Source organism: Stenotrophomonas sp. NPDC077421, assembly GCF_049545505.1.
In the GTDB taxonomy this organism is placed as follows: Bacteria; Pseudomonadota; Gammaproteobacteria; order Xanthomonadales; family Xanthomonadaceae; genus Stenotrophomonas; species Stenotrophomonas nematodicola.
Window position 1 is genome coordinate 1 of the sequence record NZ_JBMWDP010000032.1, and the last position, 48,770, is coordinate 48,770.

Annotated in this window: 43 protein-coding genes and 6 tRNA genes; 31 read left to right on the plus strand and 18 right to left on the minus strand. The window is 67.8% G+C overall.

The window, feature by feature from the left end; all coding sequences use genetic code 11:
* The coding region (locus tag ACPEH1_RS15575; RefSeq protein WP_423716029.1) for a GTP-binding protein at positions 1-415 on the minus strand (415 nt) is incomplete at its 3' end.
* Positions 416-683: 268 nt separating this feature from the next.
* Between ACPEH1_RS15575 and ACPEH1_RS15580 the strand changes: the two genes are divergently transcribed.
* The 5 genes from ACPEH1_RS15580 to ACPEH1_RS15600 all read left to right on the plus strand — a co-directional run bounded on the left by ACPEH1_RS15580 (position 684) and on the right by ACPEH1_RS15600 (position 6,386).
* Positions 684-1,175 (plus strand): peptidylprolyl isomerase, encoded by a 492-nt coding sequence (locus ACPEH1_RS15580; protein WP_017355437.1) that lies wholly within the window; start codon positions 684-686, stop codon positions 1,173-1,175.
* Between the two features lie 113 nt (positions 1,176-1,288).
* On the plus strand, positions 1,289-2,275 hold the full coding sequence (locus ACPEH1_RS15585) for a malate dehydrogenase (protein ID WP_017355438.1): 987 nt from the start codon (positions 1,289-1,291) through the stop codon (positions 2,273-2,275).
* Positions 2,276-2,524: 249 nt separating this feature from the next.
* A complete protein-coding gene (gene prpE / locus ACPEH1_RS15590) occupies positions 2,525-4,399 on the plus strand; it encodes a propionate--CoA ligase (protein WP_136005528.1) in 1,875 nt (624 codons plus the stop codon).
* A 329-nt stretch (positions 4,400-4,728) separates the two neighbouring features.
* Positions 4,729-5,259, plus strand: a complete 531-nt coding sequence (locus tag ACPEH1_RS15595; protein ID WP_312711193.1) for a hypothetical protein — start codon at positions 4,729-4,731, stop codon at positions 5,257-5,259.
* A gap of 77 nt (positions 5,260-5,336) precedes the next feature.
* Positions 5,337-6,386, plus strand: coding sequence for a suppressor of fused domain protein (locus ACPEH1_RS15600; RefSeq protein ID WP_153164579.1), 1,050 nt, complete (start codon positions 5,337-5,339; stop codon positions 6,384-6,386).
* A gap of 70 nt (positions 6,387-6,456) precedes the next feature.
* Here the strand turns inward: ACPEH1_RS15600 and ACPEH1_RS15605 are convergent, their stop codons facing one another.
* From ACPEH1_RS15605 to ACPEH1_RS15625, 5 genes are all read right to left on the minus strand, one after another.
* Positions 6,457-7,068 carry a glutathione S-transferase N-terminal domain-containing protein gene (locus tag ACPEH1_RS15605; RefSeq protein WP_017357266.1) on the minus strand — a complete coding sequence of 204 codons (612 nt, stop codon included), beginning with the start codon at positions 7,066-7,068 and terminating at the stop codon, positions 6,457-6,459.
* A gap of 88 nt (positions 7,069-7,156) precedes the next feature.
* Positions 7,157-7,615, minus strand: a complete 459-nt coding sequence (locus tag ACPEH1_RS15610; protein WP_017357267.1) for a cell wall hydrolase — start codon at positions 7,613-7,615, stop codon at positions 7,157-7,159.
* Between the two features lie 292 nt (positions 7,616-7,907).
* Positions 7,908-9,941, minus strand: a complete 2,034-nt coding sequence (locus ACPEH1_RS15615; RefSeq protein ID WP_017357268.1) for an NADPH-dependent 2,4-dienoyl-CoA reductase — start codon at positions 9,939-9,941, stop codon at positions 7,908-7,910.
* Positions 9,942-10,083: 142 nt separating this feature from the next.
* Positions 10,084-10,695 carry a YczE/YyaS/YitT family protein gene (locus tag ACPEH1_RS15620; protein WP_017356949.1) on the minus strand — a complete coding sequence of 204 codons (612 nt, stop codon included), beginning with the start codon at positions 10,693-10,695 and terminating at the stop codon, positions 10,084-10,086.
* Between the two features lie 100 nt (positions 10,696-10,795).
* Positions 10,796-11,821 (minus strand): zinc-binding alcohol dehydrogenase family protein, encoded by a 1,026-nt coding sequence (locus tag ACPEH1_RS15625; RefSeq protein WP_017356948.1) that lies wholly within the window; start codon positions 11,819-11,821, stop codon positions 10,796-10,798.
* A 372-nt stretch (positions 11,822-12,193) separates the two neighbouring features.
* Between ACPEH1_RS15625 and ACPEH1_RS15630 the strand changes: the two genes are divergently transcribed.
* The 4 genes from ACPEH1_RS15630 (at position 12,194) to ACPEH1_RS15645 (ending at position 15,337) form a co-directional block, all read left to right on the plus strand.
* A complete protein-coding gene (locus ACPEH1_RS15630) occupies positions 12,194-13,285 on the plus strand; it encodes an OmpA family protein (protein ID WP_017356946.1) in 1,092 nt (363 codons plus the stop codon).
* Positions 13,286-13,544: 259 nt separating this feature from the next.
* Entirely contained in the window at positions 13,545-14,051 is a 507-nt protein-coding gene (locus ACPEH1_RS15635) for a hypothetical protein (protein WP_017356945.1), read from the plus strand.
* A gap of 19 nt (positions 14,052-14,070) precedes the next feature.
* On the plus strand, positions 14,071-14,910 hold the full coding sequence (locus ACPEH1_RS15640; RefSeq protein ID WP_136005538.1) for a pseudouridine synthase: 840 nt from the start codon (positions 14,071-14,073) through the stop codon (positions 14,908-14,910).
* A gap of 91 nt (positions 14,911-15,001) precedes the next feature.
* Complete coding sequence (locus ACPEH1_RS15645) at positions 15,002-15,337, plus strand: hypothetical protein (RefSeq protein ID WP_423716030.1); 336 nt, start codon at positions 15,002-15,004, stop codon at positions 15,335-15,337.
* Positions 15,338-15,412: 75 nt separating this feature from the next.
* Here ACPEH1_RS15645 and kbl read toward each other — a convergent pair whose 3' ends face one another.
* Complete coding sequence (gene kbl / locus ACPEH1_RS15650) at positions 15,413-16,624, minus strand: glycine C-acetyltransferase (RefSeq protein WP_017356798.1); 1,212 nt, start codon at positions 16,622-16,624, stop codon at positions 15,413-15,415.
* Between the two features lie 192 nt (positions 16,625-16,816).
* Here kbl and ACPEH1_RS15655 point away from each other — a divergent pair, with 192 nt between their 5' ends.
* Entirely contained in the window at positions 16,817-17,518 is a 702-nt protein-coding gene (locus ACPEH1_RS15655) for a TorF family putative porin (protein ID WP_017356797.1), read from the plus strand.
* A 132-nt stretch (positions 17,519-17,650) separates the two neighbouring features.
* Here the strand turns inward: ACPEH1_RS15655 and tdh are convergent, their stop codons facing one another.
* The gene (gene tdh, locus ACPEH1_RS15660) at positions 17,651-18,673 is read right to left on the minus strand and encodes an L-threonine 3-dehydrogenase (RefSeq protein ID WP_026070885.1); all 1,023 of its coding nucleotides are present in this window, start codon (positions 18,671-18,673) and stop codon (positions 17,651-17,653) included.
* A gap of 183 nt (positions 18,674-18,856) precedes the next feature.
* Here tdh and ACPEH1_RS15665 point away from each other — a divergent pair, with 183 nt between their 5' ends.
* From ACPEH1_RS15665 to ACPEH1_RS15695, 7 genes are all read left to right on the plus strand, one after another.
* On the plus strand, positions 18,857-21,022 hold the full coding sequence (locus ACPEH1_RS15665) for a S46 family peptidase (RefSeq protein ID WP_423716031.1): 2,166 nt from the start codon (positions 18,857-18,859) through the stop codon (positions 21,020-21,022).
* A gap of 282 nt (positions 21,023-21,304) precedes the next feature.
* Positions 21,305-21,949, plus strand: coding sequence for a histidine phosphatase family protein (locus ACPEH1_RS15670; protein ID WP_017356794.1), 645 nt, complete (start codon positions 21,305-21,307; stop codon positions 21,947-21,949).
* Positions 21,950-21,995: 46 nt separating this feature from the next.
* Positions 21,996-23,270 (plus strand): bifunctional tetrahydrofolate synthase/dihydrofolate synthase, encoded by a 1,275-nt coding sequence (gene folC / locus ACPEH1_RS15675; RefSeq protein WP_153164574.1) that lies wholly within the window; start codon positions 21,996-21,998, stop codon positions 23,268-23,270.
* Between the two features lie 106 nt (positions 23,271-23,376).
* Positions 23,377-24,399: an SPOR domain-containing protein gene (locus ACPEH1_RS15680; protein ID WP_136005546.1), complete on the plus strand. Its 1,023-nt coding sequence runs from the start codon at positions 23,377-23,379 to the stop codon at positions 24,397-24,399.
* Between the two features lie 52 nt (positions 24,400-24,451).
* Positions 24,452-25,183 (plus strand): CvpA family protein, encoded by a 732-nt coding sequence (locus tag ACPEH1_RS15685; RefSeq protein WP_136005548.1) that lies wholly within the window; start codon positions 24,452-24,454, stop codon positions 25,181-25,183.
* Between the two features lie 29 nt (positions 25,184-25,212).
* A complete protein-coding gene (purF, locus tag ACPEH1_RS15690; RefSeq protein ID WP_017357086.1) occupies positions 25,213-26,679 on the plus strand; it encodes an amidophosphoribosyltransferase in 1,467 nt (488 codons plus the stop codon).
* A 10-nt stretch (positions 26,680-26,689) separates the two neighbouring features.
* Positions 26,690-27,550: a ferritin-like domain-containing protein gene (locus tag ACPEH1_RS15695; protein ID WP_206147307.1), complete on the plus strand. Its 861-nt coding sequence runs from the start codon at positions 26,690-26,692 to the stop codon at positions 27,548-27,550.
* Here ACPEH1_RS15695 and ACPEH1_RS15700 read toward each other — a convergent pair.
* A complete protein-coding gene (locus tag ACPEH1_RS15700; protein WP_017357088.1) occupies positions 27,523-29,013 on the minus strand; it encodes a phospholipase effector Tle1 domain-containing protein in 1,491 nt (496 codons plus the stop codon). The genes ACPEH1_RS15695 and ACPEH1_RS15700 overlap by 28 nt on opposite strands.
* 238 nt (positions 29,014-29,251) lie before the next feature.
* Here ACPEH1_RS15700 and ACPEH1_RS15705 point away from each other — a divergent pair, with 238 nt between their 5' ends.
* The gene (locus tag ACPEH1_RS15705) at positions 29,252-30,508 is read left to right on the plus strand and encodes a zinc-dependent metalloprotease (RefSeq protein ID WP_423716032.1); all 1,257 of its coding nucleotides are present in this window, start codon (positions 29,252-29,254) and stop codon (positions 30,506-30,508) included.
* Positions 30,509-30,593: 85 nt separating this feature from the next.
* Here ACPEH1_RS15705 and lpxH read toward each other — a convergent pair whose 3' ends face one another.
* From lpxH to ACPEH1_RS15745, 8 genes are all read right to left on the minus strand, one after another.
* Positions 30,594-31,334, minus strand: coding sequence for a UDP-2,3-diacylglucosamine diphosphatase (lpxH, locus tag ACPEH1_RS15710; protein ID WP_017357090.1), 741 nt, complete (start codon positions 31,332-31,334; stop codon positions 30,594-30,596).
* A gap of 45 nt (positions 31,335-31,379) precedes the next feature.
* Positions 31,380-31,919 carry a phosphatase PAP2 family protein gene (locus ACPEH1_RS15715; protein WP_017357091.1) on the minus strand — a complete coding sequence of 180 codons (540 nt, stop codon included), beginning with the start codon at positions 31,917-31,919 and terminating at the stop codon, positions 31,380-31,382.
* The gene (locus tag ACPEH1_RS15720) at positions 31,900-33,036 is read right to left on the minus strand and encodes a glycosyltransferase family 4 protein (RefSeq protein ID WP_017357092.1); all 1,137 of its coding nucleotides are present in this window, start codon (positions 33,034-33,036) and stop codon (positions 31,900-31,902) included. The genes ACPEH1_RS15715 and ACPEH1_RS15720 overlap by 20 nt, the downstream gene beginning before the upstream one ends.
* 97 nt (positions 33,037-33,133) lie before the next feature.
* A complete protein-coding gene (ppx, locus tag ACPEH1_RS15725; protein WP_136005556.1) occupies positions 33,134-34,660 on the minus strand; it encodes an exopolyphosphatase in 1,527 nt (508 codons plus the stop codon).
* A gap of 123 nt (positions 34,661-34,783) precedes the next feature.
* Entirely contained in the window at positions 34,784-36,865 is a 2,082-nt protein-coding gene (gene ppk1, locus ACPEH1_RS15730; protein WP_423716033.1) for a polyphosphate kinase 1, read from the minus strand.
* Positions 36,862-38,202, minus strand: a complete 1,341-nt coding sequence (gene phoR / locus ACPEH1_RS15735; RefSeq protein WP_136005559.1) for a phosphate regulon sensor histidine kinase PhoR — start codon at positions 38,200-38,202, stop codon at positions 36,862-36,864. Before phoR ends, ppk1 begins: the two co-directional genes overlap by 4 nt.
* Positions 38,203-38,285: 83 nt before the next feature.
* On the minus strand, positions 38,286-38,975 hold the full coding sequence (phoB, locus tag ACPEH1_RS15740) for a phosphate regulon transcriptional regulator PhoB (RefSeq protein ID WP_017357317.1): 690 nt from the start codon (positions 38,973-38,975) through the stop codon (positions 38,286-38,288).
* A 133-nt stretch (positions 38,976-39,108) separates the two neighbouring features.
* Positions 39,109-40,749 carry a M48 family metalloprotease gene (locus ACPEH1_RS15745; protein ID WP_136005563.1) on the minus strand — a complete coding sequence of 547 codons (1,641 nt, stop codon included), beginning with the start codon at positions 40,747-40,749 and terminating at the stop codon, positions 39,109-39,111.
* Positions 40,750-40,901: 152 nt separating this feature from the next.
* Between ACPEH1_RS15745 and grxC the strand changes: the two genes are divergently transcribed.
* From grxC to ACPEH1_RS15765, 4 genes are all read left to right on the plus strand, one after another.
* Positions 40,902-41,201 carry a glutaredoxin 3 gene (gene grxC, locus ACPEH1_RS15750; RefSeq protein WP_017357319.1) on the plus strand — a complete coding sequence of 100 codons (300 nt, stop codon included), beginning with the start codon at positions 40,902-40,904 and terminating at the stop codon, positions 41,199-41,201.
* A complete protein-coding gene (locus ACPEH1_RS15755) occupies positions 41,198-41,590 on the plus strand; it encodes a carboxymuconolactone decarboxylase family protein (RefSeq protein WP_423716034.1) in 393 nt (130 codons plus the stop codon). Before grxC ends, ACPEH1_RS15755 begins: the two co-directional genes overlap by 4 nt.
* A 218-nt stretch (positions 41,591-41,808) precedes the next feature.
* Positions 41,809-42,816: an isocitrate dehydrogenase gene (locus ACPEH1_RS15760; protein ID WP_017357321.1), complete on the plus strand. Its 1,008-nt coding sequence runs from the start codon at positions 41,809-41,811 to the stop codon at positions 42,814-42,816.
* Between the two features lie 97 nt (positions 42,817-42,913).
* On the plus strand, positions 42,914-43,669 hold the full coding sequence (locus ACPEH1_RS15765) for a sulfite exporter TauE/SafE family protein (protein ID WP_017357322.1): 756 nt from the start codon (positions 42,914-42,916) through the stop codon (positions 43,667-43,669).
* A gap of 53 nt (positions 43,670-43,722) precedes the next feature.
* Here the strand turns inward: ACPEH1_RS15765 and ACPEH1_RS15770 are convergent, their stop codons facing one another.
* On the minus strand, positions 43,723-44,481 hold the full coding sequence (locus ACPEH1_RS15770; RefSeq protein WP_017357323.1) for a Bax inhibitor-1/YccA family protein: 759 nt from the start codon (positions 44,479-44,481) through the stop codon (positions 43,723-43,725).
* Positions 44,482-44,660: 179 nt separating this feature from the next.
* Here ACPEH1_RS15770 and ACPEH1_RS15775 point away from each other — a divergent pair.
* The 9 genes from ACPEH1_RS15775 to ACPEH1_RS15815 form a co-directional block, all read left to right on the plus strand.
* Positions 44,661-44,737 (plus strand) — tRNA-Pro (locus ACPEH1_RS15775).
* Between the two features lie 45 nt (positions 44,738-44,782).
* Positions 44,783-44,859, plus strand: a tRNA-Arg gene (locus tag ACPEH1_RS15780).
* 35 nt (positions 44,860-44,894) lie between these two features.
* Positions 44,895-44,971: transfer RNA gene (locus tag ACPEH1_RS15785), tRNA-His, on the plus strand.
* Between the two features lie 81 nt (positions 44,972-45,052).
* A tRNA-Lys gene (locus ACPEH1_RS15790) sits at positions 45,053-45,128 on the plus strand.
* Positions 45,129-45,252: 124 nt separating this feature from the next.
* A tRNA-Lys gene (locus ACPEH1_RS15795) sits at positions 45,253-45,328 on the plus strand.
* 184 nt (positions 45,329-45,512) lie between these two features.
* Complete coding sequence (locus ACPEH1_RS15800) at positions 45,513-46,850, plus strand: chloride channel protein (protein WP_423716035.1); 1,338 nt, start codon at positions 45,513-45,515, stop codon at positions 46,848-46,850.
* Positions 46,851-46,913: 63 nt separating this feature from the next.
* A tRNA-Leu gene (locus ACPEH1_RS15805) sits at positions 46,914-46,998 on the plus strand.
* A 235-nt stretch (positions 46,999-47,233) separates the two neighbouring features.
* The gene (gene tig, locus ACPEH1_RS15810; RefSeq protein WP_153164568.1) at positions 47,234-48,529 is read left to right on the plus strand and encodes a trigger factor; all 1,296 of its coding nucleotides are present in this window, start codon (positions 47,234-47,236) and stop codon (positions 48,527-48,529) included.
* Positions 48,530-48,596: 67 nt separating this feature from the next.
* On the plus strand, positions 48,597-48,770 hold a 174-nt coding region (locus ACPEH1_RS15815), incomplete at its 3' end, for an ATP-dependent Clp protease proteolytic subunit (protein ID WP_423716036.1).

Here is a 48,770-nt window from a genome sequence, read left to right on the forward strand (position 1 = left end):
GGTCGACCTTGTTGACCACCACGATCGGCTTGAAGCCCATCGCGAAGGCCTTCTGGGTGACGAAGCGGGTCTGCGGCATCGGGCCGTCCATCGCGTCGACCAGGATCAGCACGGTGTCCACCATCGACAGCACGCGCTCCACTTCGCCGCCGAAGTCGGCGTGTCCGGGGGTGTCGACGATGTTGATGCGGTTCTTGATGCCGGTCTTCTTGTCTTCCCAGGTGATGGCCGTGTTCTTGGCCAGGATGGTGATGCCGCGTTCCTTTTCCTGGTCATTGCTGTCCATCACGCGCTCTGCGAGCACGGTGCGCTCGGAGAGGGTGCCGGACTGCTTGAGCAGCTGGTCGACGAGGGTGGTCTTACCGTGGTCGACGTGGGCGACGATGGCGATGTTGCGAAGATTTTCGATAGACATGCGAAAGGGGGCCAGTCGGCGCCGGATTTGGAAAAAGAAGTCCAACATTATACGGCCAACATGACCAATCGCGAAAAGTGCCTCGCATCCCTTGCCGGACGGGCATTCAGGTAGCGCCGGCCGCTGGCCGGTCCCCAGGCTGAACACGGCATGGACACCGGGGTGGGGGGCGGCGGCCGGCATGACGACCATTGTCGGGCGGGCCGGCGGATAATCACGGGTGTATCCTATGCAGCTAACGACAAACCCCCGTACCCCAAGGATTTGCATGTCCCTCATCGCCACTTTCGACACTACCCAGGGCCCGATCAAGGTCGAGCTGTTCGCCGACAAGGCACCCAAGACCGTCGCCAACTTCGTGAACCTGGTCAAGAAGGGCTTCTATGACGGCCTGATCTTCCATCGCGTGATCCCCGACTTCATGATCCAGGGCGGCTGCCCGCAGGGGCGTGGCACCGGCGGCCCGGGCTACAAGTTCGAGGACGAAAAGAACGGCGTGAAGCACCAGATCGGCTCGCTGTCGATGGCCAACGCCGGCCCGAACACCAACGGCAGCCAGTTCTTCATCACCCACATCAAGACCGACTGGCTGGACGGCAAGCACACCGTGTTCGGCCAGGTGCTGGAAGGCCAGGCCATCGTCGATTCGGTCAAGCAGGGCGACGTGATCCATTCGATCACCCTGGAAGGCGACACCGACGCCGTGCTGGCCGCCCAGGCCGACCAGGTGGCCGAGTGGAACAAGATCCTCTCCGCCTGATCCCCTCCAACGGCCTCCTGTAACGGGAGGCCGTTTCGCGTTTCCGGCCGCCCCGCCAGGTTTTCCCCGCCCGGTGGCCACTCCCACACAGCTTTTTAGCAGAGGAAATCCCCATGAAAGCACCTGTTCGTGTTGCCGTGACCGGCGCCGCCGGCCAGATCGGCTACGCCCTGCTGTTCCGCATCGCTTCCGGCGAAATGCTGGGCAAGGACCAGCCGGTCATCCTGCAGCTGCTCGAGCTGCCGGTCGACAAGGCCCAGGCCGCGCTGCGCGGCGTGATGATGGAACTGGAAGACTGCGCCTTCCCGCTGCTGGCCGGCATGGTGGGTACCGATGACGCCGAAGTGGCCTTCAAGGATGCCGACATCGCCCTGCTGGTCGGCGCGCGTCCGCGCGGCCCGGGCATGGAGCGCAAGGACCTGCTGCTGGAAAACGCCAAGATCTTCACCGCGCAGGGCGCGGCGCTGAACAAGGTCGCCAGCCGCAACGTGAAGGTGCTGGTGGTCGGCAATCCGGCCAACACCAACGCCTACATCGCCATGAAGTCGGCGCCGGACCTGAATCCGCGCAACTTCACCGCCATGCTGCGCCTGGACCACAACCGTGCCCTGAGCCAGCTGTCGTCCAAGCTGGGCAAGTCGGTCGGTGGCATCGAGAAGCTGGTCGTGTGGGGCAACCACAGCCCGACCATGTACCCGGACTACCGTTTCGCCACCGCCGATGGTGCCTCCGTCGCCGATGCGATCAACGACCAGGAATGGAATGCCGGCACCTTCATCCCGACCGTGGGCAAGCGCGGCGCGGCGATCATCGAAGCCCGTGGTTCGTCCTCGGCTGCCTCGGCCGCCAATGCCGCCATCGACCACGTGCGCGACTGGGTGCTGGGCAGCAACGGCAAGTGGGTGACGATGGGCGTGCCGTCCGACGGCTCCTACGGCATCCCGGAAGGCGTGATCTTCGGCTTCGCGGTGACCACCGAGAATGGTGAGTACACCCTGGTCAAGGATCTGCCGGTTGACGACTTCAGCCAGAAGTACATCGACAAGACCCTGGCCGAACTGGAAGAAGAGCGCGCCGGCGTCGCCCACCTGCTGGGTTGATCGCGCGCTGCGACTGCATGTGAAAAACGCCGGGCTTGCCCGGCGTTTTTTTTGCTCTTCGACGCTTGGCGGAGGCTCTTCGGTCCACGTCATCGCAAGCCTCGAGGGCCCCGCCGCGGCAACTCGACCCGCCGGCGGCCGCGTCTGTTCCAGGCAGCGCACGCCCGGGCGCCTTACGACCAAGGTAGAACGGCTCGGCAGCCGGCATCGGACTATGCTCGATTCATGGCTTTGTCTGGGAGGGCTGTCATGCGTTACGAAGCGATGTACCGACGTTCCATCGAAGAACCCGAGGCGTTCTGGGCCGAGGAGGCGCAGCGCATCTACTGGCATAAAGCGCCGGAGCGGATCCTGGACTACAGCAACCCGCCGTTCCGGCGCTGGTTCGTGGGCGGTGAAACCAACCTCTGCTACAACGCGGTGGACCGCCATCTGGTCGAGCGGCCGGACCAGCTGGCGCTGGTGACCGTCTCGACCGAAACCGACGTCACCCGCGAGATCACCTACCGCGAGCTGTACCGCGAAGTGAATGCCTTCGCGGCGGTGCTGCAGCGACTGGATGTGCAGCGTGGTGATCGCGTGGTGATCTACATGCCGAACATGGCCGAAGCCGTGTTCGCGATGCTGGCCTGCGCGCGCATCGGTGCGATCCACTCGGTGGTGTTCGGCGGCTTCGCCGCGCACAACCTGGCGCTGCGCATCGACGATGCCGAACCCAAGCTGCTGATCGCCGCCGATGCCGGCAAGCGCGGTGGCAAAGTGATCCCGTACAAGGCGATGGTCGATGCCGCCTGCGCCGAAGCGCAGTCGCCGCCGCCGCACGTGCTGATCGTCTCGCGCGGGCTGGACCCGGCCGAGCCGAAGGTGCCGGGCCGCGACGTCGATTACGCCACCCTGCGCGCCGAGGTCGGCGACCAGGACGTGCCGGTGGTGTGGCTGGAATCGAGCGAACCGAGCTATCTGCTGTACACCTCCGGCACCACCGGCAAGCCCAAGGGCGTGCAGCGGGATGTGGGCGGCTACGCCGTGGCGATGGCGCAGTCAATGGAAACGGTGTTCGACTGCCGGCCCGGGCAGGTGATGTTCTCCACCTCCGATGTCGGTTGGGCGGTGGGGCATTCCTACAATGTCTATGGACCGCTGATCGGCGGCTGCACCTCGCTGCTCTATGAAGGGCTGCCGACCCACCCCGATCCGGGCATCTGGTGGGCGTTGTGCGAACAGTACGGCGTGCGCACGCTGTTCTCCTCGCCTACCGCGATCCGCGTGCTGAAAAAGCATGACGTGGACTTCATCCGCCGCCACGATCTGTCCGCCCTGCAGTACGTGTTCCTGGCCGGCGAGCCGCTGGACGAGCCCACCGCGCACTGGATCAACGACGCGCTCGGCAAGCCGATCATCGACAACTACTGGCAGACCGAAACCGGCTGGCCGGCGCTGACGCTGCTGCCCGGCGTGGACATGAAGCCGGTGCGTTTCGGTTCGCCGGGGTTCCCCAACCTGGGCTATCGGATGAAGGTGATCGACGAGACCACCGGCGAGGAAGTGCCGGCCGGGCAGAAGGGCGTGCTGGTGATGACCCCGCCGCTGCCGCCGGGCTGCATGACCACGGTGTGGAAGGACGACGACCGCTTCCTGCAGAGCTACTTCAGCCACTTCAAGGAGCTGCTGTACAGCTCGCTGGACTGGGCGATCCGCGACGAGGACGGCTACACCTTCATCCTGGGCCGCACCGACGATGTGATCAACGTGGCCGGGCACCGCCTGGGCACGCGCGAAATCGAAGAGTGCATCGCCGGCCATCCGCTGGTCGCCGAAGCGGCCGTGATCGGCGTCAAGGACGAACTCAAGGGCCAGGTGCCGCTGGTGTTCGTTACCCTCAAGCAGGCCACCACCGAGCCGGCGGCGGTGATCGCGGAGATGATGCAGCGTGTGACCCGGTCGCTGGGGGCGGTGGCACGACCGGCGCACGTTCACATCGTCAACGCGCTGCCGAAGACACGCTCGGGCAAGCTGCTGCGCCGCTCGCTGCAGGCCTTGGCGGAGGAGCGTGATCCGGGGGACCTGTCCACCCTGGACGACCCGGGTGCGCTGGACGAGATCCGGCGCGCGCTGGGGCGCTGACCCGCACCGTCCGCGTCGCAGGGTGCAGGCGCGCCTGCGCGGCCCCGGAATGGGGGGGGGGCGCGCCACCCGCAGGTATCCGCAGTTCCGCGCGGACGCCTGACCCGCCCGTTGCTGCACCGCATTATCGGGGGCGGCCAGCCTCAGGTAAGCTCCGGGCGTGACCGCTGCAGGCCCCCGGCGCCTGGCGTCGCGCGCTGGGGACACGGCGCGCGCGGGGACGTCGGCGTGGGCAATCGCCTGGAACGGTCGCAAGGGGGCGCACGTGCACCGGCCAACGGCTGGCGGCCGCGCGTGGCAATGCAGCAGGTGACAGGGGGAAGCACCACATGGCGTACATCCATGCCAAGACGGCCGCGGGCCGTCAGGAAATCGAGGACCGCGCGCGGCGTCTGCCGCCGTCATTGCGGTCCATTCTGTTGATGGTCGATGGTCAGCGCGATGACGATGCGTTGACCGCGGTGCTGCCGGGCCTGCGCGCGCCCGACGACGCGCTGGCGCAGCTTGCCGGGATGGGACTGATCGAGATCGTCGGCGGTGCGGTGGCACCGCCCGCCGCGCGCACGCTCACCGCCGGCCGTGAGAAGGACCCGGACCTGTACAAGCGCCTGTACGACTGGATGAGCGAATCGGTACGCAGGCACCTCGGGCTCAAGGGGTATTTCATGCAGCTCAAGATCGAGCGTTGCACCGATGCCGGCGCGCTGGAAAAACTGTGGCCGGACATGGCCGCTGCCGTCGCCAAGGCCAGGAGCCCGGCGCTGGCCAATCGCTGGCTGAGCGATACCCACGCGCTGCTCGATGTACCTGACGCACCAACGCCACCGCTGCAGGACACGGTGGCCGCGGTTCCGGGCTGACGCGTGGCGCAGCGCAAGGGTGGTGGTCGCCGCGCACCGGCGTTACCTTGCCAGGCTACACATGCAGGAGCCACGCGATGGACCCCACGAAGGACGATGACGGCACCCCGGGCTGGGATGCCATCAACGCGGCCCTGGCCGCGCTGTATCCCGGCCAGGAGCCGACGCACTACGGCACGGCGCTGCCCTACACGCTGGGCGGCAATGATCCGCTGGACGGCATCAGCGTGTACCGGGCCGACGTTCCGCGCCCGCACTGGCATTACGTCACCTACGGCTTCTCCGAGCTGTACGACAAGCAGAGCGACGACGCGGTCGACAGCGGCTATGGCTTCGAGCTGACCTTCCGCCTGGCGGTGGACGACGATGCCGCCAGTCCGCCCACGTGGCCGATGAACCTGCTGCAGAATCTCGCCCGCTACGTGTTCGCCACCGGCAACGTGTTCGAAGCCGGGCATCACATGGATGCCAACGGGCCAATCGCGTTGGACACCGACACCTGCCTGCGTCATGTGGCGTTCCTGCCCGACCCGCAGCTGCCGGCGCGCGACACCGCCAACGGTCGCCTGGTCTTCCTGCAGGTGATCGGCGTGAGCGATGCGGAGATGGCGGCAATCAAGCGCTGGTCCACCGATGGCGTGCTGCATGCGCTGGCGCCGCGCATGCCGTTGTGGATCACCGACCTGCATCGCCCCTCCCTGCTTGACGATGCGGACCTGGCCCGGCAGGTGGAGGCGGGCAGCGCCCGCGACGGCTCCAGCACCGCGCTGCTGTTCGTGGAAACCCTGGCGTGGCGTGAGGAGGGTGACAGCACGGTGCTGGTGCTTGGTGCCGGCCAGGTGCCAAGCCTGCTGGACCTGCTGCCGCTGCGTCTGCGTTACGGCCACCCGCTGACCGTGATCGGCGGCGATCGCGAGTGGACCTTCCAGCCCGGTGAACGCGATGCGTTGCGCCGTGGCGAGGGCGGGATGACGTGCACGTTGACGCCGGCAAGCCTGGACGCGCTGCTGCGCGACGTGCGTGCCCAGCGCGGTCGCTACCCGTTGCCCGGTACCGGTCTGGTGGTGGAGGTAGTGCCCACCGCGCTGCGCGACGCGCAGGACAACGTCGTACGCGAGATAGGCTGAGCGGTGCGTGGCGACGATAACGAAAGAGCCCGGCATGGCCGGGCTCTTCGTTGATCGTTCGTCGTCCCGCTCAGAGCAGGCCTTCAGCCTTCAGCGCGGCCTGCACGCCTGGGTCGGCATCCATGCGCTGCTTGAACGCGGCGATGTTGTCCAGGCCGGTCAGGTCGACCTTGGCGCCGGCCGCCCAGCGCAGCGTGATGTAGAAATACGGATCGGCGAAGCTGCGGAACCCGGCCAGCCACTGGCGGCCTTCCAGCTGCGTGTTGGCGCGTTCGAACAGGCCGCGCAGGCGCTTGTGCGCGGCGGCGCGGATGGCGTCGTACTGGCTTTCGTCGCCGATGTAGTTGCCCGGCCCGAACAGCGGCGAAAACGCCGGGTGCAGGTCCGAATTGACGAAGGACAGCCAGCGGGTGGCTTCGGCACGCTGCCGGGCGCTGCCGTCGCCGGCCAGACCCGCCTGGGGATGGGTATCGGCGATGTACCCCATGATCGCGGCGTTCTGGGTCAGTACGAAATCGCCGTCGACCACCGCCGGTACCGAGCCGGCCGGATTGATGGCCAGGAACGCAGGCGCCTTCAGGGTTTCCTTGGTCAGCAGTTCCACGTCATACGGCTGGCCGGTCCACTGCAGGGCAATGTGGTCGGCGGTGGAGCAGGCACCGGGCTTGCTGTACAGCTTCATGGGAACTCCGTTGCGGATGGTGATGGGTGAGCCGCTCACTATTCCAGAGCGGGCCACGCATCCTCAACGGTATGGCTGTAACAGATCGTTACGACGTGCGCGGCTTGAGTTTCTGCACGCGATAGAACGTGTGGTCGCCGATGGTGGCCACCTGGTAGGCATTGCGCCAGCTCGGATTGGCGATGGCCAATGCGGCGAAGTGGCTCGCGCCGGGCACGATCTCCTTGCGCTCGCCCACCGGCAGCGCCCAGTTGCGCTCGGCGTCGAAGGCCACGGTCATCGCTTCCTGCCACGCGTCGGCGTTGCCGAGCTGCGTACCGGGGGCCACGATGGTCGGGGCGAACTGCTTGCGCGCGGTGACCACCTGGCACATCGAGTCGCCCCACAGGCCGCTGTCCAGGCGGCGCAGGGCCACTTCCGCGACGGCTTGCTGGCCGCGCAGGGTCTGGTCACGCGCTTCGAGGTAGACGGTCGTGCTCAGGCACAACGAATCGGCGGCCGGCTGCGGCAACAACTGCGACAGCCAGAGAATCCAGGCCAGTTTCATAAATCTCCTTGCTCCGTATGGGCCGCACCTGGCTGTCCATCCGATCATTCGGACGGGGCGTGGGGTACGACTTGGCGTCATGGGGAGGCGGCCATCGGGGCCGCCCGGTGGCGGACCCGATCAGGATGACGGGTCCGCGCGCTCACTCGAACTGGGTGGTGAGCGGGAAAGTTGGCGCACGATAGGGGGCCATTTCCCAATGCATCCTGAACCCGAAGACTTGACATTCAGGTTCGGAGGGCGGCCGAATTCGCCCATTCAGGGAGTGCCGGCCGCGCGCCGGCAACCCGTTTTACAGCGCCGCCGCCAGCTCGCTGCCCTGGCGGATCGCGCGCTTGGCATCCAGTTCGGCGGCCACGTCGGCACCGCCGATCAGGTGGGCCTGCACACCCGCCGCCACCAGTGCGGCGTGCAGATCGCGCCGCGGTTCCTGCCCCGCGCAGATCACCACGTGGTCGACCGGCAGGGTCTGTTCCTGGTCGCCCACGCGGACACGCAGGCCGGCGTCGTCCACGCCCAGGTATTCCACGCCGCCGAGCAGGGTCACGCCCTTGGCCTTGAGCGTGGCGCGGTGGATCCAGCCGGTGGTCTTGCCCAGGCGGGCACCCGGTCTGCCGGGGCTGCGCTGCAGCAGCCAGACCTTGCGGGCCGGCGCTTCCGGGGCCGGTCGCGTCAGCGCGCCGCGCGTCTCGAAACTCGGGTCCACGCCCCATTCGGCCATCCAGCGCGCCGTATCCAGCGCCGGCGACGGACCCTCGTGCACCAGGAATTCGCCGACATCGAAGCCGATGCCGCCGGCACCGATGATCGCCGCCTGCGGCCCCACGACCACCCGGCCGAGCAGCACGTCCAGATAGCTGACCACCTTGGGATGGTCGGCGCCGGGGAAATCGACCTGGCGCGGGGTGATGCCGGTGGCGACCACCACCGCATCGAAGCCGGCCAGCGTGGCGACATCGGCCACGGTGCCCAGCTTCAGCTCCACGCCGGTCTCGGCCAGCCTGTGCCCGAAGTAGCGCAGGGTTTCGTGGAACTCCTCCTTGCCGGGGATGCGCTTGGCGACGTTGAACTGGCCGCCGATCTCGCTGTTGGCGTCAAACAGCGTCACCCGGTGCCCGCGTTCGGCGGCCACGGTCGCGCATGCCAGGCCGGCCGGCCCGGCGCCGACCACGGCCACGCGCCGCGCGGTGGCGACCGGGCGGTAGACCAGCTCGGTTTCATGCACCGCCCGCGGATTGACCAGGCAACTGGCGGTCTTGTTCTCGAACACGTGATCCAGGCAGGCCTGGTTGCACGCGATGCAGGTATTGATCGACTCCGGGCGGCCGCTGCGTGCCTTGTTGGCCCACGCCGGATCGGCCAGCAGCGGGCGCGCCAGAGAGACCATATCGGCCCCGCCGCCGGCCAGGATGCGCTCGGCCACATCCGGCATGTTGATCCGGTTGGTGGCGATCAGTGGCACGCGCACGTGCGGCTTGAGCTTGGCGGTGACCCCGGCGAAGGCGCCACGCGGCACCGAGGTGGCGATAGTGGGAATGCGCGCCTCGTGCCAGCCGATGCCCGAATTGATCAGGGTCGCACCGGCGGCTTCGATCGCCTGCGCCTGCTGCACGATCTCTTCCCAGTTGCTGCCGTTGTCCACCAGGTCCACCAGTGACAGCCGGTAGATGATGATGAAATCCGGCCCGCACGCCTCGCGGATGCGGCGCACGATCTCCACCGCGAAGCGCATGCGCTGCGCGGCGTCGCCGCCCCAGCGGTCGGTGCGCTGGTTGGTGCGCGGGGCGATGAATTCGTTGATCAGATAGCCTTCCGACCCCATCACTTCCACGCCGTCATAGCCGGCCTCGCGGGCCAGCCGCGCGCTGCGCGCGTAATCGGCGATGTGGCGATCCACACCGCGTGCCGACAGCGCGCGCGGGGTGAACGGATTGATCGGTGCTTTCAGCCGGGACGGTGCCACCGACAGGGGGTGGTAGGCATAGCGGCCCGCGTGCAGCAGCTGCAGGCAGATACGGCCGCCGTTGTCGTGCACCGCACGGGTGACCTGGCGATGCGGACGCACCTCCCACGGCCAGGACAGTTTGCCGCCGAACGGCTTGAGCCAGCCCACCACGTTCGGGGCAAAGCCACCGGTGACGATCAGGCCGACGCCGCCGGCCGCACGCTCGGCGAAATACGCCGCCAGCCGGGGGAAGTCGCGGGCCCGGTCTTCCAGGCCGGTGTGCATGGACCCCATCAGCACGCGGTTGCGGAGCTGGGTGAAGCCCAGGTCCAGCGGGGTGAACAGGTGGGGATAGGCGGTGGATTCGGCGGCTGGCGACATGTCGATACGCTTGCGTACGGAAGCATGAAGCGTGCCGCGAAATGTCCCCAACGGCAAGGGGCGTCTGGTGGCGGGCGGCCGTTGAGGCGGGTGATGCCCGCCGCTGGCGCCAGCCCGACGGGGCGCCGGCCAGCGGCCGGCACTACCGGGCGGCGGCTGCCGGAGTGGGCCTGTGGATGCCGAAGAAGGGCAGAGTCACGCCGCACAGGGGGCCGATCAGCAGGGCGAAGGCGAGGGTGCCCACGCCGACGTCGCCACCGAGCTGCCAGCCGATCACCAGCACCGTGCCTTCGATCAGGCTGCGCACGATCCAGATCGGCCAGCCGGTCCGCGCGTGCAGGCCGGTCATCAGGCCATCGCGCGGGCCCGGGCCGAAGCGGGCGCCGATGTACAACCCGGTCGCCACCGCCACCAGCAGCAGGCCCAGCACGAACATCGGCACCTGCCATGCCAGGCCGTGCACCTCCGGCAGCAGCCACAGCCCGAACTGCGCGCTGGGGCCGATCAGCATCACGTTCAGTACCGTGCCCAGCCCCGGCTTCTGCCGGATCGGCCACCACAGCAGCAGGACCAGTGCGCCGATCACATTGGTCGCCACCCCGAACGACAGCGGGGTCTGCAGCGCGATGCCCTGCGACAGCACATCCCACGGGGCGACGCCAATGGCGGCACGGATCATCACCGCCGCGCCGATGCCATACAGGAACAGACCCAGCAGCAGCTGGGCCAGGCGGAGGGGGAGGGACGTGGGCATGGCGCGTTCACCGGAAAGGCCCTTGAATGTAGGGCCGGCCGGGACGCGCCGACAGATACAGATGCATACCAATCCGCGCCCACAGCGGCGCGTTGGCGGGTCAGTCCCAGCCGGACAGCACCAGCTTGCCGATCACCTCCCCGGCTTCGAGGCGACGGTGCGCCTCGCGCAGGTTTGCCGCATTGATCGGGCCCAGCAGCGTGTGCGCGGTGCTGCGCAGTTCGCCGGCGTCCACCAGGCTGGCCACGCGGTTGAGAATGCGATGCTGTTCGATCATGTCGTGGGTGCGGAAACGCGCCCGCGCGAACATGAATTCCCAGTGGATGCCGATGCACTTGGCCTTGTATGGATCGCCGATGCGCAGCGCGCCGCGCGGCTCCACGATCAGCCCGACATGCCCCTGCGGTGCCAGCAGGTCGCCGATCGCGTCCCAGTAGTGATCGGTATCGGCCAGATTCAGCACGACCTCGACCTGGTCGATGCCCAGCGCCTGAAGCTGTGGCAGCAGCGGCTGGCGATGGTCGATCACATGGTCGGCGCCCATCTGCGTGCACCACGCGCGCGTCGCGTCGCGGGAGGCGGTGGCGATCACCGTGAAGCCCGCATGCCGGGCCAGCTGGATCGCGATCGAGCCGACGCCACCGGCGCCGCCGATGACCAGCAGATGCTGCCCGGCATGATGGCGGTCATCGAAGCGCAGGGGCATGCGCTCGAACAGCAGTTCCCAGGCGGTGAGCGCGGTGAGAGGCAACGCAGCGGCATCCGCGGCGTCCAGCGTGGTGGGCTGGCGTCCGACCAGACGCTCATCCACCCACTGCCATTGGGCGTTGCAGCCCGGTCGGGTGACGTCGCCGGCGTAATAAACCGTATCGCCCGGCATGAAAGCAGTCACTTCCGGCCCGACCGCGTCCACCACGCCGGCGGCGTCAAAACCGAGGATGCGGGGCGACTCTTCCCGGCCCTCGCGCGGGGCACGCAGTTTGGTGTCCACCGGGTTGACCGAGATCGCCTGCACCCGCACCAGCAGGTCGCGTCCCTGCGGCGGGCCCGGCTCGGAAAGCTGCAGATCCTGCAGGGCCTCGGGGTCATCGACGGGCAGGTAGCGGGTCAGTCCCACGGCTTTCATGACAGCTCCGATATCGGGGTGTTGACGCCATCATACGGTTGCTGACATTGCTGTTTCTGCGCTGAATCAATGCGGGCATCGTGCAGGGGCGAAATACTCCCGGTTGGCACCCATAGCGGGATGAATCCCGGGAAACCCTTGTCATCAAAGGCGCTTGCGCAATTTCATCAACCTGTATACGGTGCCACCCGCTGGGCCGGGTAGGGGCCTGGCCGTTCTCTTCACATGTTACGGGACTGTTAACATCACCTTCACCCTCCTGAGCATAATGTTCGCGGCGGTGGCGTGCTGAATCGGCAGTCTGAAAACGACGCAGTAGTGCTGGCCCATGCCTCTACCGGTTTCATACCCCCGAAATAGGAGCTGTACTCAATGAACAAGAAGATCCTCACTGCCGCGCTGCTGGGCGGTCTGGCTTTCGCCCAGGCTGCATCGGCGCAGGATTTTGACGACCGCTGGTACCTGACCGGTTCGGCCGGCTTCAACTTCCAGGATAACGACCGTCTGACCAACGACGCTCCGTTCGTGACCCTGGGCCTCGGTAAGTTCATCAGCCCCAACTGGTCGCTGGACGGTGAACTGAACTACCAGAACCCGAACTTCGACGCCAACCAGGATCTGAACTGGAGCCAGTACGGCGCCTCGATCGACCTGCGTCGCCACTTCATCTCCGAAGGCCGTGGCTGGAACCCGTACCTGCTGATGGGTCTGGGCTACCAGAAGTCGGAAGAAGAGTACCCGGCGCTGGACAACAACGGTCCGCGTGAGCGCAAGGACGGCAACTTCGCCGCCAAGGTCGGCGTGGGTCTGCAGACCACCTTCGAAAAGCGCGTTGCTGTCCGTGCCGAAGTGGCCTACCGCGCTGACTTCGACGACCAGAGCATCGCTGCTCCGACGGAAGACTGGTTCGGCGACGTGCTGGCTTCGGTCGGCGTCGTGATCCCGCTGGGCCCGGCCCCGACCGCGGCTGTGGTTGCTCCGGCTCCGGTTGCCCCGAGCTGCGCCGACCTGGATGACGACGGTGACGGCGTCAACAACTGCGACGACAAGTGCCCGAACTCCCAGCCTGGCCAGACCATCGGTCCGGACGGCTGCCCGGTGCCGGTCTCCATCGACCTGAAGGGCGTCAACTTCGACTTCGACAAGTCGACCCTGCGTCCGGACGCCGTGGCGATCCTGAGCGAAGCCACCGAGATCCTGAAGCGTTACCCGGATCTGCGCGTTGAAGTGGCCGGCCACACCGACTCGAAGGGCACCGACGCTTACAACCAGAAGCTGTCCGAGCGTCGCGCCACCACCGTGTACGACTACCTGACCAAGAACGGCGTGTCCGCTTCGCGTCTGGTGGGTCCGATCGGCTACGGCGAGAGCCGTCCGATTGCTCCGAACACCAACCCGGACGGTTCGGACAACCCGGAAGGCCGTGCAAAGAACCGTCGTACCGAGCTGAACGTCCAGAACTGATCTGTCTGGTTGTACAGCCTCAGAAGAGGGCCCGGCATTGCCGGGCCCTTTTTTTTGCGCCCAAACGCCAAGCGCCGGACCACTGTCATTGCCATGCGCCTTCGGTTCGGCGGCGGCAGCTACCGAGCACGCCGACGCAGGCCGCATTGGATCTTTGCTTTAAATCCAACAAGTTGCCGTATTCATTGAATGTGGGATCTTGAAAGCCGTTGTGGCGCTGTTAAACTCGGCGCGTCGACCCCTTTCCTGGATGCATCCCATGCTGCGTATCGCACTGGCCACCGTGCTTGGCCTGGCCCTGGTTCCCGCCGCCCACGCAGCCGTGGATTGTTCGGCGAACACCAGCGCTTCGCCGCTGCCGCTGCCGGCCACCGCGATCGCGCCCGTGGCCGAGGAGCTGTACATCCGCAACGTGCAGCTCGGCATGCCGGCTGGTGTGCTGACCTCCAATTTCGACCAGCACCAGTCGCTGGACCGCGTGCTGCAGCGCCTGCGCATTGATGGCTGCCAGAACATCGCCAAGGCGATGCCGGGTGCACCGGCGATCAAGCCGAACGATCCGGCGGCCTACAAGCCGCAGACCGAGTTCGACAACACGCCGTGGCGCTTTGACATGAGCCAGAACGGCAAGCGCATGACCGCCGAGGAATTCGACGCCTGGATGAAGGCGCGCGGTGTGCGCGTGGTCAAGGCGCGTCCGGCGCCGGCTGCCGTCCCGGCCGCCGCGGAAGCACCGGCTGACACCAAGCCGGGCGAGAAGAAGTAAGCCGCCGCGCGCGGAGCTCATGACCACACGCCGGCCCCCCGCCGCGTCCGCGCCCCGACCACGCCGCCCCGAGCGGCGTGCGTCCCCGCAGAAGTCCCCCTCTCCGGGCAGTGCCGGGGCCGTGCGGCACGGCCTGGCCCGGGTGCTGTCCAAGGCGGGCCTGTGCTCGCGCACCGAAGCGGCGCGCTGGATTGCCGACGGACGGGTCACGGTGGACGGGCGGGTCATCAACAACCCCGAGTACCCGATCATCGATGGGCGCCACCAGGTGCGCGTGGATGGACGCGCGCTGGATGCGCCGCGGCGCATCCATCTGATGCTCAACAAACCGCGCGGGCTGGTCACGACCGCACAGGACGAGCAGGGCCGCGACACGGTCTACCGCTGCTTCGACGGTGCCGGCCTGCCGTGGATCGCGCCGGTGGGGCGCCTGGACAAGGCCAGCGAAGGGCTGCTGCTGTTCAGCAACGATCCGCAGTGGGCCGCCCGGCTCACCGACCCGACGACCGGGCCGGACAAGACCTATCACGTGCAGATCGACACGATCCCCGATGCCGCGCAGTTGCAGGCGCTGTGCGCCGGCGTCGAGGATGACGGCGAGCGCCTGTGCGCGCGGCGTGTCGACCTGCTGCGCAGCGGCGAGAAAACCGCCTGGCTGGAAGTGGTGCTGGAGGAGGGGCGCAACCGCCACATCCGCCGCCTGCTGGCCGCCGTCGACATCAATGTGCTGCGGCTGGTGCGCGTGGCCATCGGACAGCTGCCGATGGGTGAGCTGGGCAAGGGCGCCTGGCGCGAACTCAGCCAACACGATCTGGACCTGCTGTATGCCGCGGCCAAGGGCGCTGCGGCCTCACCGTGACCTCGCGGCCTGCCGGCATGTGGCAGGCCAGTCGACCCGGGCAATGGATGGCCTTCGAAGGGACATTCCGATCATCACCGGGAGCAAGACCATGCACGTCAACTCTTTCCACCGTTTCCTCCTGCGCGGCGGCTGCCTGCTGGCACCCGTCGCGCTGCTGGGCGCCTGCGGCGGCCATAAGCAGATGGCCAAGGCGCCGCCACCGGCGAGCGAACCGATCGTGGAGATCCACACGCCGGAGCTGGACGGCCGGGGCAGTTACCGTTTCCTGATGAGTGACGGCGACAGGCGCATGAGCGCCGACGAGTTCGATGCCTGGATGAAGGCCAACGGCATCCGCGTGGCCAAGGGCAACGCGCAGGATCGCGCCGCTGCGGTGGTGGTGGCCAGCAAGGAAACGGCGAAGGACAAGAAGAAAAAGAAATGACGCCCTGTGCGCGACCGGGCAAGGGCGGGCCAATGCCGTAGCGCGGGGCAATGCCCGCGCTACGGCAGGCGCTGATCACCCCTTGATGACGCCCAGCTCGACACCGATGCGGGTGAAAGCGTCGATCGCGCGATCCAGGTGCGCACGCGTATGTGCGGCGCTGATCTGGGTGCGGATGCGCGCCTGGCCCTTGGGCACGACCGGGAAGAAGAACCCGATCGCGTAGATGCCTTCCTCGAGCAGGCGCTCGGCGAATTTCTGCGCGAGCGGCGCGTCGTACAGCATCACCGGGCTGATCGGATGCACGCCCGGCTTCACGTCGAAACCGGCGGCCGTCATCTTCTGGCGGAAGTAGGCGGTGTTGTCGGCCAGCGTGCTGCGCAGGTCGCCGGCGGCGGCCAGCATCTCGAAGGCCTTGATGCCGGCAGCCACCACGTGCGGCGGCAGGGAGTTGGAGAACAGATAGGGGCGCGAGCGCTGGCGCAGCAGCTCGATCACTTCTGCGCTGGCGGTGGTGAAGCCGCCCAGCGCGCCGCCCATCGCCTTGCCCAGCGTACCGGTGATGATGTCGATCTTCTCCAGCACGCCCTTGACTTCGGCCGAGCCGCGGCCGGTGGCGCCGAGGAAGCCGGTGGCGTGGCATTCGTCGATGTGCACCAGTGCGTTGTACTTCTTCGCCAGCGCGGTGATCTCGTCCAGCGGCGCGATGAAACCGTCCATCGAGAACACGCCGTCGGTGGTGATCAGCTTGGTCCTGCAGCCGGCGGCATCGGCGGCCTGCAGCTGCGCTTCCAGGTCGGCCATGTCGCAGTTGGCGTAGCGGAACCGCTTGGCCTTGCACAGGCGCACGCCGTCGATGATCGACGCATGGTTGAGCGCATCGGAGATGATGGCGTCGTTTTCGCCGAGCAGCGGTTCGAACAGGCCGCCGTTGGCATCGAAGCAGGCCGCATAGAGAATGGTGTCCTGCTTGCCGAAGAAGTCGGCGATCTGCCTTTCCAGCTGCTTGTGCAGGTCCTGGGTGCCGCAGATGAAGCGCACCGATGCCATGCCGAAGCCGTGGCTGTCCAGCGCATCCTTGGCCGCCTGGATCAGGTCCGGGTGGTCGGCCAGGCCAAGGTAGTTGTTGGCGCAGAAGTTCAGCACCGTGCGGCCGTCATCCAGCGTGATCTCGGCCGACTGCGGGCTGGTGATGATGCGTTCGGACTTGAACAGGCCCTGGGCGCGGATCGCCTCCAGTTCTTCAACGTAGTGCTGGGTCAGCGGGGCGGTGATGGCGTCGCTCATGGCAGGCAGTCTTCGGCACGGGAAACCCGGGATTTTACCTGTCCCCGTCGGTACCGGGGCCGCCCTCCGGCGGCGCGCGGGTCGGGGCATGAGCGAAAACGGTTGCGCATGTGATTGTTGCATCGCAATATCAATCAGGTTAAAAAACCGTAAACCCCGCCGCACCTGCCCCCACGTCTGGAGAGACCCCGCATGAACCACGCCACGCGCTGCACCGCCGCCGTTGTGCTCTGCGCCGCCCTGCTTGCCCCGTTCGCCGCCGCTGCCCAGGACGAGACCGAGTCTCCCTTCAGCTGGAACGTCACCGCGGTATCGGACTACGTGTTCCGGGGTGTCTCCCAGACCGACGAGGACCCGACCCTGCAGGCCGGCTTCACCTACACCTCGCCGGTGGGCCTGTATGCCGGCGTGTGGGGCTCGGGCGTGGACTTCGGGCCGGGCGACCCGAACCTGGAGATCGACTACCTGATCGGCTACGGAGTGGATGTCACGGACGGCGTCAATTTCGACGTGCTGCTCAACCGCTACACCTACCCGGGCGCCAGCGAGCTGAACTACAACGAGCTGATCACCACCACCACGTTTGCCGAGCAGTACAAGCTCACGGTGGCCTACACCAACGACCTGTCCGGGTCCGATACCAAGAGCTGGTATTACGCGGTGGGCGGCGAGTGGGGCCTGCCCAATGACTTCACCCTGAGCGCGAACGTCGGCCGCACCTCGCTCGAGACCGATTTCGGCAAAGACTACACCGACTTCAACGTCGGCGTGAGCCGCCAGTTCGGCCTGTTCAACCTGGGTCTGGGCTACCACGGTACCGATGGTGCCGGTCGTGACAACAACGGCAGGCTGGCCGACAACCGCGTGGTGTTCACCGTGGCCGTGGGCAAATGACCTGACGCGGCGATGGGCATGAAAAAGGCGCCGAAAGGCGCCTTTTTCGTACCGACACCCGGTCGGTACCCAACCCGGCAGGGCATCACCTCCGTGGCAGGTCACGACCGGTGGTCGTGACGCGCCGCATGGTCAATTCCAGCTCAGCACGACCTTGCCGGCCTTGCCCTGTTCCATCAGGTCGAAGCCCTTCTGGAAGTCGTCGATCGGCAACTGGTGGGTGAGCACCTTGCCGAGCGGGAAGCCGGACAGTACCAGCTGGGTCATCTTGTACCAGGTCTCGTACATCTTGCGGCCGTAGATGCCCTGCACCGTGAGGCCCTTGAAGATGATCTTGTCCCAGTCGCAGCCGGCGCCCTTGGGCATGATGCCGAGCATGGCGATCTTGCCACCGTGGTACATGCAGTCGAGCATGTCGTTGAAGGCGCGCGGATTGCCGCTCATTTCCAGGCCCACGTCGAAGCCCTCCATGTGCAGGTCCTTCATCACGTCCTTGAGCGAGGTGTTGGACACGTTGACCACGCGGGTGGCGCCCATGTCGGCCGCCAGCTTCAGGCGGAAATCGTTGACGTCGGTGACCACCACGTTGCGCGCACCGATGTGCTTGCAGATGCCGGCAGCGATGATTCCGATCGGACCGGCACCGGTGATCAGCACGTCTTCGCCGATCACGTTGAACTCCAGCGCGCAGTGCGCGGCGTTGCCATACGGGTCGAAGAAGGCGGCCAGCTCGGACGGGATCTGGTCGGGGATCGGCCACAGGTTGCTGGCCGGCATCACCATGTACTCGGCGAAGGCGCCGTTGACGTTGACGCCGATGCCCACGGTGTTCGGGCACAGGTGCGGGCGGCCCCCACGGCAGTTGCGGCAGTGGCCGCACACGATGTGGCCTTCGGCCGAGACGCGCTGGCCGATCTCATAGCCGGTCACGCCTGGGCCGATCCCGGCGATGCGGCCGACGAATTCGTGGCCGATGGTCAGACCCGGCTTGATGGTGCGCTGGCTCCATTCGTCCCACAGGTAGATGTGCAGGTCGGTACCGCAGATGGCGGTCTTTTCCAGCTTGATCAGGACTTCGTTCGGGCCCGGGGTGGGGACCGGAACCTCTTCCAGCCAGATGCCCTTGGCGGCTTCACGCTTGACCAGGGCCTTCATTGTTTGCTGCGCCATCGGGGTGGAACTCGTCTGGGGGAAAACGCGGATTATAGAGCCGCCGGCAGTTTTCCCATGCTGCGTTGCGGGTGGTCCGGGGTCCCCCTGGGGGGCCATGACTTCCGGGCATCGGGGCGGGGCGGGTGCTGGGCTACACTCGGTGGTTCTTTCACCAGGGGCTGCTCAATGCGCTCGAACCTGCTCGCTTTCTCCGTCGTCGCCAGCCTTGGGCTGGTCCAGGTCGCCCATGCCGCCGAAGGCATGTGGGTGCCCCAACAGCTGCCGGAGATTGCCGGCCCGCTCAAGCAGGCCGGCCTGAAGCTGTCCCCGGAGCAGATCTCCAACCTGACCGGCGATCCGATGGGCGCGGTGGTGGCACTGGGTGGCTGCACCGCCAGCTTCGTGTCGCCGCAGGGCCTGGTGGTCACCAACCACCACTGTGCCTACGGCGCGATCCAGCTCAACTCCACCGCCGAGAAGAACCTGATCAAGGACGGCTTCAACGCACCGACCCTGGGCGATGAACTGAGCGCAGGCCCCAACGCCCGCGTATTCGTGCTCGACCAGATCACCGACGTGACCGACCAGGCCAAGGCCGCCATCGCCGCCGCCGGCAAGAACCCGCTGGCCCGCACCCGCGCGCTGGATGCCTTCGACAAGGCCCAGACCGCCGCCTGCGAAGCCGATGCCGGCTTCCGCTGCCGCCTGTACAGCTTCTCCGGCGGCAATACCTACCGCCTGTTCCGCAACATGGAAATCAAGGACGTCCGCCTGGTCTACGCGCCCCCGGGCAGCGTGGGCAAGTTCGGTGGCGACATCGACAACTGGATGTGGCCGCGCCACACCGGCGACTTCTCGTTCTACCGTGCCTACGTGGGCAAGGACGGCAAGCCGGCCGCGTTCTCGGCCGACAACGTGCCCTACCAGCCCAAGCACTTCCTGAAGTTCGCCGACCAGCCGCTGGGCGCCGACGACTTCGTGATGGTGGCCGGCTACCCGGGCCGTACCAACCGCTACGCGCTGGCCGCTGAGTTCAACGACACCGCCAGCTGGACCTACCCGACCATCGCGCGCCACTACAACGCGGTGATCGACCTGATCGGCAAGGCCGGCCAGCAGGACGCGGACATCAAGGTGAAGTACGCCGCCACGATGGCCGGCCTCAACAACACCGCCAAGAACTACCAGGGCCAGCTGGATGGCTTCAAGCGCATCGACGCCGCCGGCCAGAAGCAGGCCGAGGAAGCGGCCGTGCTGGCATGGCTGAAGAAGCAGGGCGCCGCCGGCAAGCCGGCGCTGGCCGCGCACGCGCAGCTGATCAAGCACCTAGAAGAAGGCCGCGCCACCCGCGACCGCGACCTGATCGTGGGCCAGTTCAACAACACCTCGGTGCTGGGTTCGGCAATCGCGCTGTATCGCCTGTCGATCGAGCGCAGCAAGGCCGACGCCGAGCGCGAAGCCGGTTACCAGGAGCGCGACCTGCCGTCGATCGAGGGTTCGCTCAAGCAGATGGACCGCCGCTATGTGGCGCGCATGGATCAGCAGCTGCAGGCCTACTGGCTGGGCCAGTACGCCGCACTGCCGGCCGCGCAGCGCAACAACGAGGTGCTGAACCAGTGGCTGGTGGGCAGCGACAAGGCCGCCATCGACGGTCTGGTGAGCAAGTTGTCGGGTACAAAGCTGGGCAGCCTGGATGAACGCCTGAAGTGGTTCAAGGCCGACCGCGCGGCATTCGAAGCCAGCACCGATCCGGCGATCCAGTACGCGGTGGCCGTCATGCCTGCGCTGCTGAAGCAGGAAGAGCAGAGGAAGACCCGCGAAGGCGAGTCGCTGGTCGCGCGTCCGCTGTACCTGCAGGCGCTGGCGGACTACAAGAAGAGCCAGGGCGAGTTCGTGTACCCGGACGCCAACCTGTCGCTGCGCATCACCTTCGGCAACGTCATGGGCTATGCGCCGAAGGACGGCGTGGCCTACACCCCGTTCACCACGCTGGAAGGCATCGTCGCCAAGGAAACCGGTACCGATCCGTTCGACTCGCCCAAGGCGCTGCTTGATGCGGTCAAGGCCAAGCGGTACGGCGGTCTGGAAGACAAGCGCATCGGCTCGGTACCGGTGAACTTCCTGTCCAACCTGGACATCACCGGCGGCAACTCGGGTTCGCCGGTGCTGGATGCCAATGGCAAGCTGGTCGGCCTGGCCTTCGACGGCAACTGGGAGTCGGTCAGCTCCAACTGGGTGTTCGACCCGGTGATGACCCGCATGATCTCGGTGGACAGCCGTTACATGCAGTGGATCATGCAGGAAGTGGCGCCGGCGCCGCAGCTGCTGAAGGAACTGAACCTGGTCAAGTAAGCCGGGCAGGGCAGATCCACCGAGCCCCGCTGCGAAAGCAGCGGGGCTTTTTTTGTGGTCGGTTGAGCCGACCGTTGGCCGGCTGGCCGCGCGCGGCGCTGCACTGATCGCGGCCGCCGTCAACCGCAACCGGGTGGTCCCCGGCGCAACGTGGGCGCAGAGCGGCCAGACCGCGTCCGGCACGGGTTCGATGCGTCAACCGGGTATGATCCCTGTTCCGCGCGCTTTCACAGGATGTGAACGAAACGCCGGAACTCCTCCCCCCAAGGACCCTTTGCTCGCATGCGCATCCTGCTTGCCCGTCACGGCGAAACCCCGTGGAACGCCGAAGGCCGCTACCAGGGCCAGATCGATATCCCGCTGTCGCCGATCGGCGAAGCCCAGGCCCAGGCGCTGGGCGAACGCCTGGTCTCGGTCGACATCACCCGCGCCGTCGCCTCGCCGCTGTCGCGTGCGCAGCGCACCGCCCAGCTTGCATTGGGCAGCGCGCGCGCCGACATGCTGCTCACCGAACCGGATCTGCAGGAAATCGCCCACGGTGAGTGGGAGGGTCTGCTGGCCAGCGAAATCAACGACAAGGATCCGTCGCGGCTGAAGGCCTGGCGCGAAGAACCGGACACCGTCCTGATGCCGGGCGGCGAATCGCTGCGCCTGGTCCTGGAGCGCAGCTGGCGCGGCCTGGCCCGCGCCGCCGACGGCCTCGGCGAGCACGACACCCTGCTGGTCGTCGCCCACGACGCCGTCAACCGCGTGATCCTGTGCCGCATCCTCGGCCTGCCGCTTTCCCGCCTGTGGACCTTCCGCCAGGCGCCGACCACCCTCAACCTGCTCGAAGGTTCCGACCTGGACAGCCTGGAAGTGGTTCGCCTGAACGACTGCGCCCACCACACGCCGTTCTTCGGCGAAGCCAAGCACCGCGCGCTGTAACGCCGTCCCGTCCCGCCCCGTCGTCCGCCACATTGATCCAACGCCCATGACCATCGCCCGCCCGCAGACCCTCACCGACTGGCTCACCTACATCGAGCAGCAGCACCCGGCCACCATCGACATGGGGCTGGACCGGGTGCGCACCGTGGCGCAGGCGATGAGCCTGGGCGCGCCGGCCGCCCGTACCATCGTCGTCGGCGGCACCAACGGCAAAGGCTCGACCGTGGCCTTCATCGAGGCCATCGCACGTGCCGCCGGCTGGAAGGTCGGCGCATACACCTCCCCGCACCTGCTGCGTTACAACGAACGCGTGCGCATCGATGGCCAGGACGTTGCCGACGAGGCACTCGTCGCTGCATTCGCCGCGGTTGAACAGGCGCGCGGGCAGACCACGCTGACCTATTTCGAGTACGGCACCCTTGCCGCGCTGCACCTGTTCGCCGCCGCCGGGCTGGACCTGGCGGTGCTGGAGGTCGGTCTGGGCGGGCGCCTGGATGCGGTCAACATTGTCGACGCCGACGTGGCCGTGATCACCACCGTGGACATCGACCACAGTGACTGGCTCGGCGAAGACCGCGAGGCGATCGGCACCGAGAAGGCCGGCATCATCCGCGGCTGGAAGCCGGTCATCCTCGGTGAAACCGATCCGCCGTCCAGCGTGCTGGCCCGCGCCTACGTGCTGGGTGCCAACGCGATCCGCGGCGGCAGCGACTTCTTCGCCGACGTCATCGACGCACAGCACTGGCGCTGGCGCGACGTCGGGTTCCGCATCGACCTGCCGACGCCGGCGCTGCGTGGGCCGATCCAGCTGCGCAATGCCGCCTCGGCGATTGCCGCGCTGCGCGCGCTGGACAAGCCGTTGCCGCGCGCGGCGTTCGTGGAGGGCATTGCCAATGCGCGCATCCGCGGCCGCCTGCAGTCCTTCGACCGCAACGGCGTGGAGGTGCTGGTCGACGTCGGCCACAATCCGCAGGCCGCACGCGAGCTGGCCGCCGCGCTCAAGGCCGCACCGGCCGCCGGGCGCACCGTGGCCGTGTTCGCGGCACTGCAGGACAAGGACGCCGCCGGTGTGGTCGAGGCGTTGGCGGCGCAGGTCCAGACCTGGCACCTGGCCGGCCTGGACGGCGCGCGCGCGCAGAGCGCCGAGGCGTTGCAGGCGCGCCTGGCCGGCACGGCCGCGGCCGATGGCAACCGCCATGCCAGCGTGACCGATGCGCTGCACCAGGCCCTGCGGGATAGCCAGCCCGGTGATCGCGTGCTGGTGTTCGGTTCCTTCCACACGGCTGCGCAGGCCCTGCAGTGGCTGGAAGCGACAGCGTGAATCCCGTCGGCGGTCCTGTGCCGCCGTTCAGCCGCATTCGACGCCGCGCGTGCGCGCGACCGTATAATCGCCGTGGCATTCCGCCGCGCCGCCCTGCCTGCCTTCCGTGGATACTCCTCTGAAACAGCGACTGATTGGTGCCATCGTTCTGGTGGCTTTGGCTGTGATCTTCCTGCCCATGCTGGTCAAGGGCCCCGCGCCGGACAGCGGCGTGGCCAATGTGCCGATCACCGCGCCGGCTGCACCGTCAGACGGACAATTCGAAACGCGTGAGTTGCCCCTGGTGGCGCCGACCGGGGCCGCCACCGGCCTGCAGAGCGGGGTGTCCAGCACCCAGCCGCTGGCCGACACCAGTGCCGTGGCTGCCGATGCGGCGCCGGCTGACACCTCCCCGGCCGTGGCTGCGGGCAATTACGCGGTCAGCTTCGGCGCCTACGGCAGCCAGGCCGATGCCGACGCGGTGATCGCCTACCTCAGGAAATCGCAGCTTCCCGGGTTCAGCGAGCCGGCCACGATCAACGGCCGCCCGGCCTGGCGCGTGCGCGTGGGGCCCTACGCGGATCGCGCCCAAGCCGAGTCGGCCCGCCTGCAGGCAGTGAAGGTGCGCAGCGACGTCAAGGCCGAAGTAGTGACCTTGGACGCCCGTGCCGACAGCGCCGTGGCTGCCACACCCACGCCGACGCCCGCTGCCGCCCCGGCCAGCGCCTCCAGCGCCACCCCGGCCGCTGCAGCCGCCAATACGGTCAAAACCGAAGCGCTGCCGGCCGAACCGGTGGCGGCCGCCAAGCCCGAGCCGAAGCCGGCCGCGCCCAAGCCCGAGCCGAAGCCGGCCCCCGCCAAGCCGGCACCTGCAGCCGCCACCGTTTCCGCACCGGCCGCACCGGCCGCCAGCAGCGTCGGGTTCGCCGTGCAGCTGGGCGCCTTCGGCCAGGCCGCTGAAGCCAATGCACTGCGCGACAAGGTGCGCGCGGCGGGCTTCAGCGCCTTCGTCGAGCAGGTCCGCACCGACAAGGGCACGTTGAACCGCGTGCGCGTCGGGCCGGTGGCCAACCGCGCCGACGCCGAAAACCTCAAGGCCCAGGTCGCGGCCAAGGTCGGCGTGGCCGGCATGGTCCGCCCGCACCCTTGAGCCCCGGCATGCACCGGCTGCCGGCCCCACGGCCCCACCGCGGCGTGCGGGCGTGATCGACATCGTGCTGCTGGCGCTGATCGGCACTTCGGTGCTGCTCGGGCTGATGCGCGGGTTCGTCGGCATCGTGGTCGCCACGCTGTCCTGGCTGCTGGCCGGCTGGGCGGCGTTCCTGTTCGGCAACGACGCCGCGCACTGGTGGGCCGCACCGGCCGCGCCCGGCACCGGCCATTACGTGGGCGGCTACCTGGGCGTGTTCCTGGCGGTGATGATTGCCGTGGGCGGGATCGGAATGCTGATCAAGGCGGCCGTGAAGGTGACCTGCCTGACCGGCGCCGACCGCCTGCTGGGCGGGGCGCTGGGCCTGGTCCGTGGGGCGTTCCTGGGCTGCGTCCTGCTGATGCTCGCCGCCTTCACGCCGCTGCCCGACGAGGCCGCCTGGCGCGACTCCCAGGTCCGCCCACTGCTCCAGCCCGGCGTGCGCTGGATGCAGGCGCAGCTGCCCGAGGTGGCGCTGCCGGAGGTGAATCTGCCGCAACTGCCGCCGCTGGAATTGGGCAAGCCGCTCGCGACAGGCGATAATGGCGTGCTTGGCGAGGTAGTGGCAGGGCGCGGATGGCCGCGTCCGGTTGACGAGGCGAGGGACCCGGTACCTGCCGACGCTGCGGCGCGCGGACCGGCTTCCACACTGCCCACCAACATCGAGCCGGCGCGCGCGCGTCCGGACGACACCGCTCCCTCGCGGAACGGTTCCCCCGGCCAGGCACGGCCACCTTCACTGTAGATGGGCACAGCCCAGCGGAGATTCGCACCATGTGTGGCATCGTCGGAATCGTCGGCAACCAGAACGTCGCCGGGCAGTTGTATGACGGCCTGACCGTCCTCCAGCATCGCGGCCAGGATGCGGCCGGCATCGCCACCGCCGATGGCACCCGCCTGCGCGTGCAGAAGGCCAACGGTCTGGTCCGCGACGTGTTCGACGCCAAGCGGATGTCGACCCTGGAGGGTCGCGTCGGCATCGCGCATGTGCGCTACCCGACCGCCGGTTCGGAAGGCATGGATGAAGCGCAGCCGTTCTACGTCAATTCGCCGTATGGCATCGCGCTGGCGCACAACGGCAACCTGATCAACACCGAAGCGCTGCGCCAGCAGGTGTTCGAACAGGACCGCCGCAACGTCAACACCGATTCGGACAGCGAAGTGCTGCTGAACGTATTCGCCTACGAGCTGGACGCGCAGCGCCAGCTCACCCCGGAAGCGGCGATCCGTGCCGTGGCCGGCGTGCACCGCCGCTGCAAGGGCGGTTATGCGGTGATCAGCGTGGTGCTGGGCCTGGGCCTGGTCGCCTTCCGCGATCCGCATGGCATCCGCCCGCTGGTACTGGGCAAGCGCGCCCATGCCGAAGGCGATGAATACATCGTGGCGTCCGAGTCGTCCGCGCTGGACGTGCTGGGCTTCCAGCGCGTGCGCGATGTGCGCCCGGGCGAAGCGCTGGTGATCACCGCGCGCGGCGAGCTGTTCTCCGAAGTGTGCGCCGAGCCGGCCGAGCACAGCCCGTGCATCTTCGAGTACGTGTACTTCGCGCGCCCGGATTCGATGATCGACAACGTCTCGGTGCACAAGGCGCGCATGCGCATGGGCATCAAGCTGGGCGAGAAGATCCTGCGCCTGCGCCCGGACCACGACATCGACACCATCATTCCGATCCCGGACACCTCGCGTGACGCCGCGCTGGAGATATCCAACACGCTCGGGGTGAAGTACCGCGAAGGCTTCATCAAGAACCGCTACATCGGCCGCACCTTCATCATGCCGGGGCAGGGCGAGCGGGTGAAGTCGGTGCGTCGCAAACTCAATCCGATCCATCTGGAATTCCGCAACCGCGTGGTGCTGCTGGTCGACGATTCGATCGTGCGCGGCACCACCAGCCAGCAGATCGTCCAGATGGCGCGCGACGCCGGTGCGCGCAAGGTCTACCTGGCCAGCGCCGCGCCGCCGGTGCGTTACCCCAACATCTACGGCATCGACATGCCGGCGGCCGAGGAACTGGTCGCGCACAACCGGAGCGTCGAGGAAATCGAGGCACACCTGGGCTGTGACTGGTTGATCTACCAGGACATCGAGGACATGGAAGCGGCGGTGCGCGAAGGCAATCCGGAGCTGAAGACGTTCGACTCCTCGTGCTTCAACGGGATCTACCCGACCGGGATTGAACCGGGCTACTTCGAGCGCATCCAGCAGTTGCGTTCGGACGATGCCAAGCACAAGCGGCGCGCCTGAGGCCGTTGGCATGGGCGAGGCGATGGACACTGCCGCCGGCAACCTGCTGCGCGCCGCGCAGCAGTGCCTGGCCGAGCCCGATCCGCTGCGCAAGGTCGCGCTGACCCAGCACTACGCGGCGCAGTTCCGCGCCGGGCGCCTGAAGGCACCGGCCGAGGCGCCGCCCCCCGAACCAATCCGCATGCCGGGCCGCCCGGTGCGGCCGACCCTGGTGCACCCGCGCGATTTGCCGCGACGCGGCCTGGGCAGTGCGGAGGGGCGCGCTGCGTTCATCCACGCCATCGCCCACATCGAACTCAATGCCATCGACCTCGCGTGGGATGCGGTGTACCGCTTCCGCGGGCTCCCCGGATCGTTCCACGCCGACTGGGTGGGCGTGGCGGACGACGAGTCGCGTCATTTCATGCTGCTGCATGGTCGCCTGCAGGCCCTGGGCCATGCCTACGGCGACTTCGACGCGCACAACGGCCTGTGGGAGATGTGCGAGAAGACCGCGCATGACGGCCTGGCACGGATGGCGCTGGTGCCGCGCGTGCTCGAAGCGCGCGGGCTGGATGTGACCCCGGGCATGATCGTCAAACTGCGTTCCAGCGGCGATGCCGACACCGCCGACGTGCTGGAGATCATCCTGCGCGAGGAAGTGGCGCATGTGGCGGCCGGCTCGCGCTGGTACCGCTGGTACTGCACCCGTGCAGGCGTCGAACCACGGCCGCGCTTCATGGCACTGCTGAAGGAGTACGCCGGCGGTTTCCTGTATGGCCCGTTCAATCTCGAAGCGCGGCTGCTGGCCGGGTTCGACGAGGACGAACTGGCCGAACTGATCGAGCAGACCGAGATGCGCGGTCAGGCGTTGGCCAGCACCACGCGCTGACCGTCCTCGGTCGGCCGGTTCACGTAGAACAGTCCCGGGCCGGGCCGATAGGGCAGCTCGCGGGCGGCCTCGTCGGCGGCGTACAGCAGCGCCGTATCGCCCAGCGCATCGAAATTCCAGTGGGCCGACTGCATCACGTAGCGCTGCCGCAGCAACCGTTCCTGCGCGGCATCCAGCGGCTGGCCGGCCAGCAGGCGCGCGGCAATGGGCAGCAGCGGTGCCGGCAGAGCCAGCGCCGGGTCCTGGTCCGGTGTGGCCCGCCAGGGCACGCCGGCCGCCGCCGCCCGCTGGTGCAGCAGGCGCAGTGCGATCCACTGGTAGCGCGGGTCGATGGACCGCCGCAGTACCACCGCCGCGTAGACGTGCAGCGTGGGCAGCAGGCGCACGCTGCGGCTGCCGGCCCGACGCTGCTGCTGCCACTGGTGCCACACGTCGACCCACACCGCCTCGTCGCCCAGGCTCAAGGTGGCCTGCCACTGGCGACACTGCGCCTGTGCACGACGATGGACGTCGCTGGCACGCAGCAGCGACAGGGGCGGCGTCGCGCCGTCGGCCAAGCCGTGGTCATCGAGGATCTGGCCGAGCGGGCGGGTCAGCAGTTTGGGGCCTTCCACCGTCTGGTCGTAGCCGCCGCCGATGTTGGCGTGCACACCGGGCAGGGCGATTTCCTCGTGCGGCGGTGCCACGCTGGTCAGCGCGAAGTGCTCGCGATGTTCGTCGCGGGCGGTGAGCTGCAGCACCGTGTCCGCGCAGTCGGCGGCGAGTGCGACCTCGGGCAGCTGGTCGCGCTGGCGACGATCGACCGCCACCACGGTATCGAGCAGCCCGACGAAACGGACCCGGCGCGCTTGCCCGGGGAACGCCGGCGCCAGCGCCAGCCCGGCGCGCACCAGTTGTTCACGCAGCCAGGCCGCTCCCTCGGGGCGCGCAAGGCGATTGACGGCATCGCGTGCGGCGGCGGCACCGCGCGAATAGCCGAACAGGTCCACCCGCACCGCGGCGATCGCCGGCAGCCTGGGCTGCCGGGCCAGCGTGCGCAGGGCATCGGGCAGCAGGACGTCCAAGGCGCGGTGGACCTTGGCGCGCACGCCGGTCCGGCCAACGCCGAAGGCCAGGCCCATCAGGTCGTCGTCCTTGCCGGTGCGCGTGCCGACGCCCTCGATGTAGATCGCCAGTGACAGCGGGCCGGCGGCCGGGTGGCCCGTGCCGCGATGGTCCGGGTACAGGCCGTGCAGACGCGCAATGTTGGTCAGGCCATTGCTGTAGCTGCTGGTCAGCCGGCTCTGGTAGGGCGAGGCATCGTCGGCGCGGATCGCCGGCGGGCGCGGAGCGGGTGTGGTGCTGCCGGGCGGACGCGAGGCGTGCCGCAGGTTGTCGGCATTGTTGCGGGTGCCGTCGAAGAACAGGCCGATCTGCAGCGGTACCGCCGCTGCCGTGCCTTCATTGCCATGTCCCCCCGCCATGTCGCTCCTGCCCCCCGGTCGATGCCCGATCACGTTAGCGCGAAACCGGGACTGGCGCGACGGGGAGGCGGAACGTGATGTTGCTGAACCGTGCGGATGCGGATCACAGATTTGAAAGGTCATCAGTTGCATCTATTGAATTCACGCGATCAACAGGCGCCATATGGCGCTGGCCTGTCGCAATCGGCCGCTTTCAGCAACGACTTCCCCGCAGTGTTCCCACTCATAGAGAGCCGACATGATGTCCAGATCGATGAGCAAGACCGCAGGTGTGATCACGTTGTGCCTGTTGACCGCCGGCAGTGCCTCGGCCGCGTCGCTGTTCGCCCCGGTCACCGTGGTGAGCCGCGCATCGGCCAGCAGCCAGCCGGCGCTGAGCGCGCTGATGAACTCCCCGTCCACGGCCACCGTGCAGGAAGTGCAGGTGGATGCGGCTGCGGTGACCGCGACCCAGAAGCAACTTGAGTTCGAGCTGCTCGGGCAGCCGGTGCAGGCCCTGCAGAGCCGTGTGGAGACCCTCGCCGACGGGGGCAGCGTGTGGTACGGCCAGCTCGGTACCCGTGCCGGTGCGCGGCTGGCCAAGGCCGGTGCCCCGGACCCGCTCAACCAGGTCATCCTGGTGCGCGCCGGCGACACGGTCACCGGCACCATCCGGCGTGATGGCCAGCTGTACCGCCTGCGTCCGATCAGCGACGGGCGCCACGTGCTGGTGGAAGTGGATGAGTCGCGCATGCCGGCCGACCATCCGGCCGACTACAACCGGCTGCCGACGGTGGCGATGCCGGTCAACGAGCAGATCGGCATTGCGGCCGCGTCCTCGGGTACGCCGGCCACCATCCGCGTACTGGTGGTGGCCACCAACGGCGCGGTCGCCGCGTACGGCGGCAACATGCAGTCGCTGGTGCAGCTGGCCGTGGCGGAATCCAACCAGGGCTACGTCAACAGCAACGTCGGCATCACGCTGCAGCTGGCCGGCTACGAGACCACCGCATATACCGAGTCCAGCAGCTTCTCCACCGACCTGGCGCGCTTCCGCCAGACCAGTGACGGCTATATGGACAGCATCCACACCAGCCGCAACACCACCCGCGCCGACGTGGCGGTCCTGGTGATCAACAACGCCAGTTCCTGCGGCCTGGCCTCGGGCATCGGCTCCACCGCCAGCACAGCGTTCGCCGCCGTGCACTGGGACTGCGCGACCGGGTACTACTCCTTCGCCCATGAGATCGGCCATCTGCAGAGCGCCCGCCACGACAGCGCCACCGATTCGAGCACCTCGCCGTACGCCTATGGCCACGGCTACCGTTACCAACCGGCCACGGGCACCGGCTGGCGCACGATCATGGCCTACAACTGCACGCGCAGCTGCCCGCGGTTGAACTTCTGGTCCAACCCGAACATCAGCTACAACGGGATTCCGATGGGCATTGCCGCCAGTGCGGACAACCAGCGGGTGCTGGTCAACACCAAGGCAGCCGTCGCCGCGTTCCGCTGACGTTGCCGGGGGCTGTGGGTGCCCACCCGGCAAGGGTGGGTACCCACTCGACCAAGCGGGCAGGTACCGACGGTGGGTCGGTACCTTACGCCAGCGATTCCAGCGTCCACCCCTGCGGGGTCACGCGCAGCACCGAACCCTGTTCGTACCAGTCGCCGAGCACGATGCGCGTGCACTCGCGCCCGCCCGCGTGGAGCGTGTGGATCGCCGGACGATGGGTATGGCCGTGGATCATGGTGTCCACGCCGTACCGGATGAAGGCGGCCTCCACGTCGGCCGGGGCGACGTCGGTGACCGTTTCGAACTGGGCCCTGTCGCCCTGCTTCATCTCCGACTGGCGCGCCTGGCTGGCATCGCGCGCCTTCTGTGCGAACGCGATGCGCGCGGCCAGCGGCTGCGCCAGGAACTGCGCCTGGAAGGCCGGGTCGCGGGTCTGCGTGCGGAACTGCTGGTAGGCCACGTCATCGGTGCACAGCAGGTCGCCGTGCTGCAGCAGCACCGGCCGGCCGTAGAGGTCGATCACGCTCGGGTCGGGCAGGATGCGGAACCCCGCGCGCCGGGCGTAGTCGTCTCCGACCAGGAAGTCGCGGTTGCCGCGGATGAAGTACACCGGCACCCCGGCGTCGGCTACCGCGTGCAGCGCATCGGCCACCGCATCGGCGGCGGCGGACGGCGTGTCGTCGCCGATCCAGGCCTCGAACAGATCGCCCAGGATGTACAGCGCGTCGGCCTGCAGTGCGTCGCGCTGCAGGAAGGCCAGGAACAGGTCGGTGATGGCTGGACGGCTGGGGTCCAGATGCAGATCGGAAATGAACAACGTGGTCATGCGCGCATTGTAAAACGTCGGGCGCCGCCGCATCGCCGCACCGCCTCACACCGGGAGCGGCAACCACTGCAGGCTGGCACCGGCCAGGCCGGTGGCGATCGCGGTGGCGGCCAGCACATCGCTGGGATAGTGCAGGCCCAGTACCACCCGCGACACCCCGACCGCCGCCGTGAACGGTACCAGCAGCGGTGCCAGCCACGGGTAGTAGGCCAGCGCCACGATGGTGAAGGACACCGCGTGCAGGGTATGGCCGGACGGAAAGCTGAACTCGTCCAGCGGCGCTACCCACGCGCGGATACGCAGATCGGCGGCGTAGGGGCGCGGGCGTCGTGTCCAGCGCTTGAGGCCCTTGTAGAGCAGCAGCGCCAACAGCCCGGTGGCCGCCATGTGCAGCGAGGCGCGCAGGCCGTCGAAGCCGTCCAGCAGCACCAGCGCGCCCATCAGGACGTACCAGAACACGCCGTCGCCGAGGCGGCTGACCGCGGCAAACCCCTGCCGTACCCGCCGTCGCCGGCAGTAGTGATTGGCGCGGCGGCACCAGCGCGCTTCATGGCCGCGCAGGGCGTCAAGCGGCGTGGTCGGCATGCGGCCTCCGGGCCTGGGCCAGCTCGGCAAGCAGGGCATCGAACTCGGCCACCACCTGCTGCGGATGCAGCCGCTTCATGGCGAGGGCCGCGTTGCGCCCGAGCCGCGCCCGCAGCACATCGTCCCCGGCCAACTGCACGGCGGCGGTCACGAAGGCGGCGTCGTCGCCGACCGCAATGCCGCTCTCATCGGTGCGCAGGTGTTCGCGCGCCGCGCCATAGTCGAAGGCCACCGTGGCCAGGCCGCTGGCCATCGCTTCCAGGGTCACGTTGCCGAAGGTCTCGCTGCGACTGGGGAACAGGAACAGATCGCCACTGGCGAAATGGCGGGCCAGCGCATCCCCGCGCTGTACACCGCAGAAGATGAAGTCCGGGTTGTCATGCGCCAGTGCGGCGCGCGACGGGCCGTCGCCGACGAACACGAAGCGGGCTTTGGGCCGCACCTGCTGCAGCCGCCGGAAGGCCTTCACTGCCAGCGCAAGGTTCTTTTCGGGTGCGATGCGGCCGACGTAGATCGCGGCAAAGCCGGTGCCGTCGATGCCCCATTCCTCGCGCAGCGCCGGATCGCGCCGGGTCGGCTCGAACTGACGGCTGTCCACCGCGCGCGCCAGCAGGCGCACCCGCTCAAAGCCCTGTTCGCAGAGGAACTGCTGCAGCTCCTGGGTGGGGACCAGGGTGGCGTCGGACTGGTTGTGGAAGCGCCGCATCCAGCGCAGTGCCGCAGCCTGCAGCCAGGCCACGCCGTAGTCGGGCAGGTACTCGTCAAAGCGCGTGTGGAAACCGGTGGCGACCGGGATGCCCATCCGCCGCGCGGTACGCAGGGCCGACCAGCCCAACGGGCCTTCAGTGGCGATGTAGATCGCATCCGGGCGCTGCTGCTGCCACTGGCGCGCCAGCCGCTTGGGTGCCGGCAGGCCGAAGCGCAGGCCGGGGTAGCGGGGCAGGGCCGCTCCGGACACCAGCAGGGTGCTCTCCCCGTCGGCGTCGCCGGCCTGGCGTGGACGCACCAGATCAACCTGGTGGCCGGCCGCACGCAGCCCCTGTTCGAGCCCCTGGACGGTCAATGCAACGCCGTTGACCTCGGGTGGATATGTCTCGGTGACGATGGCATAGCGCATGGCGGACCTCCCGTATGCGCGCATGCTGGGCGCCGGCGATGTAGCCGACATGACCCTGGCATGACCATCGGATGACGGCCCGGCCGGGCCGCCCGGTTCAGGCCACGAACGGCCTGAACTGCATCCCCAGCCCTGCCAGGCCCTCGGTTTCGCCGATCAGGTCGGCGCGCAGCAGCGGCCGCGCGTCGATGAACGCCTGTGGGAGGATCAGCGACAGCCGGGTATCGTCGGCGGTCAGTTCCAGTGCCGGCATGGGGGTGTCCTCGTGGGCGCGGTTGAGCAGCACCGCCAACCGCAGCAGGGCGGCCATCCGGCGTGCCGGCAGCAGCAGGCGCTCGGGCAGCGCATCGAAGGCGGCCTTGGGCACGTTGCGGCGATGGGTGCGCACCAGCGCGGCCAGCAGCTGCTGTTCCTGGCGCGAGAAGCCGGCGATGTCGGAGTTCTCCAGCACATAGCTGCCATGCACGTGGTAGCCGCTGTGCGCGATCATCAGGCCCAGCTCGTGCAGGCGCGCGGCCCAGCCCAGCATGCGTGCATCGTCGGGGTCCAGCCCCCAGGCGGCGTCCACCTGGCCAAGCAGGTCCATCGCGGTGCGTTCCACGCGCTCGGCCTGCACGGTATCGATCCCGTAGCGCAGGCTGAGCGCGGCCACCGACTCGTCGCGCAGGTCGTTCTCGCTGGCGCGGCCGAGGATGTCGTACAGGATGCCTTCGCGCATGGCCGCTTTGCTGACCAGCAGCTTCTGCAGGCCCAACGCCTGGAAGGCGGCCTCCAGCACCAGGATGCCGCCGGCGATGATCGGGCGGCGGTCGGCCGACAGGCCGGGCAGGTCGATGTCGTCGATCCGTTTGGCCTTGAGCAGCTCGTCGCGCAGCTGCGGCAGGGCCTCGGCGGTGATCGCGCCCTTGCTCAGCTTCATCGTCGCGCAGATTTCGCTGATCGCTTTGTGTGTGCCCGACGAGCCGAGCGCTTCGTGCCAGCCCAGCGCGCGGTATTTGGTGGCGAACTGCTGGAACTCGGCGCCGATCTCGGTCAATGCGTCCTTCCAGCGCTTGCGGCTGAGTTTGCCGCCGGGGAAGAAGCGCCGCGTGCTGGCAATGCAGCCGGCCTGCAGGCTTTCGCGCTCCAGGGTCTGCATGCCCTGGCCGATGATGAACTCGGTGGAGCCGCCGCCGATGTCGATCACCAGGCGGCGCTGGTCCGCTTTGGGCGGCTGCGCGTGGGCCACGCCCAGGTAGATCAGGCGCGCCTCCTCGCGGCCGCTGACCACTTCGATGGCATGCCCCAGCGCGGTTTCGGCCGGCATCAGGAAGGCCTGCGGCGAGCGCAGCTGGCGCACGGTATTGGTGGCCAGGGCGCGGACGCGCACCGGCGGAATGGCGCGGATGCGCTGGCCAAACCGGGCCAGGCATTCCAGCGCGCGCTGCCGCGCGTCGGCGGACAGGCCGCCCTTGCCATCCAGCCCATCGGCCATGCGCACCGTCTCGCGCAGGCGGTCAACCACCCGCAGCTGCCCGAGCGTGTAGCGCGCGATGACCATATGGAAACTGTTCGATCCAAGATCGATGGCGGCGAGCAGGTCGCCATCCTGCAGGGCGGGCGGAGTCGTGGTGGTATGCGGCATGGGCGAATGTTAGCCGAAGGCCGGTGTGCGGCGTCACCGCACGGCCTTCACATGGGATGCGACGCAGTGTCGCGTGACAGGGCCGGCCAATGGCCGGAACACCGCGCTGCCTCGAGGGGCCCCTTACAGACCCTGCATCAACGCCATCTGCGCCGAGTGCGGCGGCTCGTCATGGGCCGGGGCGCACTTGTGGTAGTTGCCGTCCGCGTGCAGTTCCCAGGCGTTGAGGTTGTCATCCAGGTAGTTCTGCAGCACATCGCGGTACACCTTGCGTGCCAGTTCCGGGTCCAGGATCGGGAAACAGGTCTCGACCCGGCGCAGCAGGTTGCGCTCCAGCCAGTCGGCGCTGGCGCAGTACAGCTCGGCGGCGCCATCGTTGCCGAACCAGTACACCCGGCTGTGTTCCAGGAAGCGCCCGACGATCGAGCGCACCCGGATGTTGTCCGACACCCCCGGCACGCCGGGACGCAGCGTGCACGCGCCGCGCACGATCAGGTCGATCTGCACGCCGGCCTGCGAGGCGGCATACAGCACCCGCACCACCTGGGGTTCGTTCAGTGCGTTCATCTTGGCGATGATCCGGCCCGGACGTCCGCTGGCGGCCAGCCGGGTTTCGCGTTCGATCCGCTGCAGCACGCCGGTGTGCAGGGTGAAGGGGGACTGCAGCAGGCGCTTGAGCTTCATCCGCGGGGCCAGCCCGGACAGCTGCTGGAACAGCAGGTGCACATCGTTGCCGATATCGGCATCGGCGGTGATCAGGCTCAGGTCGGTGTAGGCGCGTGCGGTGCCGCTGTGATAATTGCCGGTACCCAGGTGCACGTAGCGACGCAGCTTGCGGCCTTCACGACGCACGATCAGCAGCATTTTGGCGTGGGTCTTGTAACCCACCACGCCGTACACCACCTGCACGCCGGCTTCCTGCAGGCGATCGGCCAGGCCGAGATTCGCCTCTTCGTCGAAGCGCGCGCGCAGTTCGACCACCACCGTGACGTCCTTGCCGTTGCGCGCGGCCTGGATCAGCGCATCGACGATCAGCGAGTCCTTGCCGGTGCGGTACAGCGTCTGCTTGATCGCCAGCACGTTGGGGTCGATCGCGGCCTGCTTGATCAGATCCAGCACGGCCGTGAACGCGTCGAACGGGTGGTGCAGCAGCACGTCCCTGCGCGCCACCACCTCGAAGATGCCGTCGCTGTCGCGCAGCGTGCGCGGGCTCATCGGCGGGTACTTCAGGTCCGGGCGGGCCAGCAGATCGTACAGCTGGACCACGCGGTTGAGGTTGACCGGCCCGTCGATGCGGTAGACCGCGTTCTCGGTCAGCCCGAAGTTCTGCAGCAGGGTGCGCACGATGTCGCGCGGGCAATCCTGCGCGATCTCCAGCCGCACCGCAGGCCGGTAGCCGCGGTCGACCAGCTCGTCGCGCAGCGCCAACGCCAGGTTCTCCACCTCTTCCTCGTCCACCACCAGTTCGGAGTTGCGGGTGACGCGGAACTGGTAGGCGCCCTGGACCTCCATGCCTGGGAACAGCTCGTCCACGAAGGTGGACAGCACCGAGGACAGGAACACATAGGTCTGCCCCCCGCCGAGCTTTTCCGGCAGCTGGATGATGCGCGGCAGCGAGCGCGGCGCACGCACGATGGCCAGGTGGCCGGCGCGGCCGAACGCGTCAGTGCCCTTGAGCACCACCACGATGTTCAGTGACTTGTTGAGGATCTTCGGGAACGGGTGCGACGGGTCCAGGCCCAGCGGCGACAGCACCGGCATGATCTCGTTGCGGAAGTAGGCACGCAGCCAGCGCTTCTGCCGATGGTTCCAGGAGTGGCGGCCGAGCACGTCGATGCCGGCCTCGTGCAGGGCCGGGCGCAGCGTGTCATTCCAGCAGCGGTACTGCTGATCGACCAGTTGCGCGGCGCGGTCGTGGATGGCGTTGAGGATCGCCTGCGGACTCATGCCGTCCGGGGCCGGCGGCAGACCGAATTCCTGCGCGTGGCGCACCGCGGCGGCGCGGATCTCGAAGAACTCGTCCAGGTTGGTGCAGGAAATGCACAGGAATCGCAGGCGCTCCAGCAGCGGCACCTGGGTATCCAGCGCCTGGGCCAACACCCGGAAGTTGAAGTCGAGCTGGGACAGCTCGCGGTTGATGTACAGCGCGGGGTCGCGCAGCGGGTCGCTGTCCACATTCACAACGGCTGGAACGAGATTGCTCATGCGGAAAAGTCCTCGGAAGAGGGAAGGGAGGCCAGCTCATTGCGCGCGCGCACGTGATCGGCATCGAAGTGGCAGGAGAACACGCTGCCCTTGCCGACCTCGCTCTGGATCTCCAGGCGGGCGTGGTGGAGGCCGAGAATGTGTTTGACGATCGACAGGCCCAGCCCGGTGCCGCCGCTTTCGCGTGAACGGCTGCTGGAGACACGGTAGAAGCGCTCGGTCAGGCGCGGCAGGTGGTTGGCCGGAATGCCGTAGCCGCTGTCGCGCACCGACAGTACCGCGCCGTCGCCTTCGCGTGCCAGTACCACCTCGACGCGGCCACCGGCGGGCGTGTAGCGCACGGCGTTGGTGACCAGGTTGGAGAAGGCGCTGTGCAGTTCCTTGTTGGAGCCCTGCAGGTCCACGCCGGCGCTGTCGACGATGCTGATCTGGTGGCGGCCCTGGCTGTGCGCCTCGGCCTCGCGGCGCAGGGTGGCCAGCATCGGCGTCATGGCCACCGTTTCTTCTTCGGTATGTTCCTGCGATTCCAGCCGCGACAGCGTCAGCAGGTCTTCCACCAGCTGGGCCATGCGCTGGGACTGCTTGCGCATCTCCTCCAGCATCGGGCCGGTGCCGGGGAAATCCTCCGGGTCCATCATGTCCAGGTAGCCGTGCACCACCGTCAGCGGCGTGCGCAGTTCGTGCGAGACATTGGCGACGAAGTCGCGGCGCACCTGCTCCAGTCGCAGCAGCTTGCTCACATCGCGCGCGATCAGCAGCCAGTAGTCGGGCGAGTAGGGAATCAGGCGCAGATTCAGGCGGATCGCCGGGTCCACCGGCGATGGCACGTCCAGGATCGGCTCGGCATTGCGGCCGCCCGCCAGCCAGTGCGCCAGCGGCATCGGCTGCAGGCGTTCGACCAGCGCCTCGCCGAGATCGCCAGGATGGTGCAGCCCGAGCAGCGAGGTTGCCGCTTCGTTGAACCACTGCACGCGCTGGCTGTTGCGATCCACCACCACCACCGCGTCGGGCAGCGCTGCGGCGGCGGCGCGGTAGCTGCGCAGCATGTCCAGCAGGCGCCGCTTGCGCGTGCGCATTTCCAGCTGGTTGCGGTACAGCAGCCGGTCCAGCTCATTCCACACGCCGGTGCCGTCGCCCACATCCCAGCGATGACGCGCGGTCAGCCGGCGCAGCACCCGCCGCAGCCGCCAGTAATGCCAGGCCAGCGCACCGATGGCCGCCAGCGCGATGCACATCCACACCTGTCCCAGCAGCAGGCCCAGAACGGCGGCCGCCAGCAGCAGGGTGGCCAGGGTAGCCAGCGTTTTCAACCAGGCGGAACGGATGTGGCGCGGCATTACAGTCTCGTAAAAAGTGTCCGTAGCGCGGGGCTCTGCCCGGCTGAATCAAGAGGATCTGCCCCGCGCTGGACGGGCTGGAATCAGGTGGCGGTGGAGAAACGGTAGCCCGCGCCGCGCACGGTCTGCACCATGTTCTCCGCACCGAACGGCTCCAGCGTCTTGCGCAGGCGGCGGATGTGCACGTCGATGGTACGTTCTTCAACATACACGCTGCCGCCCCACACGTGGTCGAGCAGCTGCGCGCGGGTATAGACCCGCTCGGGATGGGTCATGAAGAAGTGCAGCAGGCGGTACTCGGTGGGGCCGATCGGCACCGGCTGGTCGCCGGCGAACACGCGGTGCGCCGCGCCGTCGATACGGATCGTGCCGACCGCCACGCTGCCGTCTTCGTCATCGTCGCGCGCACGGCGCATCACCGCCCGGATACGCGCGAGCAGTTCGCGCGCCGAGAAGGGTTTGACCACGTAGTCGTCCACGCCGGCTTCCAGCCCACCGACGCGGTCATTTTCTTCGCCACGGGCGGTGAGCATGATGATCGGCACCTCACGGGTGAGGGCCTCCTTGCGCCAGCGCCGGGCCAGGTCCAGGCCGCTGGTGCCCGGGAGCATCCAGTCCAGCAGGATCAGGTCCGGGACGCGATCGGCGATGGCGGTCTGGGCCTCGCGGGCATCGCCGGCGTGGATCGGGTCGTAATCGCCCTTGCGCAGGGCGAACGCGACCATTTCGCGGATCGCGGGTTCGTCGTCGACGATCAGGATGCGTTTCTGCACGTGCCCACCGTAATGCTTATCAGACCGGGATTGAGCCCAGTAGACTACGGTTTCATGACATGTTTGTGACGACCGGGGCGGTATCGGTGCCCGGTGCCATCGGCCGGTCATGTGGACGGGGGCGGCGGCCGGCTCAGCGCCGGTCCAGATCGGGGTCCTGGATACCCTGCCGGCGCATTTCCAGCACCGTCGGCGTGATCGCCTCGATGCGGGCATCCACCCGTGCGCGGCCCACATAGTCCAGCGCGGGCTGGCGCTTGAGCGCCTGCAGCTGGATCAACGCCTGCTCCGGCCGGCCGCTGAGGAACGCCGCTTCGGCATAGGCCTCGCTGGCGCGGGTGGTGTCTCCGGCCAGTTCGCTGGCCCGGGCGAAACGGGTCTGGAACACCGGATCATTACCACTTTGCGACAGCAGCGGACGCAGCATCGCCTGCGCGCGCTGCCCGGCCTCGCGCCCGCCCTGCTCATTGAGGATGGCGGCGAAGGTCAACGCCACCGGTCGGCTGCCGGGATGCTGGCGCAGCAGCGCCTCGAAACGGGCGTTGGCCTGGGCCGGCTGGCCGGCGCGGGATTCGGCCTCGCCCAGGGCCAGCGCCACCCAGAGGTTGTCGGGGTGATCGCGCAGCAGGGCCTGCAGGTCGTCGCGGGCCTGGCCGGCGGCGCTGCTGCGCAGCCGGGCCAGGGCCAGCCCATAGCGCTGGGGCTCGGTCAGGCCGTCCTTCTGCGCGCGCTGCAGGTTTTCATATTCCTTCAGCACATCGCCGGGTGTGTCGGCGCTCAGCACCCGCAGCCGCTCGCGGGCCCACTCGAACTGCCCGGTGGCGCCGCGGCTGAGCGTGGTCACCGAGACCTGCATGGACGCCGGCAGCAGCGGATTGTTGCGCCGGACCAGCGGATCGGACAGCGCCGGGTCGGCCGGGTCCACGCGTTCCTCGCGCACGCCGCCGGGTACGGCGGTGGTCAGCAGCACGGTGTCCTTCTTCATCTGCTCGGCGCGGGATTTGGCCTCGCTGATGCGGGTGGTGGTGACCGGATGCGTCTGCAGGAAGTCCGGCACCGAATAGCCGCCGGCGTTGCCCCGCATCGAGGCGGACATGCGTTCGAAGAAGCCGGCCATCGCATCCACGTCGTAGCCACTGCGGGCCAGGGTGCGGATGCCGAGCCGGTCGGCTTCGGATTCATTGGACCGGGTGTAGTTGATCTGCCGCTGCTGCATCAGGCCCATGCCGGAGGTGATCGCCGCCATCGTCGCATCGCCCGAGGAGTTGCCCCCGGCCTGCTGCGCGGCGACCACCGCCGCCAGCATGCCCAGCAGGATCGGAATCTGGTCACGCTGGGCGCGTTCGACCCCACGCAGCACATGCTGCTGGGTGACGTGGGCGATTTCGTGGGACAGCACCGCCGCCACCTCGTCTTCGCGCTCGGCGGTCAGCACCAGCCCGGCATTGACCCCGATGTAGCCGCCCAGCGTGGCAAAGGCATTGATCTGGCGGTCCTTGAGCATGAAGAACGTGTAGGGCTGCCGCGGCTGGGCGCTGTTGGAACCCAGCCGTGCACCCATCGTCTGCAGCCAGTCGTCCACCAGCGGGTCATCGAGCAGATAGCCATAGTTGCGCAGTTCGCGCAGCATCATCCCGCCGTATTCGGCCTGGCGCGCCGGGGTCAGCAGTTCGCCGGCCGAGGAGCCGATGTCCGGCAGCTTGCTGTCCTGGGCCGAGGCCAGTGGCACGGCCAAAGCCAGGGTCAACGCAGCGGAAAGCAGCAGAGGGCGCAAACGAAGCTCCTGGAAGGGTGGGCAGGTACAGCCGGTACAGGGTGGCAGGGGGCCTGCAAATCTATGGTTAATCCACAGTGTTGCGGCGGTGACGTGGAAATTCCAGCGGGCCGCTACCATATACAGACACTCGTTCCGCTGTGGAGTTTCCCGTGAGCCAAGATGTCGCTTCCACCCCGGGTGGCACCCCCGCCATCACCATCTATTCGACCGCGGTCTGCCCCTATTGCGTGGCGGCCAAGAACTTCCTCAAGAGCAAGGGCCGCGACTGGACCGAAGTCCGGATTGACCTGGACCCGGTCGAGCGCGAAAAAATGATGGCCAGGACGCGCCGCACCAGCGTGCCGCAGATCTTCGTCGGCGAGGTTCACGTCGGTGGCTACGACGACATGATGGCGCTGCACCGCGCCGGCAAGCTCGAACCGCTGCTGGCCGGCGAGGGCCAGGCATGAGCGCGGCCGACGACGGCAGCCGGGACCGCATCGCCGAATTCGCCGAATTCCGCCAGCGTATGAACCAGCGCATCCTCGGCGAGCCCAACCAGGTCGTGCGGCGCTTCTTCGCGCTGGATACCCAGACCTACCAGGCCGGCGCGCTGGATGTGAAGACCAAGGAGCTGCTCGGTCTGGTCGCCTCGATGGTGCTGCGCTGCGACGACTGCATCAGCTACCACGTGGCCCAGTGCAAGGACGCCGGCGTCACCCGCGAGGAGTTCTTCGAGACCTTCTCGGTCGGTCTGGTGGTCGGCGGCTCCATCGTGATTCCGCACCTGCGCCGCGCGGTGGACTTCCTGGACCAGCTCGAAGGTGGCGCCGCCGCCCCGGCCGTTCACGAACATTGACCGGAACTGTCCGGCCGGCGGTCGGGCGCCACCGGTTGTCTCTCCGCCACCGTACCGGCAGGTGCCAAGCGCAGGCCGGTACGGCCTGCGGTCTTGGACCAAAGGCTGATTTGGGGTCCCCGGGCCGGGTCAGGCATAATTGCGGGTGAAACTTCCCTTGCGCCGGTGCTTTCCGCACCTGCTGGACGGCGCTCCCCCTCGGTTCGGAAACAGATCAAATGACGCAGAAAATCACGGTCATCCGCGGTGACGGCATCGGCCCGGAGATCATGGACGCTACCCTGTTCGTGCTCGGCAAGCTGGACACCGGCTTTGAATACGAAGACGCCGACGCGGGTCTGGTCGCGCTGGAAAAGCACGGCGACCTGATGCCGGCGGCCACGCTGGAATCGATCGCACGCAACAAGATCGCCCTGAAGAGCCCGCTGACCACGCCGGTCGGTGGTGGCTTCACCTCGATCAACGTCAGCCTGCGTCGCCACTTCGACCTGTACGCCAACGTGCGTCCGGCGACTTCGTTCCCGAACACCAAGTCGCGCTTCGGCGACGGCGTGAACCTGATCACCGTCCGTGAGAACACCGAAGGCGCCTACCTGGCCGAAGGCCAGGAAGTCTCGGCCGACGGCGAAACCGCCTTCTCCGGTACCCGCATCACCCGCAAGGGCTCCGAGCGCATCGTGCGCTACGCCTTCGAGCTGGCCCGCAGCACCGGCCGCAAGAAGGTCACCGCCGTGCACAAGGCCAACATCATCAAGTCGACCTCGGGCCTGTTCCTGGCCGTGGCGCGCGAAGTGGCGGCCAAGTACCCGGACATCGAGTTCCAGGAAATGATCGTCGACAACGCCTGCATGCAGCTGGTGATGCGTCCGGAGCAGTTCGACATCATCGTCACCACCAACCTGTTCGGCGACATCATCTCCGACCTGTGCGCCGGCCTCGTCGGCGGGCTGGGCCTGGCCCCGGGCGCCAACATCGGTGAGAACGCGGCGATCTTCGAAGCCGTGCACGGCACCGCCCCGGACATCGCCGGCCAGGGCAAGGCCAATCCGTGCGCGCTGCTGCTCGCCGCCGCGCAGATGCTGGACCACGTCGGCCAGACCGAGAACGCCGAGCGCCTGCGCAAGGCCATCGTGGCCACGCTGGAAGCCAAGGATTCGCTGACCGGCGATCTCGGCGGCAGCGGCAACACGATGGGCTTCGCCCAGGCCATCGCCAGCCGCCTGTAAGCGGTCCTGGCATCGCCTGGTACCTCCAGCGGGGCGCCTTCGGGCGCCCCGTTGCGTTTGCGTCGCACGCGGCGCGCAGTGCGACAGGAGCAAGGCAATGGAGTCGGTGTATCTGATCGTGGCCCTGGGCGCGATCGTGGCGGGATTCGTGCAGGGGCTGTCGGGGTTCGCCTTTGGCCTGGTCGCCATGTCGTTCTGGGCATGGACCCTGGATCCGCGTCTGGCGGCGACCCTGTCGGTGTTCGGCGCCCTGGTGGGGCAGGTGCTGGCGGCCTTCACCGTGCGCCGCGGCTTCGAGCTGCAGCGGCTGCTGCCGTTCGTGCTGGGGGGCCTGGCCGGCATTCCGCTCGGCGTGGCCGTGTTGCCGCACCTGGACATGGACTGGTTCAAGGCGCTGCTCGGCGGGCTGCTGGTGATCTGGTGCCCGGCCATGCTGATGGCGCGCGCATTGCCGCGGATCACCGCCGGCGGTCGGATCGCGGATGCGGCGGTGGGGATGGCCGGTGGCGTGCTGGGTGGCATCGGTGGCTTCACCGGGACGCTGCCGACGCTGTGGTGCACGCTGCGTGGCATGGACAAGGATGCCCAGCGCGCCATTGTCCAGAACTTCAACCTGTCCATGCTGCTGGTGACGATGGGCATCTACCTGGCGACCGGTGTGGTGACCCGGCAGGTGCTGCCCCTGTTCGCGATCGTCGCACCGGCGATGCTGCTGCCCACCCTGTTCGGCGCAAAGCTGTACGTCGGCATCAGCGAGGCACGCTTCCGGCAGATCGTGCTGGGCCTGCTCACCGCCTCGGGCGTGGCGCTGCTCGCCTCGTCGGTGCCGGCGCTGCTGGCACGCGCGGGCTGATCAACGAAAAAGGGCGCCCGCAGGCGCCCTTTTTCGTGGTGACGGTGCGGCGCTCAGCGGCTCTGCAGCTTGGACAGCAGGCGCAGGAACTCCACGTACAGCCACACCAGCGTGACCATCAGGCCGAACGCGCCGTACCACTCCATGTACTTGGGCGCGCGCGCGGCGGCACCGGTTTCGATGAAGTCGAAGTCCAGCACCAGGTTCAGCGCCGCCACCACCACCACGAACAGGCTGAAGGCGATGCCCCAGCCGCTGGCTTCGTGGATGACCGGCACATTGATGTTGAAGAAGCCCAGCACGAACGAGGCCAGGTACAGCAGTGCGATGCCGCCGGTGGCGGCCACGACGCCGAGCTTGAAGTTCTCGGTGACCTTGATCAGGCCGGTGCGGTAGGCCACCAGCAGGGCGAACAGGGTGCCGAAGGTGAGCAGCACGGCCTGGAACACGATGCCCGGGAACTTCATTTCGAACACGGCCGAGATCGCGCCGAGGAAGAAGCCTTCCACCAGTGCGTACAGCGGCGCGGTCACCGGCGACCACGCCTTCTTGAACACCGTGACCAGCGCCAGCACCAGGCCGCCGATCGCGCCGCCGACGGCGTAGATCATCGCGCCCGGCGCGATCTGCCCATCGGCGCCAACGGTCTGGCTCCAGGCGAATGCAGCGGTCAGCACGGTGAGCAACAGCAGGATGCCGGTCTTGTTGACCGTGCCATTGATGGTCATCGCCTGGTCGGGTGAGCTCACGACCGAGCCGCTGGCCAGGTCGAGGAAGGTCGACTCGGAAAGGGCGGGATTACCGCTGCGCATTGTCAATCTCCTTGAAAGGGGTACGGTTTGGCCATCCGGCCGCTGTGTCGAGGATAGCCGAAGGAGGGGGAGTCGATGGCGACAGGTGAATCGATGTGTGAAAACCGTTGACAGATGCCTCGCTGATTCCCACAATAGCCGACTCTTTCGGGGGGAACCTCGGAGGGAAACAAAACCGCCGGGGTATAGCGCAGTCTGGTAGCGCGCCTGCTTTGGGAGCAGGATGTCGGGGGTTCGAATCCCTCTACCCCGACCAATCCGCTGCTCAGAACGGGATTGGAAATGCGACAATCCGGATCGAGCGCCCGTAGCTCAACTGGATAGAGCACCGGCCTTCTAAGCCGGCGGTTACAGGTTCGATTCCTGTCGGGCGCGCCATTCGGTGCAAGCGGTAGGAAGCAAAGGTTTCAGTGGTGGCTGTAGCTCAGTTGGTTAGAGTACCGGATTGTGATTCCGGTGGTCGGGGGTTCGAATCCCCTCAGCCACCCCACTGATCAGAACCTGGTTCACCGAAAGTGAATCAGGGTTGCAAAAAAGGGCGGTCACGTTACAATGTGCGCCTGCGTTTTCAGGGCTGTTAGCTCAGTTGGTAGAGCAGTTGACTCTTAATCAATAGGTCCAAGGTTCGAATCCTTGACAGCCCACCAAGACAGAAGCCATCCGGTCCGCCGGGTGGCTTTTTTCTTTGCCGGCACGGTGGTTTTTCTGCCGTTCAAACAAAGTGCTTGCATCCATCGCCAGGATTCCTGCATAATTCGCCTCCCGATTTTCGGGCTGTTAGCTCAGTTGGTAGAGCAGTTGACTCTTAATCAATAGGTCCAAGGTTCGAATCCTTGACAGCCCACCAAGACAGAAGCCGCCTGGTCCGCCAGGCGGCTTTTTTCTTTTCTTGGACCCGGACAGCAGCCCGCGCACTGTCTGCAGCAAAGCCCCGCGACTGCGCGGCAGCGTCCGTCCGATGCCCCGATCCGGTCGGCTCTGTCGCCAGCCCCTGCACATCGCGTGGAGCCGGGCGGTGAAACAATGTGGGCATGGACGCGCCTTCACCTACTCCCTCTCCCCGCTGGCTGGGGTCGCGGCGCCAGTGGCTTGAACGGCTGGCCCTGTGGGGCGGGGCGGTCGCGGTCGCGCTGGCGGCGATCCTGTTTGCCAAGGCCAGCGACGCGGCATTCGCCCTGTTCCGGCATATCTACGATGCTTCCCCGTGGTGGCCGCTGCTGCTGACCCCGACGGTGTTCGCCGTGCTGGCGTGGCTCACCCAGGGCGTGCTGCGGCCCACCCGCGGCAGCGGTATCCCGCAGGTGATTGCCGCGCTGGATACGCCCGATGCCGCGTTCCGCCAGCGCAATCTGTCGTTGCCGGTGTCCGTCGGCAAGCTCGGCTTGACCGTGCTGGCCCTGTTCGGTGGTGCGTCGGTGGGGCGCGAAGGGCCAACCGTCCACGTCGGTGCCAGCCTCATGTACGTGATCGGGCGCGCGCTGGGCTTCCGCGATCCGCGCCAGGCCACCCACTTCCTGCTGGCCGGCGGCGCAGCCGGCATCGCCGCCGCGTTCAATACCCCGCTGGCCGGCGTGGTGTTCGCGATCGAGGAGCTGTCCGGGCGTTTTGAGCACCGTTTCTCCGGCGCGTTGCTGACGGCCGTGATCGTCGGCGGCGTGGTCTCGCTCGGGCTGCTGGGCAACTACACCTACTTCGGCCGGGTGGGCGCGACGCTGCCGCTGGGCATCGGCTGGGTGGCGGTCCTGCTGTGCGGTGTGGTCGGTGGCCTGGGCGGCGGTCTGTTCAGTCGCCTGGTGCTGGCGGTGATGGATGGCCGGCCGCGCTGGCTCGGCCGCGCACGCACGGCCCGTCCGGTCCTGTTCGCCGCCGGCTGTGGCCTGCTGCTGGCGCTGCTCGGCCTGGTGTTCGGGGCCGGCGCGTTCGGGACCGGCTACGAACAGGCGCGGGGCCTGGTGCAGGGCCAGGCCCTGGTCGGACATGAGTTCGGGCTGATGAAGTTTGCCGCCAACCTGGTCTCCTACGCTGCCGGCATCCCGGGCGGGCTGTTCTCACCTGCGCTGGCGGTGGGCGCCGGCATCGGCCACAACCTCGCCGCGCTGCTGCCGGGGGTGGACCCGGCGGCGGTGGTCGTGCTGGGCATGTGCGCCTATCTGACCGGCGTGACCCAGGCGCCGCTGACCTCTGCGGTGATCTCGCTGGAGCTCACCAATACCAGCGATCTGCTGCTGCCCATTCTGGCGGCGGTGCTCGTCGCGCGGGCAACCTCGTCGTGGGTATGCCGCACGCCGATCTACCGGGCCCTGGCCGACCGGCTGCAGCAGGCCATGCCGCCACCCACCGCCGTCGCAACGCCGTCGGCGGCCGGTTAAGCAAGGTGATGATCTTCCTGTTTGTGCGTCCGCCTGCAACAATGCACTGCTGAGCGCACGCTCGCGAAAGTGGCGGAATTGGTAGACGCCCTGGATTTAGGTTCCAGTGCCGCAAGGCGTGGGGGTTCGAGTCCCCCCTTTCGCACCAGTGCGGGCCGGTTTGGCCCGCACCCATGACCAAGGGCACGTCCCGGATCCGGGAGACGGCCACATGCTGGGCGTGACGCGCCCTGTGACGTTCCCGGCCCTGTGCTGGCGGCGCTGGCCGTAATCGGCGAAACTACAGGGCTGCGGCGGGCAAGCGCGTTCACGACCCCGCGTCCAAAACCCGTTTCATCCATCACATCGTGCCGGGGCCCATGCCGCCGGTGGCAGGAGTCAACATGCAAGCTTCGATCGAATCCACCGGCAACCTGGAACGCCGCCTGACCTTCTCGCTGCCGGAAGACCGCCTGCAGACCCACATCAGCGGCCGTCTGGGCGAAATCGCCCGTACCGCGCGGATCAAGGGCTTCCGTCCGGGCAAGATCCCGGCCAAGGTGATCGAGCAGCGTTTCGGTCAGCAGGTCCGCAGCGAAGCCGTCGACGGCCTGCTGCGCGAAACCTTCGATGCCGCCCTGCGCGAGCATGAGCTGCGCATCGCCGGCACCCCGCGCATCGACAAGGGCGATGACGGCGAATTCTCCTTCGTGGCCACCGTCGAACTGGTGCCGGACTTCGGCGACGTGGACGTCAGCAAGCTGACCGTGGTGCGTCACACCGCCGAGATCAACGATGCCGACATCGACCAGATGATCCAGAACCTGCGCGAACAGCGCCGCAGCTGGAGCCCGGTCACCCGGGGTGCCCAGGACGGCGACCTGGTCGCGCTGGAAACCTGGTCGCAGGCCGGCGACGAGCGCCTGCCGGCCGAAGGCAGCGAAAAGGGCAGCGTGATCGTGGGCCAGGGCATGATGTTCGAGCAGATCGAACAGGGCCTGGTCGGTCTGGCCAAGGGTGAGGAAAAGACCCTCGACGTCGAATTCCCGGCCGACTGGCGCGTGCCGGCGCTGGCGGGCAAGCAGGTCAAGGTCACCGTCAAGGCGGTGGACGTGTCCGAACCGGTGCTGCCGGAGGTCGATGCAGACTTCATCAAGAGCTTTGGTGTGAAGGGTGGCGATGTGGAGCAGTTCCGCAAGGACATCCGCGCCAACCTGGAGCGCGAGCTGAAGGGTGCGCTCATGAACCGCCTGCGCCGTGAAGTGGGTGAACAGCTGATCGCTGCCTATGCGTCGGTGGAAATGCCGCCGCGCCTGGTCGAGAACGAAGCCCGCGCCATGCTGGCCCAGCAGATCGAGCAGATCCGCCGCAGCGGCCGCAACCCGGGCGACGTCCCGGCCGATGCCCACGAAGGCTTCAAGGACGCCGCCGCCAAGCGCGTGCTGGTCGGCCTGCTGGTCGGTGAAGTGGCCCGCAGGAACGACCTGCGCCTGGACCCCAAGCGCCTGAATGAAACCATGCGCCTGATCGCCTCGACCTACGAAGAGCCGGAGCAGGTCATTGAGATGTACCGCAACGACCCCCAGCTGATGAGTGGGCTGCAGAACCGCGTGATGGAAGAGCAGGTGATCGACTGGATCGCCGAGCGCGCCCAGCACACCGAGCAGCAGATGTCGTTCCAGGACGCCATCCGTCAGTAAGCGGACGGCGTTTCACGCCCCGCGCTCCGGCGCGGGGTTGTCCCCCCCAAGATAGGTGCCTCACGTAATGGACAACCGAACCAAAGCCCTGAACCTGGTTCCGATGGTGGTCGAGCAGACCAGCCGCGGCGAGCGCGCCTATGACATCTATTCGCGCCTGTTGAAGGAGCGCCTGATCTTCCTCGTGGGCCCGGTCGACGATCACAGGGCCGACGGGGGGGTGGCGCAGTTGCTGGTCCTG

Bases quoted from the DNA above. Each gene is read 5' to 3' on its own strand.
- ACPEH1_RS15695 (WP_206147307.1), top strand. From the start codon at position 26,690: ATGGGCGAGGCGATGGACACTGCCGCCGGCAACCTGCTGCGCGCCGCG.
- ppx (WP_136005556.1), bottom strand. From the start codon at position 34,660: ATGCCGCATACCACCACGACTCCGCCCGCCCTGCAGGATGGCGACCTG.
- ACPEH1_RS15640 (WP_136005538.1), top strand. From the start codon at position 14,071: ATGACCACACGCCGGCCCCCCGCCGCGTCCGCGCCCCGACCACGCCGC.
- phoR (WP_136005559.1), bottom strand. From the start codon at position 38,202: ATGCCGCGCCACATCCGTTCCGCCTGGTTGAAAACGCTGGCTACCCTG.
- ACPEH1_RS15580 (WP_017355437.1), top strand. From the start codon at position 684: ATGTCCCTCATCGCCACTTTCGACACTACCCAGGGCCCGATCAAGGTC.
- ACPEH1_RS15760 (WP_017357321.1), top strand. From the start codon at position 41,809: ATGACGCAGAAAATCACGGTCATCCGCGGTGACGGCATCGGCCCGGAG.
- ACPEH1_RS15630 (WP_017356946.1), top strand. From the start codon at position 12,194: ATGAACAAGAAGATCCTCACTGCCGCGCTGCTGGGCGGTCTGGCTTTC.
- ACPEH1_RS15770 (WP_017357323.1), bottom strand. From the start codon at position 44,481: ATGCGCAGCGGTAATCCCGCCCTTTCCGAGTCGACCTTCCTCGACCTG.
- ACPEH1_RS15720 (WP_017357092.1), bottom strand. From the start codon at position 33,036: ATGCGCTATGCCATCGTCACCGAGACATATCCACCCGAGGTCAACGGC.
- ACPEH1_RS15705 (WP_423716032.1), top strand. From the start codon at position 29,252: ATGATGTCCAGATCGATGAGCAAGACCGCAGGTGTGATCACGTTGTGC.
- ACPEH1_RS15715 (WP_017357091.1), bottom strand. From the start codon at position 31,919: ATGCCGACCACGCCGCTTGACGCCCTGCGCGGCCATGAAGCGCGCTGG.
- ACPEH1_RS15665 (WP_423716031.1), top strand. From the start codon at position 18,857: ATGCGCTCGAACCTGCTCGCTTTCTCCGTCGTCGCCAGCCTTGGGCTG.
- ACPEH1_RS15670 (WP_017356794.1), top strand. From the start codon at position 21,305: ATGCGCATCCTGCTTGCCCGTCACGGCGAAACCCCGTGGAACGCCGAA.
- ACPEH1_RS15625 (WP_017356948.1), bottom strand. From the start codon at position 11,821: ATGAAAGCCGTGGGACTGACCCGCTACCTGCCCGTCGATGACCCCGAG.
- ACPEH1_RS15610 (WP_017357267.1), bottom strand. From the start codon at position 7,615: ATGAAACTGGCCTGGATTCTCTGGCTGTCGCAGTTGTTGCCGCAGCCG.
- tdh (WP_026070885.1), bottom strand. From the start codon at position 18,673: ATGAAGGCCCTGGTCAAGCGTGAAGCCGCCAAGGGCATCTGGCTGGAA.
- ACPEH1_RS15800 (WP_423716035.1), top strand. From the start codon at position 45,513: ATGGACGCGCCTTCACCTACTCCCTCTCCCCGCTGGCTGGGGTCGCGG.
- ACPEH1_RS15605 (WP_017357266.1), bottom strand. From the start codon at position 7,068: ATGAAGCTGTACAGCAAGCCCGGTGCCTGCTCCACCGCCGACCACATT.
- ACPEH1_RS15755 (WP_423716034.1), top strand. From the start codon at position 41,198: ATGAGCGCGGCCGACGACGGCAGCCGGGACCGCATCGCCGAATTCGCC.
- ACPEH1_RS15620 (WP_017356949.1), bottom strand. From the start codon at position 10,695: ATGCCCACGTCCCTCCCCCTCCGCCTGGCCCAGCTGCTGCTGGGTCTG.
- purF (WP_017357086.1), top strand. From the start codon at position 25,213: ATGTGTGGCATCGTCGGAATCGTCGGCAACCAGAACGTCGCCGGGCAG.
- ACPEH1_RS15645 (WP_423716030.1), top strand. From the start codon at position 15,002: ATGCACGTCAACTCTTTCCACCGTTTCCTCCTGCGCGGCGGCTGCCTG.
- ACPEH1_RS15615 (WP_017357268.1), bottom strand. From the start codon at position 9,941: ATGTCGCCAGCCGCCGAATCCACCGCCTATCCCCACCTGTTCACCCCG.
- ACPEH1_RS15765 (WP_017357322.1), top strand. From the start codon at position 42,914: ATGGAGTCGGTGTATCTGATCGTGGCCCTGGGCGCGATCGTGGCGGGA.
- lpxH (WP_017357090.1), bottom strand. From the start codon at position 31,334: ATGACCACGTTGTTCATTTCCGATCTGCATCTGGACCCCAGCCGTCCA.
- ACPEH1_RS15585 (WP_017355438.1), top strand. From the start codon at position 1,289: ATGAAAGCACCTGTTCGTGTTGCCGTGACCGGCGCCGCCGGCCAGATC.
- ACPEH1_RS15655 (WP_017356797.1), top strand. From the start codon at position 16,817: ATGAACCACGCCACGCGCTGCACCGCCGCCGTTGTGCTCTGCGCCGCC.
- kbl (WP_017356798.1), bottom strand. From the start codon at position 16,624: ATGAGCGACGCCATCACCGCCCCGCTGACCCAGCACTACGTTGAAGAA.
- folC (WP_153164574.1), top strand. From the start codon at position 21,996: ATGACCATCGCCCGCCCGCAGACCCTCACCGACTGGCTCACCTACATC.
- ACPEH1_RS15600 (WP_153164579.1), top strand. From the start codon at position 5,337: ATGGACCCCACGAAGGACGATGACGGCACCCCGGGCTGGGATGCCATC.
- ACPEH1_RS15635 (WP_017356945.1), top strand. From the start codon at position 13,545: ATGCTGCGTATCGCACTGGCCACCGTGCTTGGCCTGGCCCTGGTTCCC.
- prpE (WP_136005528.1), top strand. From the start codon at position 2,525: ATGCGTTACGAAGCGATGTACCGACGTTCCATCGAAGAACCCGAGGCG.
- ppk1 (WP_423716033.1), bottom strand. From the start codon at position 36,865: ATGAGCAATCTCGTTCCAGCCGTTGTGAATGTGGACAGCGACCCGCTG.
- ACPEH1_RS15595 (WP_312711193.1), top strand. From the start codon at position 4,729: ATGGCGTACATCCATGCCAAGACGGCCGCGGGCCGTCAGGAAATCGAG.
- ACPEH1_RS15700 (WP_017357088.1), bottom strand. From the start codon at position 29,013: ATGGCGGGGGGACATGGCAATGAAGGCACGGCAGCGGCGGTACCGCTG.
- tig (WP_153164568.1), top strand. From the start codon at position 47,234: ATGCAAGCTTCGATCGAATCCACCGGCAACCTGGAACGCCGCCTGACC.